Origin of the sequence: Rhodoferax sp. (assembly GCF_028714215.1) — a bacterium.
Classification (GTDB): domain Bacteria; phylum Pseudomonadota; class Gammaproteobacteria; order Burkholderiales; family Burkholderiaceae_C; genus Rhodoferax.
Genome location: NZ_JAQTMS010000010.1, coordinates 1 through 57671, shown reverse-complemented (window position 1 = coordinate 57671; position 57671 = coordinate 1). Strand labels below are relative to the sequence as shown.

The window sequence follows — 57671 nt, the reverse complement described above, 5'->3', positions numbered from 1 at the left end:
AATCTCCCTTTGCTGGAGTAGCACTCGCCCTATTTCGCGGCGCGCGATACTTCCTCCAACGTTCTGGCGATCCGCGATGTGGATCCGTCGCCCCACGCGATCTGCGTTATCCCGTTTGCAATCGAAACAACGCCCTTCTTGCTCTTATAAATGACCGCGGCGCCTATTTGCAGAGGCCGATCCACCTTCAACCATCCATCGAAAGGCGGTACGAATTCGCCAATGCCGGGCGTGTCAATATTCGGTGGTTTGGCACGTGCATCGGCATTGGTTGTTTGGGTGGCCAATGCGGTGATCGAGGCGACTGTTAAGTCGGTTTGCAATGCGGTGATCGAGGCAGTATTAGGAAGCCCGGCTACAGCGGTTTGCAATGCCGTGACCTGTGACTTAACTGCGGTGGATTGGTGAGCCTTGGAATCGTCGACGGCTGTCTTGGTGGCAGTACCGGAGGCGGCAACTGTGTTCAATGTCGTTGTTATCCCGCTCTCGGTACTCCCACCTGCGACCGGGGTGGCCGCACGCGCATCGAGTTTGGTATTCAACTGCGTGAAATCATCGGCGTACTTATTCTTTCCGGCACCTTCGCAGTTTTGTGTTTTCGGGTTGAAGTGGTATGGGTCGTTGCACTTGTAGATCGCCTGAATCGCCCTTGACCCCGCCATGCTGCAGGTGATGCTGGGTGCCATGGGTGAGCTGCAAGAAGTGGAGACAGTCACGCCCAACATGTTCGGAATGTCTTTCCATTGGTGGAAATGCGCATTGGGCAAATTTGCAGAGGCCAGCAATTTGATGTTGGTGTTCGATGGCAGCCCAATTTCGGAACAATCACCGCTTGTCGCTAGCGCTGCGCCGGGCGTCATTGGGCAATTGATGATGGAAGGAGGTGAGGGTGGAGCAGAGACGACGGTGCCAGCGGGAACATTCAGTGGTCCGTACACCATGGGCGTTGTCTCGACAACGATCTGAACCTTCAGGTCGAACTTCTTCGCAGGGGCAACTGGTTGTGCGCGTCCGCTCAGCGCTATCAATGCGATGACTGGGCCGAGCACCAGCGGTGTGACGATGCGTTTCATGGGGGTCTCCTGTGTCGGTTCGGTGAATATCGGCGCCATTCGGCCCCTTCAATCTGAGTCGGGAACTGGCTGGCGCCGGTTCAATCGAGCGTGGATTTGTTTGGCAAACCTTCAGCTGATCTTGTGGGGTACGGGCTGCGCTTGCTTCGACGGCAGGGGCTGTGCGCAGATTCGGTCAGCGCAAGCTGTGGCGACACTGCCGTTGTGCGTCAAAGATCGACCTGCGGGACCCCCGACGCGCGCTCCCCCGGCGTCCGGTAGTAGCTGCCGCCGCGGAAGTACCAGGGCATGCCTGCCAGCACGGCCGCCGCTCGCTCGGGCGTGAGTCCCAGGAGTTGCTCAAGGCTTGCCATGCCTCTGAAATAGCGACCCGATGCCGTGAACGCCTCGTATTCGACGAAGTACTGCAGCCACTTCGATCCACAGGTCTTACAAGTTTCAACCGAGACCTCGCCGAAACGCAGGTTCGTCATGTCGATGCCGATGGCCTGGGAATAAAAGTCATCGCGGTGAAAGGGCGGCGTCATGCACCGACACTCACTCATGACGCATGCTCCGCAGGCCCAATGACTATGACCTTCTTATGCCGAGCCTGGCTTGAAGGACCTAATTTGTTTTAGGCTTGACCGCGGGAGCGATCAGGTTGGCCCGATTGGCCACGCTGGCAAATTCGCAGCCGGTACCCCTGCCGTGGGTGGAGACAGTTGCCGGCACCTTGATGTCGTTCCAATACACCACAGAACCGGGGTGCGCTGGGGCGTTCGGAACACCCGAAACCGAAAACGTGACCGTTAAGTTGTAACGGCCGGCCTGAAGTGGGAAAGTCTGCAAACCATAAAGCAGTCCGTAATAAAACGTGCTGATTTGACCTGTGCCGACGTTTTGAAACGAGTACCGGTAGTCAAAGTCACCGCTGGGGAGGGCCGGGGGGTAAGCCATCACCACCCGGACCGTATGAGGTTGACCACTGACAACTTTGCATTCGACGTTCACGGAGTCAATAGACATTGATGCCGCCGAGACGAACTGGACAAAGGTCAGGCTGCCTACGAGCGCAAACAGGGTCGAGAGGTGGGTCATGCTGAGTCCTTTGTTGTTGGTCGAATTCGGAAGCACTTCGGCTCCACTCAATCTGAGTCGGGCATGGGTTGGCGCCGGTTCAATCAAGCTGCGATTCATTTGCCCAGCCATTGCCGGTGGCGTGTGGCTTGAGCGTGCAAGCTCGCGACCAGACACGCCAGGTATCCTGCATTATTTCTTCGTGCGGTTTGCCGATTCGACGCGAAGCCCGGTCTCTCTGCTCCAACGGTTCAAGACGTCGGGCGTCATTTGCCCCCTAATTGGTGTCTTCTCGGTTCCTTCCACAAACCATGCTTTCGCCGCTGCTTTGTCGTACAGAAGGTAGTTGTTTGGATTGGGCGCAATCACCGCTTCGCGACAGGAGGACGGCTTATGATTTTCCATCATGTCGACATTGTCTTTGTCAGTGCACGTGCCCGCCGTAATTTCGCAGCCCAATCCGCGAAGGCAAATCTTGCATTTCGCAAATGCATTGGATACGGCAGCGAACTGCAGCACGAGGATGAGGACAAATGCGGTCGGTGAAATCAGTCTGCCGGCAGCTTGTGTGTTCTGGGGATGTTTCATTTGACTACTCCTGTCAGCGGGCGCAATCCATGCTCATCGTGGTTGTGCGACTTCAATGCGGCCCTTCATGCAGCGGAACGGCGCTGCCCCGTGATTGTTTCGAGGCCGGCGTCAGGGATCAGGGGAAGGTGACCACGACACTCCTCGGGGTTGCCTGGGTGACGGCAGGCAGCATGCATGTTGCCGAGTTCATGGCGTTGCAATCGCCGGTCCAGTTGGCCAACGGCGGCGATCCCGTGGATGAAGCCGTGCTCAGCGTGATCATGCTGGAACTGGCGCTGTAGTTGAACCAGCAAGTCGTCTGGTTGATCATCGCATTGCCGGCGATGACGCAGGCCGATCCCGTGCTCGGAGGGCTGTTGCTCATCGGGTAGGTTGCTGCCTGCGAGGGGATCACGGAATAGGTAGCCGGCCCCTTGGCTCGCCTGATCGTTACCGTCACACGGCAGCCAATGCTGGTTTGCGTCCGGTCCGGGCAGCCCGCGCTGTCCGGCTTGCGTTCATTCATGACGGTGACGACGCCGCTGGTCCCGGTGACCGGACCGACGGTCGCGACCAGCCCGCCACCGGGGATCACGGTCAAGCCGCCGCTTCCCGTAAACACGGGCGATGGATTCCAGTTGCTGCCGGGCGATTGTTCCGTCACGACGCAGCTGGCTCCGCCGGGAACGCTGATCGTCGTGAACCCGGTACCCGGCAACACGATCTGCACCGGACTGGTGACCGACACCGGTGTGCCCCCCCGCGTGCAGTTGAGGTTGAACAGATACGTTCCGGGGATTACCGTGGCCCCCGTGTTCTTGCGGATCTCGAAGCGAGCCGGCTCCGTCGGCTTGTCGCACGCCAGTGTGTTGGTGGCGGTCAGGGTCGCCCCACCCGCCAGCATCGTCACAGGGCCCGAATAGCTCGATGTCCATGAGGCGGTGGCACCGTTGCATGCTTTCAGGTTGGGAATTTTGGCGAGCAGACCTTCGTGGATGTTGCAGATGCTTCCCACGGCAATCGGCGGCGCTGCCGAGAGGCCACCGTTCGACGGAACAGGCAGCGTCACGTTGAGGGTATTCGCACCCGACAAGGTGCATTGCGCTGCCACGTCGAACGTTGGCGGTATCGGTGCCGGGCCACCGGTGGTGTTGACAATGACCTTGTTGACGGTCAGGTGGCCGCCTCTTGGTGGGTCGCAAGTCAGCGTGTTGGTGATGATGGTGCCGGTCGTCTGCCCGGTATGAACCGTGAGCGGCCCCGGGTTGCTGGGGACCCATGTGGCGGTGCCACTGGGGCAGGCCTTCACGCCGGTCACCTGTGGCGGAATTGTCTCGGCGATGGTGCAGACCGTACCGTCTGGAATCAGTCCGCCGGGCGGTACCGTCACCGTGCCATCAACCGGCACCAGCAACGGGATCGGTGCCATGCCGGTGCAGGTCGCCGTCATGGTGAAGCTCGACGGCGTTGGCACGCCAAGTGTGTTGACGACGGTCTTGTGCGCTTGCAAGGTTCCGCCGGTCGGTTTGTCGCAGTCCAGTGTGTTCGTCTCTGTCAGGACAGCCGTCTGCCCCGCGACAATGGTGACCGGCCCCGAGTGGGTTTCCGTCCACGTCGCGCCGCGTCCCTTACACGCCTCCAGCGCTGCGATGTGCTGTGGCACCACTTCGGTGACGGAGCAAATCGTACCGGCCGGAAGCGTCCCCGGCTGCAGGACCGTCTGGCCACCCGGGACCGCTAGCGGTGTATTGACACTTGATGAACCGGCACTTGCCGAGCAGTGCGTGGTGGTGTCGAAGGTCGGCGGAATCGGCGCCGATGGACCGACATTGTTGACCACAATCTTTTGCACGCTGAGCGAGCCTGAGGGCGACGCGCAGGTCATCGTCACGTTGTCGACCTGTGGGCCAGCGGCGCCTGACATGGCCGATACGAAGGCAATCGTCGTCGAGGGGGCAACCGACGTGAAGCTGAAGCTGTGCTGTTGCCATTTGCCGTCGGTCGGACTGATCCCGGCGGTATTGTGAGTGAACGTCGCGGGTGAGGTCGCCACATTGTTGACGAAAGTCTGTAGGGTAGCCGACGTCCGCTGCAGGTGTCGCGACATCCAGAATGTCACCGTGCACCTCGATCCCGCTTTCGATTCCATCGACTGCTCAATACCACCGCGGGAGGAACCATTCAGGTCAACGCAGTGGCCAACGCCGCCCTGGCATAGTGTTCCGGCCGGCGTGGTTCCGATGTTCACGTCGCCAGCCGTGACTTTCCATCCGGTGGCGCCAGAAAGGTGGCTTCCCGCTGACACGTACGTATACCCATTGATTTGTGGGGCTGCCTCGAAATTTCCGTTCAACAGTGGCGCCACTTGCGCAGCGACCGGGCCAGCGACCAGTATGGCGCAGGCAAATGTGATGCACGAGGCGCGCGTCACCATCGCGCGCACAGTGGCGAGCCGGGCCGACGCTGCGGGCTTGGGTAAACCATTCATACCAATTCTCCTTTAGGGTATCAGTCGATACGCACACCTGTTGTGTCCGCACCTTGTGTAGTCGAGCACCGGCTGGCAGCGGTTCAATGGCTTCTTTTCTTTCTTCGAGCCTGCCGGTACGACTGTCCCGCACACGGGTATTCACCTACAAAAATTGTGACAATTTGTTGCCAAGCACCAATTGAGTCGGAGTAGAGTGAAACAGGTCACGCTGAGGTGCAAACAAATCGGTGATCCGGGACGGTGGCAGGCGATACCCGTTTCAGGAAAACACTAGAAGGAGACATGACCGACGCAAACCATCGAGCCTTGCTGAGCCGGATTGCCAAGCGCAGTCCGGACAGTGAGGTCGCCATGACATTGCTGTACCGTGCATTGGCCGGCAGTGTGTTCGCATTTGTCCGTCGCCGCATGAGTTATGCCGACGATCACGAGGTCCAGGCGGTAGTGGTGGATACCTTGTACGAGGTGTGGCGGGCGGCGCCCGACTTTGCCGGCGACTCGCTGGTCAAGACCTGGGTGCTGGGCATTGCACGGCACAAGGCGCTCGACGCCGTGCGCAAGAACCCGCACGCCACAACGCAAAGCCATGTTGATATCGACGACTTTGCCGATTCGCTGGCAGATCAAAACGCCGATTTGCTGTCTATTCTGGCGAACCGGCAGCGCGCCCAGCAGTTGGACTATTGCATGAGTTTGTTGCCCATGGAGCAGCGCGAATGCCTGCATTTGCTGCTGGTCGAGGGACTGAGTGTGAAGGACATCGCTTTGGTGCAGAATTGCCCCAGTGGCACCGTGAAAACGCGGGTGTTCCATGCCAAGGCCAAGCTCAAGGCGAGCTTGGCGCAATGGCTCAATGAGGATCGTGGCCTGAAACAACCCGGTTACAGTGGTGCACGACAAATGACGGATCGGCGGAATCTACAGTAAAGGAGCCTGGAGAATTGATTCGGAGTGAACCGGCAGCGCTTGCGCTACGACCCACTGTGATGGCGAGCGAACCACGATTTTCCAACGACCCGGAGTTCTGCCGTGAATGAGCTGGAACGCGTGCGCGAGCTTTTGCCCTGGCATGTGCGGGGCGCGTTGGGGGATGAGGAGCGCACCTTCATGGAGTTGTGGCTGGCAGAGAACCTGGCGCAACACCCGGACATCGAGGCGGAAATGGCCTGGTTGAAAAAAACGGCCAACCAGTTGCAACAGCTGGCCCAACCCGAGCCGGCGTTGGCGGAGGCCGGTTTGAAGGCGCTGATGCAGCGCATTGAGCTCGACAAAGGGGAACAGGAAGCGCCAAGCCGCGCTGCCGCCCTGGCTCAGTCGACGCCCCTGGCTGATCGCATCACGGGCTGGCTCACGGCTCTGTTGGGTGTGCGCTTGCCTGCGCTGGCGTTGAGCCTGACGTTGGTGCTTATCGTGCAGATCGGTGTCATAGGCGCCTTGGTCTTCACAACACCGGCCAGCCAGGCTCCGTTGGGCAGCGCGTCGGCGCCGATTTCGGCGCTGCCCGGCCAAGTGCTGCTGACCGTTGCCTTCAAGCCAACGGTGACGGAGTCCGCCATGCGGGGCGTCTTGGCCAATGCCCAACTGCAAATTGTGGCCGGACCCAGCGCACTGGGCCTGTACACGCTGGCGGTGGCCAGGGATCATGTTGACAGCGCCATCCTGCAACTGCGGCAGGCCCCGGCGGTGGTCGAGTCGGTGCAGCGTTGAGACGGCGCCAAGGGCCAGGATGAAGCGCCTCGTCCTGCTCGCGCCCTGTGCTTTGTGGCTGGTCTTGGGCACGGCGGCCGCCCAAACGGTAACGCCCACAGCCGCCGGTCCGGCTTCGGCACGGGCCAGTCAGCCCGCTGCGCCAACCCTTTCATCTACCCGGCCGCCCAGCATGCCAGCGGCCGTGGCGCCAGTGCCACCAGCCAGCGCGGCATCAGCGCCACCAGCCAGTGTGGCGGCAGCGCCGCAGCCAGCGGTGTCGGCCGTGTCGCCGCCATCGCCATCGCCTGTGCCTGTGCCGACAAGGTCGGCCACGGCGCCGCCGGTGCTGCCAGCACCGACCCTGTCGCCTGCGCCGTTGCCATTGGCACCGGCGTCCTCGGTGCCAGCGACAGCTTCGGGTCTGCCGGCCGTCGCCTCGGGTGCCGCGCCGCAGTTCGTGGCACCCGCTTTCAATCCAACACCGGCCGAGAAGGTCAGCCCGCAGGCGGCTTTTGAACCCGGCCAGCTGTTGGTCCTGTGGCTGAGCGATGAGGCTGCCGCCCCGGGCCTGTCAACCCTGCAACAGCGCTACCAGTTGCGGCCACGGCAGCGCTATAGCCTGGGCAATCTTGGGTTTGTGGTGGCCATGTTTGCCCTGCCCGGTGAGTCCGAGGCACAGGCCATGCGCCAGCGATTGCGCGCCGAGCAGCCGCAGTGGATCGTCGACCTGAACGCACGCAGCCTGCCGATGCAGGCACCAGCCGCTGCCGGCAACATCCCGCCCAGGCTTTATGCGCAGCAAATGCTGGGCGGCGCGAACCTGAAAAGACCGCAGGCGCCGACTTTTCGCCTCGGGGTGGTCGACACCGGGGTGGACCCCGCGCTGACGCAGCCCATCGCGCTGAATGGCAGCCTCATCACGCAGCGCAGTGTGCTGGGTCCCGCTGACAAGGCGGCCGATACGGCGCACGGAAATGCCATCCTGCAACTGCTGGCCGGTGTCTCACAGAGCAACGGCTTCGCCGGTTCGGCACCACCGGTGCAGTTGGCCTGGGTCGGCGCCATGCGCGAGCTCAACGGCAAGCCCACCACCAACAGCCTGGCTTTGGCGCTGGCGCTGGACTGGTTGCTGGGACAACAGGTGGCTATGATCAACATGAGTTTGGGCGGCCAGGGGGACGACATCCTGAAGGCTGTGGTGAACCGGGTGCTGGCAAAAAATGTTGCCCTGGTGGCTGCCGCCGGCAACCGCCCCGACGGCGACGCTCCGCCCACTTATCCGGCGGCCTATCCGGGGGTCTGGGCGGTGACCGCCGTTGACGCGGCCGGCCAGCTCTACGCGCAGGCCAGCCGGGCCGGCTACGTTACCCTGGCGGCTCCCGGCGTGGAACTCTGGGTTCCCGCGGCCGGTGGCGAAGGCCGCTATGTCAGCGGCACCTCTTACGCAGCGGCGCTGGCCAGCGCGGCGCTGGCCTGGCAGGCGCCGCGTTTCTGGACTTTGTCGGCGGCCCAGCGGCGCGAGGAAGTCTGCGCACAGGCACGCAAGCCGGAAAAGAGCAGCGTGCCGGGCTGCGGCCTGGTGCAGAAGAATTCCAGCGGGATTGTGAACAGACCCTGATCCTCAACTGGAAACGGGATGCTGGATGTTCTGGTCCGGCTTACGCCGTTGCGCCCGACTCTGCAAATATTTATTCGCCCGCGTTGAACCGCGTCTGCTTTCGCTTCGACTTACCTATGAAGCGATGACCCTAGGGTCGATTTTGCAGATAGAAGCGAGGTATTCATGAGATTCACCATCAGTGTCCTGGCGGTCGGCATGGTTCTGGGTGCGGCAGCCCCTGGCGCCGCGTTGGCGCAGGCAACCGCTGCCGGTTTTGAAGCCAGTTTTGCCGGAAAAACGATAGCCGCCACGGACAATGTCACTCTGGTTTTCGCCAGCGCGGTGAACGCCAGCGACGGCCAATTCGCCGTGATCGTGGGGACCGAGGATGTGACGGCGAATTTTCGATGGGTATCACCCACCAGACTGGAAGGCGTGTTCGCTGCCATGCCTTTGCCGGTGGGCAGCAACCTGTTGCGGGTGTACCGGATCGGCGTAAGCAACCAATGGCTTGAAATTGGCCAGGCTTCAATTTCCGTGGCGCCGCCGCCGGCTGGCAACAGGACGCCTGTTTACCGTCCAAGCCTGATCGTCGGAGCCAAGTCGCAACTGGCCGAGTCCCATTCAGACAGCGCCCAGCCGCCGACCCGAGCCACCTACGCCGACCTGACCGTGCAGGGGGGTCTGCAAACCGAGCATGGGGGTGCCGACTGGTCGGTCAAGTCACAGTTCAATGTCGCCGGCAGCAGCTACCGACCCGAGACCGTCAGCTTTGTCAGCCGCGGCGATGATGCACCCAAACTGGATGTGACCAGCTATTTGATCGACAGTACTTTCAACAGCGGGGTGGGCCAGACCGGGCTGGCCCTAGGCCAGGTGCAGGCCGGCACCAACCCTCTGCTAGCCAACGCCATTGGCAATCGGGGCGTGCTGTTGACGCAGAAATTTGGCAGCCGGGTGGACCTGGTCGCGGCACTGCAAAACGGCACTCAGACGCTGGGCGCCAGCAACTTCCTCGGTGTGAACGATGTCGAGCATCGGCTGGCGACCGCCACCGCCGGCGTGGAACTGCTGGAACGTGCGGGGGGGTTCAGGCTGGAAGCCACTTCGTTTCAGGGCGCCGTCAAGCCCCAATTGGTCGCCGGCATCGCCAGCTTGCAGGACGCGGAAGAGAGCCGTGGCTGGGGGCTGCGGGCGCAGTCCCGCAGCCAGGACGGCCGTTTGCGCGCGGACCTCGCTTTTGCCCACAGCGATTTCACCAGTTTGGGCAATGCGGCGCTCAATGTGGCGCCGCTGCCAACCACTTCGGGCGACTCCTGGTACGCGGACCTGGCTTACGACCTGGTGAGAGGTGCGCAGGTCAGCAAAGACTACGCATTCTCGACGACGCTGCAGGCGCGCCACGAGTATTCGGCGGCGACCTACAAGTCGCTCGGTTCGCCGCAAGCGGCCAACTACATCAGCGACACGGTGGCGCTGAATGCCAGCCTGGGTGTGCTGGCCGGCCAACTGCAGTTGGGCAACCGATCCGACAACGTCGATAACGCCGCGGCCTTTCTGATCAACCGCGCCCAAACCCTCAACTTCATGCTGAGCGCACCGTTGGGCCAGATGCTGGACAGCGCGCAGCCGCCGCCGTGGGCGCCCACGCTCAGCTACACCCACGGCCGCAACCACAACCTGGCAGACACAAACCACATTCCGCTGGGGCAAACGATTGCCAATCTGCCCGATGTCATGGTGACGACCGACGGTCTGGGATTGAACTGGACGGTGAGCCGCTTCAACTTCGGTTACCAATACAGCCGCAACCTGCAGGACAACAGCCAGTCGGGCCTGGAGTTGCAGGACCTGCTGGACGTCGGACACATGGTGACGGCGTCCTACCAGGCAACAGAATTCCTGAGCCTCAATGGCGGCGCCGGCAAGCGCCGCTCGGAGCAGCGCGACAGCGGGATCGAGCGCTATAACAACACCGCCCAGGCCGGCTTGAATTGGCGCTTTGGCGACCGCTACAACTTCATCGCGAACGTCAGTGCCAGTCACGACCATGACTCCATCTTCAGCAACGACAACGAAACCCTGCTGGCCCAGTTGCAGCTGACCAAGCAATTCAATCTGACCTCGTTCGGTGCCAAGTTGCCTGGCCAGTGGACCTTGAGCTACAGCGACAGCAACGTCAATTCACTGGGCATTGGCATTCGCTACAAAACCCTTAACGCGGCCCTGAGCCTGTCGTTTTTTTAACTGAAAGCGCTGCATGAAACACTCCTGCATTCCAGAAGAACTGTTGCCGGCACAGGGCGTCCTGGCCCGATGCCGCCGCTGGTGTTTGCTGCTTGCCATGGTGGCCGTGGTGCTGCCGGTGCAGGCCCAGGTCTTCGCCGTCGCGCCCAGCACTTTCAATTTGAACGTCATGGCGGGGGGCTCTGTCATGGTGACGGTAACGCCGCTGGCACGCAGCGGCACGGGTGCCCGCTTGCCCGATGCCACCGTCTGCGCCGCGCTCGCCGGGGGAGCGCCAGGGGTCGGCCTGGTCAACCCGTGCCAGCCGGCCAGCGTATTGGGCAGCGTCAACGTGGGCGCCGCGGCCAGTAGCACCACGCCGCAAACCTATGGTGCCAGCTACACCCCGGCGCAGCTCAGTGCCATGGTTGCCACACTGGCGGCTTATGGCCAGCGTTACGGTGGCCGGCAATTTTTTGTGGTTACCCAATTTCAGAGCCAGAGTTCTCCGGCGGCGCCGCCCATTGCCGCGCGTTTTGTGACCTTCCAGGTGAACCTGATCGAGCCGGCGCCGGGCGGCATCATCAGCGCCACATCTTCGTTACAGGATGTCGCCCAGGCCGCGGCGTCCACTGTGCTGGTGCGCTATGCCCTGGCGAGTGCCGACACGCCCCTGGGTGGGCAGTTTTGCGCTGCGCTGAATGGGGCCTACCCGGTCAGCGGCGTCAGCAGCAGCAACCCCTGCCAGCCCGGCAGCAGCCTGGGCTTTGCGAATGCAGCCATGGGCTTTGGCGCTGGCCTGCTAACCGGCGAAACGCTTGCGGTGCCGGAAACCATGGCGCGCCAGGCGACCCAGCGAGCCCTGGCCAGCGGCAGCGGCAGCGGCATTTTCTACTTCGTGCGCCAGTTCAGTTCTGGCAAGTACGCCGTGGTTCAACTGCGGCTGGGCGGCAACGCAGCCAATGCGCCGTTGGCGCTGACCGAGATACGCCTCGGTTTCAGGGAAGGCGGGAGCCTGCAAAACATCGGCTTCTTCAAGCGTGGCCAGGTCTTGCCGGCGGTCGGCGCGATGCTGCGCTATCAGGGGGCCGGTGTGCTGCGTGCCCGCTGGGAACTGGTGGGGCCCAACGACATTCAGCCGACCACGCTGGACCTGACGGCGGAATCCAGTTTGAGTCCGCTGGAGCGGGCGCAGCAACACCGGTATCAGGTGCTGGAACGCGTCAACGTCTATTTGCCGGCGATCGGTCAGGCCGTGCTGGCCGGTCCGAATCCGAAATTGCTGGCCAACGAAAACTACGGCCAGTACCAGTTGCTGCTGCGCATTGAGGCCAGCGATAGTCTGGCCGGCGTGCCGGCCGGTGCGGCGCCTTTTGTGTTGCCGGTGCTGCGTTACTACATTGGCGAAGGTGGTGGCCCGGTGGCCGGTGCCAAAGCGGCGCCGGAACCCATTACCTTGCTGGCACCGCCAGCCGGTGCGGTCCTGGAAAAAGACGCCGCGGCAAGCTTCCAGTGGTTGGAAAACAAGGGCGTCAGCCAGTACCGGCTGGAGATCGAGGCCAACGGCAAGCGGATCTACTCGGCCCGTGTCGCTCCGCGCGCGCAGGAGGGGATGAACCGCTATACCGCACCGCCCTTCATCGCCGCATCACTGGTCAACAAGGCCGGGCGCTGGCGCGTCGTTGCGCTGGCCGGCGACGGCCAGTTTGTGGGTGAGAGCGAATGGCGCGAGTTTGCCAACGCGCCTTGAATGCCACACGGTTGGGCGACGCGGCAATGCCCTTTCTTGCCGCACTCTAAACAGGGAATTGTGATGAATACCTTCTGCAAGAATATGTCGACGGTGGTACTGGCAACGGTCTTCGCTGCTGCACCGGCTGCTGTATATGCCGCACGAATCTGTGATGCGAATGGGGCGAATTGTTTCACCTTCACCTGCCTGCCGTACGACAAGACCACGCTCTCGACAGTAGACGTGCAGGATACAAGCTTAAGTAAAAATTTGTGTCTGAAAATAATGAATGTGAAGCCAAGAACTGAAGGAACATCAAGTAGGCAAGGGGTTCTGGCCAAGGTAGGCGCTGATTGCAAGGGTGTTGGCGGTGTCTTGCAGGACAAGGGCTCAGAGGTGGCATGCATCCTTGGCAATGGGAAACAGCCTGCCGCCGCTTTCAAACCACCCGTCCCCAGCCCGACCAATCCCAAGGAACCGGGACTCCTCAAGACTGTGAAACCCTGTCCAAATGGGGAGCAGCCGCCGTGTGGCGACAGGACGTCGCCAATTCCTGCGCAACTCAAGTAGTCATCCTGCGTTGGTTTGAATGCTGGCAAGCGGGCCGATCTGCAAAGCCGGAAAAGGCGGCAAGGCCTCGCGACCCGGCAACATTCTTTCCGCACTATGGAGAAGGAGAAAATGATGGGTGCTTTTTACCAAAAGACGTTGACGATTGCGTTGGCAACAGCCTTCGCCGCTTCCCCAGTTGCTGTCCATGCCAAACTGATGTGCGATGCGAAGGGGGAGAACTGCTTCGATTTCGTATGCCTGAAACCGGACGTAAATAACTTCCCCAAAGTGGAAGAGGTCGACACTGAATTGTGTGTCTTGGTGAAAACGCCGGCGAAGCAAAGATACCAGGGAACATCAAGCCGGCCAGGGGTCCTGGCCAAGGTGACGGATGCCTGCAAGACTGCAGGAGGCGTCCTGGAGGACAAAGGCGCAAAGGTTGCGTGTACCTTGGGTCATAAGGCGCCCAATGCGCCAGCAAGGAAGTAAAGAAATGAAATCCAAACTGAAATCTTGCCTGGTCAGGTGGCTGCTGCCGCTGCTCGGCGCGGCTATCTTCCAGATCCCGGTAGGGGCCCAGACTGTTGGACCTCTGGGCCGACCTGCAGGGCCTCTGGTTGCCACGCAATTTTCGGGCCCCGACCTGAAGGTCGATAACGTGTGCGCGATCAATGGATCGCAATCGGTGCTCTGCACCGTCACCGTCAAGAATATTGGCGGCATGGCATCGTTCGCCCCGATGACGATTGTGGACACGTCGACGGTGGTCGCGCCAAACTCCCTGATGGCCGGTCATGGTGGTAGCCTGATGCCCACCTGCTCGCCCGAGCCCGGGGGCTCCATCCAGCCCAAGACCTGTACCGCCAATGTGTCCCTGGCACCCGGGGAGTCGAAGTTTGCCTTCTTCGGGTTTGGCTTTGGTCAGGGCGGCTCGCTGACGAATTGCGCCACGGTGACCCAGGCCACCCCGCCCAGCCCCAAACTGGCCGACCACGATCCGAGCAACAACAGCAATATTTGCGCCTCGGTGGTGGTGCCAGCGCCGCCACCGCCCACTGGGGCAGACCTGGGCATGACGAATACCTGCGCGCTCGACCCGGCCCATGGGCCGCAGGCGGTGCTGTGTACCGTCGGGGTGCATAACGGCAGTAGCAACACCTATTCCGGCAGCCCGGTCACATTGACGAGCAATCCGGTGGCGCCACCTCCGGGTACGCTGTACACCAGTTCCAGTGGCAGCTTTACTTGCACGGCGGCAGCCGGACCGGTCGCGGCTTCCATGCCCTGCGTCTACAACAACACGATACCTTTCGGGCAGAGCGTCAGTGCCTCCCTGCATTTCAACGTGGCGCAGGGCGGCACATTCCAGAACTGTGCCAGCGTGACGCAGGGCAACTGGGTCGATCCCAGCTCTGCCAACAACACCCATATTTGCGCCTCGATTGTGGTGCCGCCGCCGGCTCCCGTTCCCGGAATCTATATGACCCTGTCTCCCATGTCATACCAGGATTTTGGCAGCGTCAAACTTGGAACGTCGCCCGCCTGGCGCACCATCACACTGGGAAATGCGGCCAACTCAAACGCCCCATTGACTATCACGGTAGGCAATTTGAATCCGCCGTTTTCAGTCAGTCCTTCCGGGACATTCACGATAAATCCGGGACAGAGCAAATCCTTCAGCCTGTATTTCGGGCCAGCCCAGACCGGGGCTTTCAATCAGATATGGTGGATCAATCACAATGCAATCAATCAGCAGAATCCTTACCAGCTCACCCTGCATGGCAGCGGCTGCAGCTTCTGTTGACAGGGAGAGGGGAATCGAAATGAATCTGCTACATCGCCGTGGATTGGCGGAAATCTTGTGCTCGCCGGCAGGTATCGCGCTGGCCTTGGCAATCGGTTTGACGCTGGCGACGCAAGCTGCCGCGGCGGGCAACCCGGCCACCCCCCTGTCCACCGGCACGCTGAAAGTGGCCGGCGAAATGTTCGACACCAACGGGGCGTTGTTTCTGCTGCCTCATGGGATGGCGTCATTCAGTCTGTCTTGCACTCCGGCCGGGCCAAGCTATCAGAACCTGGCTTTGCAGAATCGTGGCCGGCCCAGCTATGTGGTCGCGGGCGGAAGTACTTGTTCGGTGGCTCTGCAAAATGAGAACCCGATGACACCCGTGGCGCACTACGTGGGTTGCGCTGGCGCGAGTGCCTCGTGGACCAAGCATTACTCGCCACAGCAGGTGGTTATCCCGACCGGCGGTACCGTAACCATGACATTTACACAGAGACTCACATGCGACCCCATTGCGCGTCAGCGCGCGGAGAAGCCAACCCCGCCGCAGCAATGATCATCGGCGGTGGCGGGCGGGCTATGCCACGCCATTGAACGATCCCTTGCCAAAACCGTCTTGAAGCTTGGTGCACCGGTCATGCTGATGTCCGGGCACGCACCGGGGTCATTTGTTGATCCCGCCGTGGGTGTTGGTCCGGGAAAAGCGAGTAGCATCCGAGCCTGTATTCCCTATTGGCCGAAGTGATGCATGGTCCTGAAGCGTTTTGCCTGTTTTTGATGGCGGGCCTTGTCAGATGAATCCTGGCTACTTCTCCGAGCACCCGGGCGTCGGGTTGGGCCTCGCCGCGGCGTGCCTGGTTCTGGCGGTCTGCGTGCTGTGGCTTTACTGGCGTGAACGCCGGCGCAACTTGCGCCTTTCGCTGGAACTGAAGCGGGTCTCGCACCAGATGTCGACCCAGTCGGAGCGCGACGAGTTGACCGGCTTGCTGACCCGTTCCGGTTTCGATGCCGTGCTGGACACGCAGGTTCAGAAGGTTGACAGCGCTGGCGGGGCCTTCTGCGTCCTGTACGTCGCGCTGGACAATTTCGGCTTGCTCAACGATGCCTTTGGTCAAGGCGTTGGCGACCGCCTGCTGAAGGACGTGGCGCAGCGACTGGTGCAGTGCACTGGCCCCAAGGCCGAGGCCTGCCGGATCGCGGCGGGTGAGTTCGCACTCATCGTCAATGGCGCCCTGGCCGTCGGCCGCACGGCCGCCAGCCGGGTGATCAACACTTTCGCCGAGTCCTTCAAATTTGATCTGATTCAGACCCAACTGAGTTGTTCGATCGGGATTGCTTCCTACCCGGAGCATGGATCGCGCGCCAAGCTGATGGGCCATGCCGCCACGGCGATGCGAAGCGTCAAGCTCAACGGTGGCAGTGCGTTCTGCCAATACGACGTCAAAATGGGCGTTGAAGTGCGTGAGCAGGCGATCCTGGTCAACGAGTTGCGCAATGCACTGGAACTGGGCCAGTTCGAACTCTATTTTCAGCCGAAGATTGACGCCGTCAGCCTGCAAGTCACGGCGGCGGAGGTGTTGCTGCGCTGGCATCACCCGGAGCGCGGATTGGTCAGTCCGGTCCTTTTCATCCCGCTGGCCGAGCGCTACGGATTGATCGGTGCCATCGGCAACTGGGTCATTGAAGAGGCCTGCCGCAAGGCCGCCGGCTGGCGTGAACGCGGCCTGCGCATGCGGGTGGCCGTCAATATTTCAGGCTACCAGATGCGCGAGGACGACCTGGTCGAGCGCATCGAGGCGGCCTTGCATCGCAACGGCCTGCAGCCGGGGCGATTTACCTGCGAGATCACCGAATCGGTGGCGATGGAAGACACCAAGGTGACCCAGCTCACCTTCGACAAGATGCGCAAGGCCGGCTTCCATGTTTCGATCGACGATTTCGGCACCGGCTATTCGAGCCTGGCGGCCTTGCGCCGGCTGCCCGCCGCCGAGTTGAAAATCGACCGTGCCTTTGTCTGCGACCTGGAAGAAAGTGAAGAGGCCAGATCGATCGTCAAGTCCATCGTCAGCGTGGCCGCGGCACTCCATTTGCGGGTCGTCGCCGAGGGCGTGGAGACGGTCGGTCAATGCGATCTGCTGGTCAGCCTGGGCTGCGACGAACTCCAGGGTTATCTTTTTTCGATGCCGGTGCCGGCCGAAGAACTGGAACGGCTGGCGCTGGACGAGCATCGCCTGAAAAATGTCGAATTCCGGCCGTCCCTGTTTTCATCCACCCTGGCTGCGGAATTGAATCCCGGTTTGCGGCCAGACCCCTTGCCCTAGCCGTTGCTGAGTTCACGCAGCAGCCAGGCGCGCGCCAGATTCCATTCGCGTTTCACGGTGGCGACGGAAATGTCGAGCGCCTCGGCGATCTCGCTGTTTTCCATGCCACCGAAGAATTTGAGTTCGACGACGCGGGCGGCGCGGGCATCGACCGCCTCGAAGGCCAGCAAGGCTTCGTGAACCGCCACCACATCCTGCTCCTGCGATGCCAGCGGCAGGTTCTCCGCGAGTGTCAAGGGCGCCAGGATCACGTCGCGCTTGTCGGCCCGTTTGGCCGCCGCATGGTGCACCAGGATGCGCCGCATGATGGTCGAGGCGACCGCCAGAAAGTGCGAGCGGCTGGCCCACTGGGTTCGTGTCTGCTCGTTCATCCGGAACCAGGACTCGTGCGTCAGCGCGGTGGTGCTCAGGGTGTGCCCCGGATGCTCCTTGCGCATGTGGTTGCGCGCCACCCGGTACAGGTCGTCATACAGCCAGGCGAACAAGGCATTGCCGATCTCGGGAGGATGCGGCCCGTCGCCCGACGCCAGCGCGTTGAGCCAATGGGTGATGTCTTGGGGTCGGTCCTGCATCCGGTAACGATACCACGGTCGCGCGCTGGTTGTGGTGGTCTCCGACCCCCTTGACGGGCGGCTGACGGGCCGCTGCCGCAAGGCTGGTCTGGTCGGTTTGTCATCAAAAAAATTGGGATGAGTGAGCCTTTGGGCAAGAAAAGAGGCCGTAAGCTTGAGACACCCTGTCCCTTCGATAAATTCCAGCATGCCTATTTCAAAGCCCGATTTGCACCCGGCAGACGCATCCCCTGCTGCGTCGTCCCCAGCTTGGCCCACCGTCAAGCGCTTGTTCCAGCAGGCGCTGGAGTTGCCCGGTTCGGCGCGGGAAGCCTTGCTTGCCGCCGCCGAGGTCGACGACGCGGTCCGTGCCGAGGTCAGGTCTTTGCTGGCTCACAGCCCGGACCCAACCGGCCAGGGCAATGCCGGCTTTCTGGCTGCGCCGGCGGCCATCGACGTGCTGGGCCAGACCGATCGCAGCGGCGAGCAACTGGGGCCCTGGCAGATTGTGCGTGCGCTCGGTGCCGGCGGCATGGGCGACGTCTTCGAGGCGCGCCGCGCGGACGGTAGCTTTGAGGGTCGCGCCGCCGTCAAGCTGCTCAAGCGCGGCATGGACAGCGTGGCGGTGTTGCAGCGTTTCGCGCACGAGCGTCAGGCCTTGGCGCGCCTGAATCACCCCCACATCGCAACCCTGCTGGACGCCGGACTGAGCAACGACGGTCTGCCTTACTTTGTGATGGAGTTCGTTGACGGTACGCCGATCGATCAGGCGGTGCGCGGCTTGAGCCTGCCGCAGCGACTCGGGCTGTTCCTGCAACTGACGGACGCCGTGGCCTACGCGCACCGCAACCTGCTGGTGCACGGCGATCTCAAACCCGGCAATGTGCTGGTAACGACCCAGGGCCAGGTCAAATTGCTCGATTTCGGCATTGCCAGGGCGCTCGACCCGCTCGATGGCGGGACCGCGGCAGCCGGCAACAGCTCGATCGGCATGACCCGTCCGTTCACACCCAACTACGCCAGCCCCGAGCAGGTGCGCGGCGAGCCGGTGGGCACCGCGACCGACATTTACAGCCTGGGTGTGTTGCTGTATCAACTGCTGACCGGCGTGCGGCCGACCGGGCGCGACGCCACGACACCGGCGCAGGCGGCGCGCAGCGTGCTGGACGAAACCCCTACCTGCCCGAGCACCCTGCCCGCCGATCTCACCAATGACCCGGACTGGCTCGCCACGCGCAAGCACCTCGCGGGGGACCTGGACAACATCCTGCTCAAGGCCCTGGAAAAGCCGGTGGAACGTCGCTACGCCAGTGTGGACGCACTGGCGGCCGATGTGCAAGCCTTCCTGGACGGTCGACCGGTGACGGCGCGCACCGCCAACTGGCACTATGTCGCAGGCCGCTTCGTGCGGCGCCATACGGTGCCGGTGGCCCTGGCTGCGCTGCTGTTTGTCTCGCTGGTGGCTGGAGTGGGTGTGTCGGCGTGGCAGGCGCGCGAGGCCCGGCTGGCGCGAGACGCGTCGCAGCGTCATCTGGCCGACGTGCGCCGCTTGGCCAACGTGATGATCTTTGAGGTCAACGATGGCTTGCGCAACGGTGCCACGCAAGCCCGCAAGGTATTGGTCAAGACGGCAGCCGACTACCTTGGGCGGCAAGCGGCATACACGGATCAGACCGACGCCGAGCGCATTGATCTGGCGCAAGCGTTGAACGGGCTGGCCAAACTCGAAGGTCACGCCTACACCGACAATGTGGGCGAACTTGACGTCGGGCGTGATCACTATCGCCAGGCGCTGGCACTCCTGGAGCCGTTGTCGCCCAGCCAGGAGGGCAACGCCGACTGGCAGTCGGCCATGGTGTCTGCGCTGGAAGGCTTGTCGTCGATTGAACGCGAGCGTCACCACCTCGAAGACGCCATGGCGCTGATGCGGCGTGTGGCCCACCATGCACGCCGTGTCGCTGCCCTGCGGCCCACCGACATCAAGTCCAGGGCCTTCGAATGTGCCGCACAGATCGAACTGTCGTCGCACCACTACATGGTTGAACGTGACCATGGGTTGAATCAACTTGATCAGGCCATGACCGAAGCAGAGCGGGCACTGGATTGCACCGCGCGCCTGGTTGGATTCGCTCCTGGCCATTTTCGGGCCTGGAAGCTGCGCTCATACGCGCTGCATACGCATGCCGGGTTGCAAGGCATCCTGGGGCGGTTGGAGGCCTCGGCTGAAGAGGAGCGACTGGCGTGGGAAGCCGCCGAAAAAGTGTTTGCCTTGCCGGGCGGGGCCGTGCAGCGGACCATGATGGTGACCAGCGCGCAGGTTCACCTGCAACTGATCTACACGCGCTCGGGTGCTGAGGAGGATGCCGAGCGCCATGGATGGACCGCCATGGAGCGTGCCGAGGCCGATCTGCGTGACGATCCGACGAACCAGCGCTTCCGAGCCGAGTATCTGGTGGCGGCGCGCAACCTGCTCTATCAGTTGCTGCGCGTCGGCGCTCAGGCCCGCATGCCAGCACTGTACGAGCGCATCGACCGCGTGTTGGCCACCACGGCGCGAGACCGGCCTGTAGAAGATGTGCAGGTTGAGCGCGCGGGACTGGATGCCGTTCAGGTGATGGGTTGGGCCCAGCTAGGACGCCGCGACCGTGCGGATGCCGGCATGGCTCGGTTGCTGGCATTGCTGGAGGCGGGGAGACTGGTGTCGGAGCTTGAGCACACACCAGGGGATTCGGAGTTGCTGGCTGCAGTGCGCACGGCACAGGCGGCAGTGGCTGTGCTAGATGGTCACCCGGACCTGGCGCGCAGCGCCGCTCGCCAGGCGATGGCCGCGCTGGACGCGATGCGCTCCAGTCGGGATCCGCGCGACGTCGTTGAGCAGTTGATCGCCAGTGAGTATCTGGTGCTGTTGGCGAAGTTGAACTACGGTGCCGACGGCCCTGCTCGCTCTATGCACGCGGAGCTGGTGTCTCGCGCACGCTCGCTGCTGGTGCCCCTGGCTGAGCGCCGCGTGCTGCCAGAGCGTGCCCGTCCGGAAGGGCGTTGGCTGGCAGCTCAGCCGCCAGCTTGAACGGCCAGGCACGCTTTCCCTTCCAAGACACTGAATTTTCCCTGTCTGCCAGGGGCATGAGCCTTTTGGTCTGAAAAAACGCCGTAAGCCATGGAGCGGTCTGATTTCGTCGCAGGCCGAGCTCAGTCCGAGGCCACTGGCCGGTCGGGCGCATCGGCGGCGAATTACCTTTGCCAACAGAAGTTTCATCATGCTTTTTTCAAAATTCAATATTTTCAGACTCATAACAACGTCTGCCTTGCTGGCCCTGACAGCTTGCGGTGGCGGCAGCAGCGTGGTCGACCCGGTGAACGGAACTTTGGCTGGCACGGCGGCGGTCGGCAACCCGATTGCCGGCGGCACGGTCAAGGTGGTTTGCGCTGGGGGCAGCGCACTACCCGGTACCACCACCAGCGGTGTGGGTGCCTGGCAGGTGACGCTGGCCGGACAGGGCCTGCCTTGCGCGGTGCAGGTCAGCGGTGGTAGCGTCAATGGCGTTGCCAACACCACCGCTTATCACTCCATCGCGCTGGCACTGGGTACCGTCAATGTCACGTCGCTGACAGACCTCCTGCTGGCCAACCTGGTGGGCAGCGCGACACCGGCTACCTGGTTCAGTGGCCTGACGACAAACCCGACGGCGCTGACAAGCATTGGCCAAGCCCAGGTCGATAGCGCGCTGGCCAAGCTGCGCGGCGCCATGACCGGACTGCCGCCGCTGGCCAGCGTCAACCCGATCACGACCCGTTTCACGCCGGCACCGGGCAACGTCAGCGACGACATGCTGGCCGCCTTGCAAGCGGCGATGAAAGCCACTGGCATCCCCTATTCGACGCTATTGAACAGCGCCGCCGCCGCGGCCTTCACAGCGCCCGGTTCCGCCTTGACTACTGCCCTGACGAAGGCCTACACGGAGACCGCGAGCGGCACACCGGCCATGACCATTCCGGCGGCGCCGGCCGGCCTGATAGTGGCCGCCAGCGGTACCACGCAGCTCAACCTGAATTGGGTCAATGTAAGCGGCGCGATCAGCTACAACATCTACCGATCGACCTCACCCTCGGTGCAAATCGTCGCCGCCAACAAGATCAGTTCCGGCAGCGCGCTCACCACGTCCGGACCATTTTCGGATTCAGGCCTGATGCCGGCGACGGCTTATTACTACCGGGTCACGGCCGTCAACACGGCCGGCGAGAGCCTCGGCTCGGCCGAGGTCAGCGCCAGCACCAATGCCGTGGCGCCGACGCCCACCGTCATCGGCTTCCTGCCCGTCAGCGGAGCGCCCGGCACCAGTGTGACCATCAGCGGCATCAACCTGGGCAGCTTCACGCCGGCGCCCCTGGTGAAGTTCGGCAGCAGCACCGCGACCTCGACGCTCAGCAACGGTCAGACGATTCTGGCCGTGGTGCCGGCAGGACTCGCCGCAGGCAACTCCGCGATCACGGTGGCCAATGGCGATGGCTCTGGTTCGATCAGCGTTGGCACGTTTGCGGTGACCGCCGCGCCCGGCGCTCCGCTGGGTGTCGCAGCCGTGGCCAGCAGCGGCAGCCAGATCAGCCTGAGTTGGACGGCGGTGACGGGAGCCACCGGCTACAACGTCTATCGCTCCACATCGGCCGGCGTGCAGGCGCTTGTGGGCAATAAGCTGACCGCCACACCGCTCAGTGCCAGCCCTTTCAGCGATACCGGTTTGACCGCCGCAACACATTACTACTACAAAGTGACGGCCCTGAACGCCAGCGGCGAGAGCGCTGCCTCGGCTGAAGTGACGGCCAGCACCAATGCAGCTTCCGGCAGTGCCGGCTCGGCCATCGGCAGCGGGCTCTACAGCGCCGTGCTGCCCGCTGACAACGCCGCTTTTCTGGCCTTGCTGAACACCGCCTGCGCCAACAAGACTGTGACAACCGATGTAGGGATGTATACCCACTGCACCCAACAAGCCATGGCCAGTTTTGCCAGCAACCTGACTGCCAACATGTATGTGGGTGGCCTGCCGCATCAAACGGGTGGCAGTGTGGTCTCCGGGCCTAGCAGCTATGCCCCTGGAACGGCCAAGGTCAACAGCAATCAAGGTATGTCCGGAGTTGCCGTCAACGACAGTTGTGTGGTCGGCATCCCCGAGCCCTACATTCCGATCGTGTCGGTTCAAATCAAGGGCGCCAACTACTACCCTGCCGGGGTCAGCTTCAACTTCCGCGGCACCTCCGACGACACCATCACCCTCACCGGTACGGGCGTGGTCGTTGAATACACCATGACCAACGGGCAGGGCGGCAAGATTGAAGTCCATCCCAATCTTGCCTTGTTCGATGCAACCCAGTTCGGTGCCGAGGCCGTGGTGGGAAGCGTTGCCAATGGGATGTGGAGCAACTTTTTCCTGTGCAAGTAGCCAAGCCCCCGCCCCGGCGGGGCTAACTCCGGCGGCAGGTCGTCTTTTTGTGCCCCGTGCCGTCCGGCGCGTTAAAAAAAGAGATCGGCCGGATGAGCCTTCTGGCGACCGAATTGGGCGTAACCCAAAGAGAGCAGCACTCATCGAGTGCCCCCTGCGATCCGGATTTTCTCATCACGCTGTCACACCCATATCCATTCACTTCATATTTCCTGGAGAACAAAGTCATGAAACACAACAGTAAACGTCTCTTTCGGATCGTCGGCGTCGGCGCCGCCGTTTCGACCCTGGTCGCCTGCTTTGGCGGTGGCCCCGAGCCCTTGAACCTGAACGGTGTCGCCGCCACCGGTGCCGGACTGGGCAATGCCAGCGTGACCGCCAAGTGCGTCAGTGGCGCGCCCATTACCGGCACCACCGCGGCCGATGGCTCGTTCTCACTCAGCCTGTCGGGTGGCCAGGTGGCACCCTGCATGCTGGAGGTGGTCGGCGGCTCCCCCGTGGTCACCCTGCATGGCTATGCCACAGACGCCGGGCGCGTCAACTTGACACCGCTGTCCGAACTGGTGCTCGCCAAAGTCCTGGGTAAAGACCCCGCCAAGACCTATGCCAGCTTTGGCAGCGCTAGCGCGAGTCTGATTACACCGGCCCTGGAAAGTGCCAAGACCGCCATTAAAAACCAGGTCAGTACGTTGACCGGCAGCACCCTTGCCGTCGACATCATGACGGGTACGTTTGCGGTGGGAGGTGCCGATGACAAGGTGCTGGACCAACTGATGGCCATGGCCAAAACCGCCGGCAAGGCACTGCCTGATTTGCGTGCTGCCGCGATCAGCGGCACGGCACTGCAATCGGCACTGGCGCCCTCTCCAACGCCCACACCCACACCCACACCCACACCCACACCCACGCCAACGCCAACGCCAACGCCAACGCCAACGCCAACACCGACACCGACACCGACACCGACACCGACACCGACACCGACACCGACACCAACGCCAACGCCAACGCCAACGCCAACGCCGGCACCCAGTGGTTTTGAGTGCACGCCCATGGTCCCCAAAGCGGGGGATTCGCTGACCTACAAGGGCAATATGCTGCCCGCCGTGAGCGACTACACCATGCGTTATGACTATGGAAGTGGTACCTACCAAGGGCAGTCGGCTGTGGCCTCCACGGTGACAACGACGATGCCCGGCGGCGCCAGTTCAACCGGAGGGGTCATCTATTTGAATCCGACCACCGGAACCTATCTGGGCTCGGTCGATGGGAGCAGCACCGACAACATCGTGACAACTTACGATCCGCCGGATTACGAGTACCGGCTGGCCCAAACCGTGCTCAATGTCGGTCAGGTGACCAGCATCGCCGTCAAGGCGCGGCTGAGCGGCCCAGGCATCAGCAACGCCTTTGCCACCATCGGCGGCGGCACCGCATTGACCATGGACTACACCTATTCGCTGGAGCGCAAACCCAACGAGTCGTTGACGATTGCGGCGGGTACGTTTGCCAATGTCTGCAAGTTGCAGGTGAGCGTGACGGTGAAAAATGTCAAACTTGAAGGCAATAATGGCAGCAACCCCTTGTTCGCCAGCATGTTTGATTTGCTTTCAAGCAGCATGGCCTATCCCTTCAACCTCACGCTCTGGTTGACCAACCAGTTGCCCAACGCACCGAAGTCTTACATGACCACGGCCGTGGCAGGTGGCGGTAGTGCGGCCACCGAGCTGACAAGCTATACCCTGACTGCGCGTTGAGATAGCTTGTGGGATGCCCGCCCTTCGGGTGCCGGCGCCGAATCGGACGGCCTGACTGATTGCAGCAGGCCGTCACTCTTTGCGTTGCATCAAGAAGCTGCGTCAATTCGCTTAGCCGCCGGCGCCAGGCGTGGTGGGATTGAAGGCGCCGTCTGTCAAAATCGTCCGGCAGCAACTTGACGGCCAGTCATGAATCCAGGGAGACCCCACCGTGCACCCATCAGACATTGAAATTGCCCAGGCGGCAACGCTCAAACCCGTCATGCAAATGGCGCATGAGCGTTTGGGCATTCCGGCGCAGGCGCTGGAGCCTTATGGCCACTACAAGGCCAAGATCGACCTCGCCTGGCTGAACCAGCAGACCGGCCCCAATGGCAAGCTGGTGCTGGTGACGGCGATCAGCCCGACACCGGCGGGCGAGGGCAAGACCACCACCGTGGTGGGCCTGGGCGATGCCTTGAACCGGATCGGCAAACGCACCGTCATTGCGCTGCGCGAACCTTCGCTGGGACCGGTGTTCGGCATGAAAGGCGGCGCCGCCGGCGGCGGTTATGCCCAGGTGGTGCCGATGGAAGACATCAACCTGCATTTCACCGGCGACTTCAACGCCATTGCGCTGGCCCACAATCTGCTGGCCGCGCTGATCGACAACCACATTCACCACGGCAATGCACTGCGCTTCGATTTGCGCCGCATCGTCTGGCGCCGGGTCATGGACATGAATGACCGGGCCTTGCGCTCCACCGTGATTTCGCTGGGCGGCGCCAGCAACGGCTTTCCGCGCGAAGACGGCTTCGACATCGTGGTGGCGTCCGAGGTGATGGCTATTTTTTGCCTCGCCACCTCGCGCCGGGACCTGAAGGAACGCCTGGGCAAGATCATCGTCGGCTACACCCGCGACCTGACCCCGATCCGGGCCAGCGACCTGCAGGCGCAAGGCGCCATGGCCGCCTTGCTGAAGGATGCGATCAAGCCGAACCTGGTGCAAACCCTGGAGAACAATCCGGCCATCATCCACGGCGGACCGTTCGCCAATATTGCCCATGGCTGCAACACCGTCACCGCCACCCAGGCGGCGCTCAAGCTGGGTGACTATGTGGTGACCGAGGCCGGTTTTGGCGCCGATCTGGGGGCCGAGAAATTCATCGACATCAAATGCCGCAAGTCGGGCCTGCGACCCGACGTGGCGGTCATCGTCGCCACCTTGCGTGCGCTCAAATACCATGGCGGCGTGGATGTGAAAGACCTCGGCATGGCGAACCTGGTGGCGCTGGAAAAAGGGTTGCCGAATCTGGAGCGGCACGTGGAAAACATACGCCACCGCTATGGACTGCCGTGTGTCGTGGCGCTGAATCACTTCACCGCCGATACCGAGCCGGAGTTGGCTTTGCTGCGCCGGCATATGGACCGCCAGGGGGTGCCGGTGGTGGTGGCCCGGCACTGGGCCGAGGGTTCCGCCGGCACTGTGGAACTGGCGCACGCGGTGGTCAAGCTGGCCGAGTCCGGCACCGCCAATATGCGTTACGTCTATCAGGACGAAGACAGCTTGTGGGACAAGATGAAAAGCATCGCCACCCGGATTTACGGCGCGGCCGATATTTCGGCGGACACCGCGGTGCGGGCCAAGATTGCCAAACTCCAGCAAGACGGATTTGGTCACTACCCGGTGTGCGTGGCAAAAACGCAGTACTCGTTCTCGACCGATGCCAAACTGCGCGGCGCACCTGTCGGTCACATGGTCAACATCCGCGAAGTCCGGCTGGCCGCCGGGGCCGAATTTGTGGTGATGATTTGCGGCGACATCATGACCATGCCAGGTCTGCCCAAGGAGCCAGCCTCGGCGCGCATCGACATCGACGACGATGGGAAAATTTCAGGCTTGTTCTAGGCTATGCCCGATAGCCCAGCAGTCTGGCCGGCAGGAACAGCAGGGCCTTGACTAATGCCAGCACGGCGTCAACACTGATCCCAAGCAGTTTCAGCGGAATTGAGAGCAGCCAGACGAAAGGCCATAGCAGCAAGGCCAACAAGGCCAGGGGCCAGCACAAGGCCAACAGGATCAGCCAGCCCAGCAGCGGCAGAAGTGTTTTCACGGTGCTTTAGCAAAAATCAGGAACGGGGTGCAACGATGTCAACCCGTTCCAGCGTTACCAGGGTTGGGCCCTGACTGCCCTGCGCCAACGTTCCCTTCTGAGCCACGCTGTCGAACTGCCAGAGCAAGCCGGCATTGATGGCCAGCGTCATCAACACGGCGAACATGAGTCCAGCCAGGCGGGTCGTGCGGTTGGTCGTGAAATTCATAATCCCTCCAAATTCAGGCCACGGTGGCCGGTTGAAGAGAATGTAGGGGTTCCGTTTTCGGATTGCACGCGCCATGCGACAGAATGCGCCACGCCGCGAGGAAGCGGCAGGCTGGCGTGACAGACGGTTGTCGCCAAAGGCGGCTGGCGGTTCCCCGGAGTGACCTTGGAGGGACTGGAACAGCGGCTTTGAATGAGGTTGACGAGCCTTGACCCCGGCACTGGCTCCACAGTTAGGGCTGCTTGGTTCCCCACCTGACCCGGTTGGCCGCTTCACCATGCGGGAAGGCCCGTCAGCCTCCATTGTAGGCGAGAGTTGACCTGCCTTGTCTCCCGCCGCAGGCTGTGCGGATCAGCTTGGCAGGGCGCTCTGCTCCGTGTCCTCCGCCCTGCGGGCTCCTCCTTTACCTGCGCAGAACACCCAGCCAAGCTGATCTGGGAGTGGCATGTGCGCGCAAGCGACGAAACACAAGCCCGTCCAGCGACGGGGCTGGGGTGTATTGCAAAGCGAGGTAAAGGGGGAGCCCGCAGGGCGGAGGACACGAGCGGCGCAATGCACCCCAGTCCCGCCGCAGGCTATGCGGATCAGTTTGGCAGGGCGCTCTGCTCCGTGTCCCCCGCCCTGTGGGCTCCTCCTTTACCTGCGCAGATCACCCAGCCAAGCTGATCTGGGAGTGGTGTGTGCGCGCAAGTGGCGAAACACCAGTCCCGCCGCAGGCTGTGCGGATCAGCTTGGCAGGGCGCTCTGCTCCGTGTCCCCCGCCCTGCGGGCTCCTCCTTTACCTGCGCAGAACACCCAGCCAAGCTGATCTGGGAGTGGCGTGTGCGCGCAAGTGGCGAAACACAAGCCCGTCCAGCGACGGGGCTGGGGTGTATTGCAAAGCGAGGTAAAGGGGGAGCCCGCAGGGCGGAGGACACGAGCGGCGCAATGCACTCCAGTCCCGTCGCTGGCGCGAGTGCTGCACCCCGTAGAATCGCAGCCATGTCCTATCTCGTGCTCGCCCGCAAGTACCGCCCCCGCAATTTCACCGAAATGGTGGGGCAGGAGCATGTGGTGCGGGCGCTCTCCAACGCACTGGGCACACAGCGGCTGCACCACGCCTATCTGTTCACCGGCACCCGTGGCGTCGGCAAGACCACGGTGTCGCGCATTCTGGCCAAGTCGCTCAATTGCCAGGGGCCGGACGGGCAGGGTTCCATCACGGCCACGCCGTGCGGCGTCTGCCAGGCTTGTAGCGACATCGATGCCGGTCGCTTTGTCGACTACACGGAGCTCGATGCCGCCTCCAATCGGGGTGTCGACGAGGTGCAGGCGCTGCTGGAGCAGGCGGTCTACAAGCCGGTGCAGGGACGCTTCAAGGTCTTCATGATCGACGAGGTGCACATGCTCACCGGCCACGCCTTCAACGCCATGCTGAAGACGCTGGAGGAACCGCCCGCGTATTTGAAATTTGTGCTGGCCACCACCGATCCGCAAAAAGTGCCGGTCACGGTGCTGTCGCGCTGTCTGCAGTTCAATCTGCGGCCGATGGCGCCCGAGACCATTCGCGAGCATCTGCAAAAGGTCTTGCAGCAGGAGAACGTGTCGGCCGATGTGGCGTCGTTGCGACTGCTGGCCCGCGCCGCGCGCGGCTCCATGCGCGATGCCTTGAGCTTGACCGATCAGGCGATCGCTTTCGGCGCCGGAGAGTTGAGCGAGGCCACGGTGCGCCAGATGCTGGGCAGTGTGGACCGCTCGTATGTGCTGCGCTTGCTCGAAGCCCTGGCCCGGGGTGACGGAAAAACGGTGGTCGAGACCTCCGAGGCGCTGCGCCTGAACGGCCTGAGTGCTGCCTCCACTTTGGAGGAAATGGGCGCCCAGTTGCAGCGCATGGCGGTGCTGCAGGCGGTTCCTGGCATGGCCGCGCAGGCCGATGAAAGCGACCCGGAAGAGGCCGACCTGCTGCGCCTGGCGGCGCTGATGCCGGCCGATGAGACGCAGTTGCTCTACAGCATCTGCCTGCACGGGCGCGCCGAGCTGGGTCTGGCGCCGGACGAGTATGCGGCGCTGACCATGGTATTGCTGCGTTTGCTGGCCTTCAAGCCAGGCGCCGGCGAGCCGCCCGGGGCTGAAAAAAAAACTCTGAAAAATCCATTGCCCGAGGCGCCACGGGTAGCTGAGACGAGGACAGCGCGGCCCGCGCCCGTTCCGGCTCCGACGCCGGCTCCCGTTCGACCAACACCAACGCCAACACCCTTGCCAGCGGCGCCGACACCGCTGGGCCAGCAGTTGCACGTGGTCAGCCCGTTGGTCGCCGCCGGCCAGCCTTTGGTGAGCGAACAAAACAAGCCGTTGGCGATCAACGACCGGGCGCAGGAAGCGGTGCTGGCCATTCCGCTGCGGGTGCAGGCCGATTCGCGTACCGAGACGGTGGCCAGCCAGTCCGGCACGGCCCAACTGCAACCGACCGAGGAGGGCGATTTCTGGCACGCCACGGTGCAGCAATTGATCGCCAGCGAAGCCATTACCGCCCTGGTGCGCGAGCTGGCACTGCAATCGCAGTTGGTGGCACGCGATACCGATCAGTGGCTGCTCCGGGTGGAGCGCGAGTCGCTCAACCAGCCCGGCAGCCGCGACCGCCTGGTGAGCGCCTTGCAGGCGGAAGGTCACGCCGTGCGTCTGGTGGTGGAAGTGGGGCGTGTCACCGACAGTCCGGCGCGGCGCAACATGGCGTTGGCCGCAGAGCGCCAACTGGCGGCTGAGAAAATCGTTTTTGACAATTCGTTTGTGCAGGGGATGATGCGCGATTTTGGGGCGAAAATCGTGCCCGGCAGCATCAAGCCCGGCTGATTTTTCACCTTGACATGGCCAACTAGCCTGAATTGCCGCGCCACGCTTGCAATGACGAATTCAGCCATGACAAGAATTTCTTTCCAACCTAAACCAAGGAATATCGATGTTCAATAAAGGACAACTTGCGGGTCTCATGAAGCAGGCCCAGGCCATGCAGGACAACATGAAAAAAGCGCAGGATGAGCTGGGTCAGGTCGAAGTCAGCGGCGAGTCCGGCGCCGGCCTGGTCAAGGTCACCATGACCTGCAAACATGACGTGAAACGCGTCAGCATAGACCCCAGCTTGCTGGCCGAGGACAAAGACATGCTGGAAGACCTGGTGGCCGCCGCTTTCAACGCCGCCGTGCGCAAGGCGGAGGAGACTTCGGCCGAGAAAATGGGCAAGATCACGGCTGGCATGCCGGGTTTGCCGGGTGGAATGAAATTTCCCTTCTGATGATGGGCTACTGCGCGCCTGTGAAGCGTCGTTGGGCGGTGCTCGCAATCCTCACGTACAGGGAGTACGTTCCGGTTGCTGTGCTCCGTCCGCCTAGCTTGACAGCCGCTCGCGACGCCCTGTAGTACGGTTGGTAAACATGTCCAATGCCAACTCACTTGACGTCTTGATCCAGGCGCTGCGCCGCTTGCCGGGGGTGGGCGTGAAGTCGGCTTCGCGGATGGCGTTTCACTTGCTGCAACATGACCGGGCCGGCGCGCAGGCGCTGGCGCAGGCGCTGCAAGTTGCGGCCGACAGCGTGCGCCACTGCCAGCGTTGCCATACCTTCACGCAGGCCGACATTTGCGGCACCTGCCTGGACCCGCAGCGCGACGCCAGCAAGCTGTGCGTGGTGGAGACGCCGGCCGATCAGTCCGCCGTGGAGCGCACCGGGGCGTACCGCGGCCTGTACTTCGTGTTGATGGGTAAACTCAGTCCGCTCGACGGTATCGGCCCCAAGGAGATCGGTCTGCGAGGGCTGTTCGAGCGGGCCAGCGACGGCCTGGTGCAGGAAGTGATTCTGGCCACCAACTTCACGGCCGAAGGCGAGGCCACGGCCCATGTGATCAGTGAAGGCCTGAAGACGCGCGGGCTGCGCCTGACCCGTCTGGCGCGTGGCGTGCCGGTTGGCAGCGAGCTGGAGTACGTTGATTTGGGCACTATCGCGCATGCCCTGGTGGATCGGCGCTAGCGTCGATCCCGGCTAGGTAGAAACACTCACGGGATGTTCCCGATGCGGGATCGGGCGTAGCTGGCTATGCTCCATGCCGATTCAATGAAATTTTCGACAAGGGATGTAAATGGCCAATAGAGGGCTGAAGCGGCGTACGTTTTCGTCTGCGCTGGCATTGCTGGCTGGCGCCGCGGCGGTGCCGGCGCTGCGGGCGCAACCGCGCCTGGAGAAAACCAGAATTGCCATCAGCGTCGGGGCGAAAGGGGACTTTTGCAATTTGCCGCTGACCATTGCCGAGCAGCTGGGCTATTTCAAGACGGAAGGTCTGGAGGTCGAAATCGCTGAGTTTCCGATCGCTTCGCGCATGGCGCCAGCGGCGGCCGGTGCTGCGGCGGATTTGTTTTCCGGCAGCTATGAGCACACCATCCGGCTGCAGTCCAAGGGGCAGAAATTCCAGTCCATCGTGCTGCAGGGGCGGGCGCCAGCGATCGCCCTGGGGATTGCTGTCAAGGCGCTACCCCGTTACCGCTCGACCGCTGATCTGAGGGGCAAGAAGATCGGCATTTCGGCCACCGGCTCGGTTGGCCATATGGTGGCCAATTTGATCCTGTCGCGTGCCGGCCTGAAGGCGGACGATGTGAGCTTCATAGGCTTTGGCACGGTTGCCGGGACCTTGACGGCCCTGCGTTCTGGTCAGATTGACGCCGTCTGCAATGCCGATCCGGTGATGACCATGCTGGAGCAAAGAGGCGAGCTGCGCATCGTTGCCGATACCCGCACGCTGAAAGGGACGCTGGAGGTGTTTGGTGGCGCGATGCCGGGCGCCTGCCTGTACGGCGCGGTCGACTTTGTAAAGAAAAATCCCAACACCGTGCAAGCCTTGACCAACGCCATGGTGCACAGCCTGAAGTGGCTGCAGACCGCCGGCCCCGGCGACATCATCAGAACCGTTCCGGAAACCTATCTGATGGGCGACCGGGCGCTGTACCTGGCGGCGTTCAACAAGGTGCGCGAGTCCATCTCTCCGGACGGCATGATCCCCGATGATGGTCCGCGCACTGCCTTGAAGGCGCTTGCCGGCTTCGATCCAAGTATCCGGGCCGATAAGATCGAACTCTCCAGAACCTACAGCAACGAGTTTGCGAAGAAGGCAAAAATACGTTTCCTGGCCTGACGCCCGGCCCATTGGGGCGCGCTAGCGTTTGGCAATATGGGTCGCTTTGGCCGGCTTGTTTCGCGCCAGCTGGGTGCCCGGTTTGCCCTGGCTCTTCGCCTTGCCATGCAGCACCGGCTTGCCGGCCTTGCGGCTTGCCCGCTTGACCGGCGCCAGCGCCGCCAGTGACAGTTGGCCGTTGTCGGCCAGGTGCACGGCGACATCGGTTTCAAGATGGGTGGAACGCGGCACCAGCAGGCTGGAGCCGGCCTTGATGACAACCCGGGGCGGGATGTTGTTGACGCTGCGCAGCGCCTGCTCGGTCATGCCTACCCGTTTGGCGGCGTCGGCCGGTTTCATGGTGCTGGGCGCCAGCCAGACCGTCCAACTGGCCAGGCGACCGCCGCCGTAGGCCTCCAGGTTGCTTTGAAAAATGACCGCGTTGTCCCATGGCAGCAGGATTTGCGGCGTGCCCGCGGCCAGGATGACCGGACGGCTGGCGGAGGGGTTCAAGGCCTTGAAGTCTTCCAGTGAAACCTCGGCCAGTTTGGCGGCCAGGGCGACGTCGATATCGCGCTTGATGTCGACGGTCTGGAAGAACGGGTGGTTCTCAATATGCGGCAGGCTTGAATTGAAGGCTTGCGGGTGGCTCACAATGTTTTTCATGGCCTGCAGCTTGGGCACGTAAAAACGGGTTTCCATCGGCATGTTGAGGTCGGTGTAGGCGGTGCCGAGGCCGGCGCGCTGGTTTTTGGCGATGGCGCGGCTGACGCTGCCTTCACCCCAGTTGTAGGCGGCCAGCGCCAACTGCCAGTCGCCAAACATGGTGTAGAGTTTTTGCAGGTAGTCGAGTGCCGCGCGGGTCGAGGCCAGCACGTCACGTCGGTCATCGCGAAAAGCGTTTTGTTTCAGTTCAAAGGTTTTGCCGGTGGCTGGCATGAATTGCCACATGCCGGCTGCCTTGGCGCTGGAGACCGCTTGCGGATTGAAGGCGCTCTCGATAAAAGGCAGCAAGGCCAGTTCGCTGGGCATGTTGCGCCGCTCCAGTTCCTCGACAATGTGGAACAGGTATTTGCGCGAACGCTCGGTCATGCGCAGGATGTAGTCGGGTCGGCTGCTGTACCACAACTCGCGGTCATGCACCAGGTTGTTTTCCAGATCCGGCATGCCGTAGCCGCGCCGGATGCGCTCCCACAAATCGGCCGGTGGCAACAGCTGTGCCACCACCTGCGAGGTGGCCGGCGTTGCCGTGATCGGCAGCAGTTCGCCGCCGGGATGGAGCGATGGGCGAGCCGCGGCCAGCGGGTCGCTGCCGGCACTGCTGACGGTTGGTGCAGCGCTGCCTGCGTTCGGGTCCGACGCATTGTTCAGGCCGGTGCTGGCACAGCCGGTCAGCCAGATCAGGCTGCCGAGGCAGACAAGGGTGAAAATTTTCATTGGAATTGGTTTTTCCATTGACGAAGCGCGGCAAAGATGCCGACCTCATCGTTGGCTGTTGCGTCAAAACCCTGCGCTGCCTGGATCACGGCAGCTTGGCGGGTACGCAAAAAAGGGTTGATCTGGCGTTCCAGCAAAAGGGTGGAGGGCAGGGTGGGCTGCTGCTCTGAACGCAACTGCCGGGCGCTGGCGGTATAGCGGGCCAGCAACAAATTGTCGGGTTCGATCGCGGCGGCAAATTTCAGGTTGCTCATGGTGTATTCATGGGCGCAGCATACACGGGTGCTGTCGGGCAGGGCGGACAGCCGGTCTAGCGATGCCAGCATCTGGGCCGGGCTGCCCTCGAACAGGCGGCCGCAGCCGCCGCTGAAGAGCGTGTCGCCACAAAAAAGCAGTGGTGCGCCGTCCATCTCCGCGCAGTAATAGGCGATATGGCCGGCGGTGTGGCCCGGAACCTCCATGACCTTGAAGTCCAGGCCGAGAAACCGCAGGCGATCAGCCTCGCCAACCCGGGTCAGCGGCTCCGGCATGACTTCGCGCGCCGGGCCAAAGACCTGGGCTCCGGTGGCTTGGCGCAGGGCAGCGACGCCGCCGGTGTGGTCCGGGTGATGGTGCGTGACTAGAATGGTCCCGAGTTGCACCTTGCAACGCTGTAGCGCGGCAAGCACGGTTTGCGCATCACCGGGATCGACCACCAAGGCTTGCTGGCCGTCGTGCAACAGCCAGATGTAGTTGTCGGTGAAGGCGGGTAGTGGAATTAACTTCATGAACGATCAAATTATAGGTTTGCATGACTGGTTTGCGACGCCGCCCGGACGCTATCTGCTGGCCTGGGAGCGTGCCCAACTGGACCTGGCGGTGGCCAATATTTTTGGTTTTCATGCCTTGCAACTGGGTTTGCCGGAGCTTGACGGGTTGGCGGCCAACCGCATGCCGCACCGCTGGCTGGCGACTCCGCTGCCGGCGCCGGGGGCCCATATCGTGACCGATTTTTCGGCACTGCCGTTTCCGGCCGGCAGTCTGGATCTGGTGCTGTTACCTCATTCGCTGGAACTGTCCAGCGACCCGCATACCACGCTGCGCGAGGTGGAGCGCGTTCTGGTGCCCGAAGGACGGGTCGTGATCTGTGGTTTGAACCCGGTTTCGTTGTGGGCTTTCCGGCAGCGGCGCGCTCACCTGTACCGGCGGCTGGGTTTCGGCAAATCATTTTTGCCGCAAGAGGAGTTCATCGGCTACTGGCGCTTGCGCGACTGGCTTCGTCTGCTGGGTTTTGAGGTCGAACAGGGGCGTTTTGGCTGTTATAAACCAGCCTTGTCGAACGAAAAATGGCTGCACCATTTTGACTGGATGGACTGGGCCGGGGATCGCTGGTGGCCGATATTGGGGGCCGTGTATTTCCTGGTGGCGGTCAAGCGCGTGCGCGGCATGACGCTGCTAGGCCCGGCCTGGAAAGCGTCCAGAACGCTGGCTTCGGCGCCGGTTTCGGTCGCCAACAGCAGCAGCTTGAAAGAGGCCTCGGGCCGCAATGAATTGATAAAGAGGATTTCCGATTGAACGCGATAGAAATTTACACCGATGGTGCCTGCAAGGGCAACCCGGGGCCCGGTGGCTGGGGTGTGCTGCTGAAGTCCAGGGAGGCACAAAAAGAGTTGTTTGGCGGGGAGTTGGGCACCACCAACAACCGGATGGAGATGATGGCCGTGATCGAAGCCTTGTCGGCCCTGAAACGGCCCTGCCACGTGACCTTGCATGTGGACAGCCAGTATGTGCTCAAGGGCATGACCGAGTGGCTGGCCGGCTGGAAGGCCAGGGGCTGGAAGACCGCCGCCAAGCAACCGGTGAAAAATGTCGATCTGTGGCAGCGCCTGGACGCCTTGGTCAACACGGCGGGGCACAAGATCGACTGGCGCTGGGTCCGCGGTCACGACGGCGATCCCGGCAACGAGCGTGCCGATGTGCTGGCGAACCGGGGTGTTGAGCAGGCTTTGCGAAAAAAATAGCGCCAGGCGGGGCGCTGTCCGTCGCTGACCTCAGACCAGGTCGCAGGCCACCTCGGTGTCGGCGTTCAGAGCCCGCAGCACCGGTATTTGCACGGCGCAATTGGCGATCGCCTTGGGACAGCGGGTGCGGAAGATGCAGCCCGACGGCGGGTTGATGGGTGACGGCAGGTCGCCTTGCAGCAATTGCAGCGTCTTGTGCCGTTCCAGTTTCGGGTCCGGCAGCGGAATGGCGCTGAGCAAGGCCTGGGTGTAGGGGTGACTGGGGCGCTGGTAAATGGCCTGCTTGCCGGCGAGTTCCATGGTGTGGCCCAGGTACATCACCATGACGCGCTGGCTGATGTGGCGCACCACCGCCAGATCGTGCGCAATGAAGACCAGCGCCAGACCCATCTGCGCTTGCAGTTCCATCAGCAGGTTGATGATCTGGGCCTGGATCGAGACATCCAGTGCCGACACCGGTTCATCGCAAATCACCAGCTTGGGCTCCAGCACCAAAGCCCTGGCAATGCCGATGCGCTGGCATTGACCACCGGAAAATTCGTGCGGGTAGCGGTTGATCTGCTGCTCGGTCAAGCCTACTTTGGCCATCATGGCGCGCACTTTTTGCATGACCTCCTCGTTGGCCATGCGGGGGAAATGGGTACGCAAGGGTTCGGCAATGATTTGGCCCACCGTCATGCGCGGGTTCAGCGATGCCAGCGGGTCCTGAAAAATCATTTGCACGCTTTTTCGCAGCGTGTGCCAGACCTCCGTGCTGGCGCCGCGCATCTCCTGCCCCTGCCAGACAATGGAGCCGGCGGTGGCCGGAATCAAGTTCAGCATGGCGCGCGCCAGGGTCGATTTGCCGCAACCCGACTCGCCGACGATGCCCAGGGTTTGGCCCGGAAAAATATCGAACGACACGCCGTCCACCGCTTTCAGCAGGCGCGGCGCGGCCCAGGGCCAGGGTGAATCGGCCGCCAATTCGAAATGCACTTGCAGAGCACGCACCGACAACAGGGCAGCTGACGTGTTCACAGGCTCAACTCCCTGGCGTGCTGCGTGACTTCGGCCACACTTTTGTGGCAGGCTCGCAGAACATCCGGTCGGTCGCTGACGGGCGACAAAGCCGGCCGGGTGTTCAGGCAACGCGCCTCCGACAGCGTGCAACGCTCACAGAACGGGCAGCCGCTGGGCAGGCGCGCCATGTTGGGCGGCGCACCGGGTATTGCCACCAGAGCGCCGCCGCCCTGTTCCAAGCGCGGTATCGCACCCAGCAGGCCCACCGTGTAAGGATGGGTCGGCTGGTAAAAAATGGACTCGGCACTGCCTTGCTCCATGACCCGCCCGCCGTAAAGCACCATCACCTGGTCACACAGACCGGCGACGACGCCCAGGTCGTGCGTGATCATGACGATGGCGGTGCCATGGTCGCGTTGCAGATCGCGCAGCAAGGCGATGATCTGCGCTTGCACCGTGACATCCAGCGCGGTGGTCGGCTCATCGGCAATCAGCACGTCCGGCTCGCACAGCAAGGCCATGGCGATCATCACGCGCTGGCGCATGCCGCCGGAGAACTCATGCGGGTACATGCCGATGCGCCGCGCCGCCTCGGGTATCTTGACCGCGTCCAGCGCCTGCACCGAGCGCGCTCGCGCCTGGCTGCGCGTCATGCCCTTGTGGAACTCCAGCACCTCGGTCATCTGGCGCTCCACCGTCAGGTAGGGGTTGAGCGATGTCATCGGGTCCTGAAAAATCATCGCCACCCGGTTGCCCCGGATTTTGTTCAAGGCGTTGGCCGGCAGGCTCAGCAAGTCCTGCCCGTCGAACAAGGCCTGGCCGCTGGCGCGACCGTTGATCGCCAGCAAGCCCATCATGGCCAGCACGGCCTGGCTTTTGCCGGAACCGCTTTCGCCGACGATGCCCAGGGTTTGCCCCTTGTCCAGTGCAAAGCTGATGCCGTTGACAGCGGTCACCTGGCCATCGGGTGTTTCAAATTGGACGTTCAGGTTGTTGACTTCTATCAGAGGCATGTCGGTTACCGTTCTTTCGGATCGAGCGCATCACGCATGCCGTCGCCAATGAAGTTGAAACAGTACAAGGTGGTCGACAGCAGGCCGGCCGGGAACAGCAAAATCCAGGGCGAGACTTCCATCACCTTGGCTCCGTCCTCGATCAATACGCCCCAACTGGTCATGGGCTCCTGGATGCCAAGCCCCAGGAACGACAGCACCGATTCGGTCAGGATGACGCCGGGCACCGTCACCGTGGTGTAGATGACGACGACGCCCAGCAGGTTGGGCACGATGTGGGCAAAGATGATGCGCCGGGTCGAGACCCCCATGGCGCGCGCCGCTTCCACGTATTCCATGGAGCGCAGCGACAGCGTCTGGCCGCGCACCACGCGCGCCATGTCCATCCAGGAAAACACCGTGATGGTCAGCACCACCAGATAGAACTCGCGCCCCAGGATGGTCACCAGCAGGATGGCGATCAGCAGATAGGGGATGGCGTACATCATGTCGACGATGCGCATCATCAAGGCGTCGACCTTGCCACCCAGAAAGCCGGCCGTGGCGCCCCACACAATGCCCAGCGACACCGACGCCAGTGTGGCCAGCAGTCCGACCGTGAGCGAGATGCGCCCGCCAATCAGGCAACGCACCAGCAGGTCGCGCCCGGCTTCATCGGTGCCCCAGAAATGGGAGTTTTTCAGCGTCGGCCCCAGGCTCATGGCGTCCCAATCGGCGCTGTCGAAGGCGTGCGGCAAGAGCCAGGGACCGACCACGCAGGCCAGCGCAATCAGCGTCAGCAGGCACAGGCTGACGACGGCGGCCCGGTTGCGCAGAAAGCGTCGGCGCGCATCGCTCCACAGGCTGCGGCCGGCCACCAATTGTTCGATTTCTTCGGGCTTGAGCATCGGCGGCGTTCAATAGCGAATCTTCGGGTCCAGCCAGGCGTAGGCCAGATCGACCAGCAGATTCAGGGCGACGGTCAGCACCGTGATCAGCACCACCAGGCCCAGCACCAGGGTGTAGTCCCGGTTGCCGGCGCCATTGACGATCAGCTTGCCCAGGCCGGGCAGGGAGAATACGGTTTCTGTGACCAGGGCGGAGGTAATGGAAGAGATGGCCAGTGGCCCCAGCAAGGACACCACCGGCAGCAGCGCCGGTTTGAGGGCGTGGCGCAGCACCACGACCCGCGTCGGCAAGCCCTTGGCGCGCGCGGTGCGGATGAAGTTGCTGTGCATCACCTCGATCAGGCTGCCGCGCATGACACGCCCGATGGTCGAGACATTGATGAAGGTCAGCAGCGCCATCGGCAGCACCATGTAGCGCGGCTCGAAATCATTCCAGCCGCCGGCCGGCAACCATTTGAACAAAATTGCAAACACGATGATCAGCACCGGCCCCAGCACAAAGCTGGGCACCGCGCTGCCGACGTTGCCGATCAGCATCACCAGATGGTCCGCCACGCTGTTCTGCCGCAAGGCCGCGACAATGCCCAGGGCCACGCCGATGAACACCGACAGCAGCAGGGAGCCGCCGCCGATGGTCGCCGACACCGGCAGCGCGCTGGCCACCAGATCGTTGACGGACCAGTCGGCGTAGCGAAACGAGGCGCCCAGATCGCCATGCAGCAAGCTCTTCAGGTACAGCAGGTATTGCTGCCACATGGGCAGGTCCAGGTGGTATTTGGCCTGCAGGTTGGCCAGCACGGCGGCCGATACCTTGCGTTCGCTGTCAAACGGTCCACCCGGTGTGGCATGCAGCAGAAGATAGCAAACGGTAATGACCACCAACATGGTCGGAATCGCCGCCAGAACCCGGCGCAGGGTGTAAGACCACATCGCTCAGGACTCAGTGCTTGATGATGTACAGGTCTTTGGAGCGGAAGCGGTCTTGCGCGTTTTCGAGAGAATAGCCGCCGACATAGGCTTTGACCAGGCGCGGTAGCGAGTATTGCAGCAGCGGAATGATGGGGTAGTCTTCCATGATCATTTTGGAGGCCTGCGTCAGCAGTGCCTGGCGCTTGGCCGGGTCCGTGCTTTGCGAGCCCTGGCTGATCAACTGCTGCGCCTGGCGGTTGCAGTTGAAGTTGTTGTTCTGGTCCGAATCGCATTCGATCAGGGCCAGGAAGGTACTGGCATCGTTGTAGTCGGCCAGCCAGCCGTTGCGCGCCATCTGGAAGGTGCCGTCATGGCGCTTTTTCAGCAGCACCTTGAACTCCATGCTTTCGGTCTCGATATCCAGACCCAGCTTGGATTTCCATTCCGAGGCCGCAAAGACCGCCATTTTCTTGTGGTATTCGCTGGTGTTGTAGGAGAACACAAACTTCGATCCCGGCTTGACGCCGGCTTGCTGCAGCAGGCTCTTGGCCTCCGCGACACGTTTGGCCATCGGCCAGCTGGCCCATTCATAAGGCGTCACGTCGGCGCCGCGGGTGCCCTTGACCATCACGCTGTAGGCCGGGGCTTGACCATCGGCCGTCACGCGCTGCGACAGGATGTCGCGGTCAATCACCATCGACAAGGCCTTGCGCACGCGCACATCCTTGAACGCCGGATCCTGGGTCTGGTAGGAGTAATAACGCAAACCAATCATGGGTGCATTGCGAATTTCCTTGGGGTACTGGACCTTGTACTTCTCATAGGTGCCAGGGGGCAATTGGTAGACCCACTCGTTCTCACCCGACTCGTACAGCTTGACGTCGGCATTGCCATCCTCGATCGGGAGGTAGGTGACCCGGGTCAGTTGCACGTTGGTGGCATCCCAGTACTGCGGGTTTTTCTCGATCACCACACGGTTGTTGACCTGCCAATCCTTGAGCACGTAGGCGCCGTTGCTCACCAGCTTGCCGGGCTTGGTCCAGTCCTTGCCATATTTTTCGATCGAGGCTTTGTGCACCGGACCCAGGTTGTTGTTGCTCATCAACTCTGGCAGAAAGGTGACCGGGAAGGCGGTCTTGACTTCCAGCGTATTCTTGTCGATGGCTTTCACGCCGATGTCGGTCGGCGGCTTGCTGCCCTTGACAATCTCGGCACCGTTGAGCAGGAAATGACCGAAGGTGGCGGCGTAGGTGGACGCCGTCTTGGGGTCGACAAAGCGACGGATGCCGAACACGAAATCGTCTGCCGTGACCGGGTCGCCATTGGACCATTTGGCGTTCTTGCGTAGCTTGAAGACCCAGGTGGTGTTGTCGGTCTGCTTCCAGCTCTCGGCCACGCCGGGCACGGTTTTGCCGGCTTCGTCATTGGCCGTCAGGCCTTCGAACAGATCGCGCGTCAGGTTGTTGGCACCGACCGACTCGGCGATCGCCGGGTCCAGCGATTCGGGCTCGGAGCCGTTGTTGCGGATCAAAGTCTGGGTGGCGTGCAATGGCACACCCTTGGGGATGGTCGCCGCCTGGCTGGTGACGATCAAGGCGGTGGCAAGCGTCAGCGCAACGACGGATTGCTGCAAAACTGGGTTCATGGTTGGGTTCCTGTTTTTCCTGATTATCGCGTGCCGGCCTGGCCGCATCACTTGGGCAGCTTGCTGGTGTCAATGTCCACGTAGCGCCAAAATGCCCGCGATGTCGGATGACGCCGGTAACCCAGCAGCCAAGGCTGGATCATGTCGGTGCGGATGCGGTGGGTGTTGAACTTGTAGGGCATATAGGCCACCAGAATCTTGACCATCTGCCGCATGAGGGCCAGACGCTCCGGGCCATCGGGCATGACCACCTGCTGGCGGTAGAGTTTGTCGTATTCGTCGTTCTGGAAAGCCGCCAGATTGCCTTCGAACTTTTGCGGGCTGTACCCAAAGTCCAAAAAGCTGCCGCCATCAGGCGATGAGGCCGAGTTGCCCAATCCCCACATCATCAACTTGCCGGCGCGCGCGGCCTTCAGGTTCTCGGGCCACTTGGCGGTTTTGAACACGATTTGGATGCCCACCGCCGTCATGCTCTTCTTCCACACTTCGTTGAGTTCGCGATCTGCTGCAGAGGGTGAGGTTGCATATTCCAGTATCAGCGGTTTGCCGTCGGGCATGTCGCGCCAGCCGTCGCCGTCCTTGTCCACATAACCGAACATGTCCAACAGTGCTTTGGCGCGGGCCGGGTTGTAGTCGCTCATCTCGGATTTGAACTTGGGATCGTAGCCCCAGGTGTTGGGCGGAATGACGCCTTGGGCCGGTATGGCCTGGTTGCGCCGGGGCAGGCGAATTTCCTCTTCCGTGTTGTAGGCCAGCGCAATGGCACGGCGCAGTGCCACCTTGTCGACTGCGTTGCCCCCTACCGTGGGGTTTTCCATGTTGAAGTAGGAGAAGGTCAATTCGGGTGCCGCATAGCGTTCGATGCGTATACCTTTCTTGACCAGATTGGGGGCCAGCTTGTTGTTGGGGATCGCCTGGTTGGCAAATTGGGCGGGCAGGTACATCAGAAAGTCATGCTCATTGCCCAGGAACGAGAGCCAGCGCGGCTGTACTTCATCGATGATCGAAATCTCCACCTTGTCCACAATCGGGATGCGCTTGCCCTTCATCTGGCGGTAGATTTCCTGCGACAACGGGTCGTCGGCGGGAGGGTCGGCCTCGTAGAACTCCTCGCGGAAGTTGGGGTTTCGCACGAACGTGATTTTGGAGGAACGCGTCCACTGGTCCAGCTTGAAGGGTCCGGTGCCCACCGGGTGCTCCATGATCTTGTCGCCGTACTTTTCCGCCACCTCGCGCGCCACGGCACCCAGGATGCTGGACTCCGACAGCAGATAAACGAAGCGCGGTTGCGGCTCCTTCATCCTGAACTGGATGGTGTAGCGGTCCAGCGCGCGCAGGCCTTCCACTTCGCTGTCGTAGTTGAAGGCAGCACCGGGTTTCTCAGCGGCGCGGCGCAAGTCATCCATGCCCAGCAAATTGATTTGCTCCAGATCGGAATAGCTCTGGCTCTTGGTCTTGGGGTCAAAGATCCGTTTGAAGCTGTAAACAAAATCCAGCGCCGTCAGCTCGCGCTTCTTGCCGCCAAAGGCCGGGTCGTCGGCAAAATAGATGCCAGGCTTGACCTTGACCGTGAAGGTCTTGAAATCGTCGCTGATGACCGGCATGCCGTCTGCCACGTTGGGCACCACCTTGGCGGGCCGCGCCAAGTAGTCATAACGGTACAGCGCGTCAAACATGTTCTCGGTGGCGGTGCGCGAGTAGTAGTCGGAAATCTGCGCCGGATCGAATCCCGTTTCGGCAATTTCAAACGCATAACGCAGTACTTTTTCAGGCGGCTTGTTCTGCGCCAGGACGCTGTCTACGCCGGTCAGAAGTACGCAGGCACAGCAAAGAAAGCGTAATAAATCAATTTTCATAGTAGGAAACACCAATACCGATCCGAACGGGTGCAAGCATAATCGCCCCGGATAGTAAATCCATGGGCGTTTCCCCCAAGCGGACAAAAATATGTTTTCCTACATCCTGCGACGCATCTGGCAAATGATCCCCACACTGTTGGGGGTGATTCTGCTGATCTTCTTCCTTTTCAAGCTGTTTGGCGGCGATCCGGTCGAGATCATGGCCGGTTTGAAGGCTTCGCCCGAACGCATAGCGTCCTTGCGAGCGCAATTGGGGCTGGACAAGTCGGTGTGGGAACAACTCTGGGTTTTTGTGCAACAGGTCTTTACCTTCAACTGGGGTAAGAGCTGGACCACCAACGAGGCCATCTCCGACATTTTCGCCACGCGCCTGCCGGCCACGCTGACCATCATGATCCCGATCCTGCTGTTTGGAGTGGTGCTGGCCATAGGCGCCGGTCTGGCAGTGGCTTATGTGCGCGGCAGTCTGACGGACCGGGTCATCATGATCGTCACCACCGTCGCGCTATCGGTGAGTTTTCTGGTTTACATCATCGTCGGCCAGTATTTGTTTGGGTTTGTTCTCGGCTGGTTCCCGGTACAAGGCTGGAGCAACAGCGTTTGGACAAACCTCACCACCTATGCGCCGCTGCCGGTGTTTCTGGCAGTGCTGGTCAGTCTGGCGCCAGAAACACGCCTGTACCGCAGCTTTTTTCTGGACGAAATCGGCCAGGACTATGTTCGCACCGCCCGTGCCAAAGGCGTCACGGAAAACACCATCCTCCTCAAACACGTGTTGCGCAACGCCATGATCCCCATCCTGACCAATGTGGCCACTGGTTTGCCGGGTGTTTTCATCGGCTCATTCTTGATTGAAGTATTTTTCTCGATTCCCGGTTTGGGCCGGGAGATTCTGGTTGCCGTCAACCGCAGTGACTACCCCGTGATTCAGGCTGCCACGGTTTACCTGTCGGCGCTGACGATGTTGATCAACCTGATTACCGATGTCTTGTACAAGTTTGTTGATCCAAGGGTGACGCTGAAATGAGTACCGAAATGAGCACCCCACTGCTGCAAACTCTGCCCCGTTCACCAGGCGTTTGGAAACAGGCCTGGCTGCGCCTGAAGAACGACCGTGTCGGCATGGTGAGCCTGTACATCACCCTGTGCTTCATTGTGCTGGTGCTGCTGGCGCAACTGGGCCTGGTGGCCAGGGACTGGCAGAAGGAGGTGGGCATCCCGTTTGCCGCGCCGCACTTCGTGGGCAAGATTGCCGACGGTACGCAAAATGCGATTGTGGAGACCGTTGTCGGTCCGAATGTGGACATCAGCGACGTGGACCCGCTTGCCACCCGCTACAAGGAATGGGACGAGCGCGCCGCCCAGTTCAAGACCACGGTGACGGTGAAGGCCGACACGCTGCTCTTTGGCGCTGACCAACAGGGCCGCGACGTGTTCAGCAAGGTGATCAAAGGCGCGCAGGTGTCCATCACGGTGGGGTTGACGGCAGCCTTGTTCGCTACGCTGATCGGCACCGTTCTGGGCGCTATTGGCGGCTATTTCGGAGGGCGCGCGGGTGATTTTCTGGAGTGGGTTTACAACGTGTTCACCGCCATTCCCTACATCCTGCTGGTGTTCGCGCTCGCGGCGGTGCTCAAATCCGGTCCGCTGGCGAGCACGCTGGGCAGTGGCGTCTGGACCGTGGTCATCATCCTGAGTCTGGTCGGGTGGACCGGCATTTACCGACTGGTACGCGCCGAGTACATGAAGCATCGTGCGCGCGAGTATGTGCGGGCGGCCGAGGCAATTGGTGCTTCGCACGCCTCGCGCATGTTCACCCACATCCTGCCCAACATCAGCCACGTGATATTGGTGCAACTGAGCCTGCACGTGGTGGGTTTTATCAAGGCCGAGGTCATCCTGTCTTACCTGGGGCTGGGCGTGCCGCTGGACATGGTGAGCTGGGGCACCATGCTGTCGGAAGCACAGACCGAGCTGGTGCAGGGCAAGTGGTGGCAATTGGCGGCGGCCACCGCCTTCATGGCCACTTTTGTCACCGCTTTCGCCCTGCTGACCGATGCCTTGCGCGATGCGCTGGACCCGAAGCTCCGTTGATCAAGGAAACCTAGATATGAACCCATTGATTAGCGTGCAAGACCTGCGGGTTTCCTTCCGCCTGAGCAAGACCGAGATCACCGAGGCGGTGCGCGGCGTCAGTTTTGACGTTCCGGCCAACAGCACGGTAGCGCTGGTTGGCGAATCTGGCAGCGGCAAGAGCGTCAGCGCCATGAGCATCGTGCGCCTGCTGCCGGAGAATGCCATGCTGTCGCCGCAAAGCAAGATTCTTTACAACGGACGTGACTTGTTGGGTGCCCCGATCGAAGACATGCGGCGCCTGCGTGGCAAGGATATTTCGGTGGTGTTCCAGGAGCCCATGAGCTCGCTCAACCCGGTTTTCACCGTCGGTGAGCAGATTGCCGAAGTGCTGCGCATTCACCTCGGGCTGAGTGCCCGTCAGGCGCTGGACCGGGCCCTGGAGTTGATGACCGAGGTGGGTATTCCCAACCCCAGGGAACGCCTCAAGTCGTATCCGTTCGAACTCTCTGGCGGGCAGCAGCAGCGCGTCATGATTGCCATGGCCATTGCCTGCGAGCCGAAACTGCTGATTGCGGACGAGCCGACCACGGCGCTGGACGTGACGGTGCAGCGCCAGATCATGGATCTGCTGGCCAAGCTGCAACAGCGCCAGAAGATGAGCATTCTGTTCATCAGCCATGACCTTGGCCTGGTGGGTGAAATTTCGAGCCAGGTGGTGGTGATGCGCAACGGCGAGGTACGCGAGGCCGGTGATGTGGCACGCATCTTCAATGCACCGCAGGACAGCTACACCCAGGCCTTGCTGGCCTGCCGGCCACGGCTCGATACGCGCCCGCGCCGGCTGCCGGTGATTGATGACATCATGAACCACAACCCCATCATCACCGAGCAGCGCCATTGCGCACCGATCAGTGACGCACCCCTGGTGGAAGTCAAAGGCCTGGGCAAGGACTACGCGCTCAAGACCGGACTCTTCAAGCGCAGTGTGTTCAGTGCCGTCAAGCAGGCTGATTTCTCCCTGTACAAGGGCCGCACCCTGGGCGTGGTGGGAGAGTCGGGCTCCGGCAAGACCACCATCGGCATGATGCTGACAAGGCTGACCGACGCCACGGCCGGCAGCATCATGTTCGAGGGGGTGGATCTGGCGCAGCTCAGCGCCGCCCAGATGCGGGTTTACCGCAGCCGCATCCAGATCATTTTCCAGAACCCCTACGCCAGTCTGAACCCGCGCTTTACGGTGGGGCAGATCCTGATCGAGCCGATGCGCATTCATGGCATTGGCCAGAACGACGACGAGCGGGCGCGGCTGGCACTGGCCTTGATTGAAAAAGTCGGTTTGGGCCGGGACGATTTCGGCAAGTACCCACACGAATTTTCGGGTGGCCAGCGCCAGCGCATCGCGATCGCGCGCTGCCTGACCATGAAGCCAGAGATCATTGTCTGCGACGAAAGCGTCAGCGCCCTCGATGTCAGCGTGCAGGCGACGGTGCTCAATCTGCTGCTGGACTTGCAGGAGGAGTTCGGTCTGACCTATATGTTCATCAGCCACGATCTGGCGGTGGTGAAATACATGGCCGACGAGATTCTGGTGATGAACGAGGGCCGGATTGTCGAGCGCGGCAGTTCCGAGGAAATCTATGCCCGACCGCAGCACCCTTACACCCAGCATTTGCTGGGCGCCATTCCGCGTGGCCTGGTGGCGGCCGCTTAAGGACTTCAGCATGAACCGATTGTTTGTTGTGACTGCTATCTTGACCTTGCTCCTGGCGGCCTGCTCCAAAGCGCCGGAGCCGGTTGCATCCACTGCGCTAGCGGTGCCGGCCACGGTGGCCTGGGTCAAGCCTGAAGGCGCCAATATCGATGCCATCTTTGCCCAGGCCAAGGCCGCCAACAAGCCGGTGTTCTTGTACTGGGGGGCGGTCTGGTGTCCGCCCTGCAACCAGATCAAGGCCACCGTCTTCAAGCGCCAGGATTTCATTGAACGCAGCAAGTTGTTCGTGCCGGTTTATCTGGACGGCGACACGCAGGGGGCACAGAAACTGGGTGCCCGATTCAAGGTGCGCGGCTACCCGACCATGATTCTGTTCAAGCCCGATGGCAGCGAGTTGACGCGTCTACCGGGCGAGGTGGAGGCCAGCCAGTACATGGAGGTGCTGGGCCTGGGTTTGGCGGGCAGCAGTTCGGCCAAGGAGTCTGTGACGGCGGCGCTGGCGGGCTCGGCGGCCACGCTGTCGCCCGAAGCCTGGCGCCTGCTGGCTTTCTATTCATGGGATCAGGATGAAGCGCAGTTGGTGGCGCAAAAGGAACGCGCGGCGACCTTGCACAAGCTCGCACAGTTATGTCCGCCAGCGCAGCGCGAGACTGCCTCGCGCCTGGCCCTGAAAGCGATTGTGGCTGCCGCGCAGGACAAGGCGACGCTGCCGGACAAGCCCGCTGCGCTGGAGCGCGTGCAGCAGATTCTGGCCGACGCGGCCTTGTTGCGCAGCAATTTCGATGTGCTGGTGAATTACGGCTCCGAGATCGTGCCCGCTTTGAGTCAGCCGGGCAGCAGTGAGCGCAGCAGCCTGCTGGCGAGCTTCAACACGATGCTGGACAAGTTCGCTCAAGATGCCAGTTTGTCCACCTCGGATCGCCTGTCCGCTGTGTCGACCAAGGTGGCGCTGGCCAAACTGAGCCGGTCAAAAACGGATAAGACCGCGCTGGAGGCCGGCTTGCTGACCCAGGTGCGCGCCGCGGTGGTGGCTGCCGACAAGGCGGCCACCAGCACTTATGAACGGCAGGCGGTCATTCCCAATGCCGCTGATTTGTTGAGCGAAGCGGGCCTGCTTGACGAGTCCGATGCCCTGCTGAAAGCCGAGTTGCCGAAGGCGTTGTCGCCCTACTATCACATGCTGGTGCTGGCCGCCAATGCCAGGGAGCGCGGCGACAAGCTGGGGTCACTCGACTGGACCGAGCAGGCCTGGAATGGGGCCAAGGGATCGGCCACACGTTTGCAGTGGGGTGTAGGTTACGTGAATCGTCTGATTGAACTGGCGCCGCAGGATGCCCAGCGCATCGAAAAAGCGGCGTCTGGCGTACTGGCCGAACTCGATGCCGTACCGGAAACCTTTTACGAGCGCAACCGGCGCGGCCTGGAAAAAATGGGAAACAGCCTGCGCGCCTGGAACAGCAAGGGTCAGCACGCTCCGGTGTTGCGCAAGTTGACGGCACAGCTCAATGCCGTGTGCGCCAAGTTGCCACCCCAGGATGAAACGCGGGTCGCCTGCACTGGCTTGTTCCAGGCCCGCCCGGTGGCGAAGGCGTAACTTTGGCGCCTTGCGGAATCGTGGCGTGCCTACCTGCCTCGTAGGCCTGATATTGATTGAAGCAGACATTGCCGGTTTGCCGCGCCAGCTCAGGCCCTGAAATCAGCCTGTCGTCGCGTGAGGCTGCGGTTGGTCGCAATAGGGGTGCGCCGCCGGCCGGGCTTGGGTACATTGCATCCGATCAGAAATCGGATGCCCACCATGTCTACACGCCACTCTCCCAGACCGCCTTGGAGCTGACGCCATAATCGGACCCTTTGCGCATGAATCGAAGAATATCAAGTCATGCCGAACCTCAAGCCACTGGTATTTGCCTCGGAGATTTCTCTATGCCTCGCCTACTGTTGATTGCTGTCACGTTGCTTGCCTGCCTTTCCGCTTGCGACAAGTTGCCGGGAAAAGGTGACAAGAAAGACGCCACTGCGGCGCCCGTCAAACTGGTCGTGGCGCCAGAAGACCTCCTGGCCGTCCAGGCCAATGCCCTGCTGTCGGGTCCGGTCGTGACCGGCTCGATCCAACCCGAACGCAAGGCTGACCTGCGGGCCGAGGTATCTGCCGTGGTACTGCAAGTGCTCAAGGAGAATGGCGACAATGTGCGCCGGGGTGACGTACTGGTGCGACTGGACCAAACCTCGATCCGCGACAACCTGCAATCGGCCGAGGCCAATGCCCGCAACGCCACCCAGGCACTGGACCAGGCGGAACGCAATCTGGAGCGTCTCAAAACGCTGCGCGCCTCCGGCATGACCTCCCTGCAGGCGCTGGACGATGCCGAAGTGCGGCGCAACGCTGCCCAAAGCGAGTTATCGGCGTCCAATGCGCGCGCCGTGCTGGCTCGTCAGCAACTCGAACGCACCGTTGTCCGCGCTCCGTTTGATGGCGTGGTGAGCGACCGCAAAGCGTCGGCCGGCGACACGGCGTCCATCGGCAAGGAACTGCTCAAGGTCATTGACCCCACCAGCATGCGCTTTGCCGGACGCGTGTCGGCCGACAAAATCAGTGTGGTCAGCGTCGGCCAGGCCGTCAGCTTTCGCGTCAACGGCTACGCCGGCCAGGAATTTCGCGGCAAGGTGACGCGTGTCGATCCGAGTGCCAATGACGTGACGCGCCAGGTGGAAGTGCTGGTCAGCATTGACGATGCGAAGCGACCTCGGGTGTCGGGCCTGTATGCGGAAGGAACGATAGAGGCCAGCAACGTGAAGGCCCTGACACTGCCGGAATCGGTGGTGCTGCGCGCCGGCGACAAGGCCTCGGTATGGCGCGTCAAGGCCAACAAGTTGAACCAGATCGAACTGGCACTCGGCGCGCGCGACCCCCGCACCGGCTACTTCGAGGTGCGCAGCGGGCTGGCCGATGGTGACCTGATCCTGCGCAGCCCGGGTTCGAGCTTGAAGGAAGGCCAGAGCGTTGAACTGGTCGGCGCCAAACCGCCCGCCGCCGCCGCATCCGCTGCTTCTGCCGCCAAAGGGACATAGCCATGTTCTTGTCTGACTTCAGTATCAAGCGGCCCATCCCGACCATCGTATTGATCATTGCCCTGATGGCGATGGGCTTGCTGGCGCTCAACAAGCTGCGCGTGAACCAGAGCCCGGACGTGGAAATTCCGGGCATCCAGGTCTTCATTGCCTACCCGGGGGCTTCGCCGGATTCGGTGGAACGCGAGATCGTCAATCGGCTGGAAAAATCGCTGCAAAGTGTCTCGGGTGCCACTGATGTCTACTCGACCAGCAGCGAAGGCAATGCCAGTTTCTGGATCCAGTTTTCCTTCAAGAAGAACATGATCGAGGCGGCTGATGACGTTCGCACCGTCATCTCCACTGCGCGCTACAAGCTGCCGACCGAGATGCGCGAACCGATCGTGCGGCGCTTCGACCCGGCGGCACAGCCCATCATGAACCTGGCCTTGTCGTCCAGCAAGCAGAGCCACGCCGAGATTTCGCGTCTGGCCGAGGACGTGCTGGCCGACAAACTGCGCGGCATCGCCGGCGTGGCCACGGTCAACATCAATGGCTCCCTGAAGCGCGAGTTGTCGGTGCTGTTGCGGGCGGAGAAGCTGCGTGAATACAACGTGTCGGTGGGCGAAGTGGTGGCCGCGCTGCGGGCACAGAACAGCAACGCCCCGGTCGGCAAGGTGCGTGGCACGCTGGACGAGGAAAGCATCCGTCTGGTCGGCCGCATCGAGTCGCCGGAAGAATTTCAGAACATTGTGGTCAAGCGCTTCGATGGCCAGATTGTTCGCCTGGCACAGGTTGCCAGCATTGCCGACAACTTTGCCGACATCGACTCCTTCAGCATCCGCAGCGGTAAGCCCAACGTGGGTATTTTTGTCACGCGCTCGCGCGACGCCAGCACCGTCAGCATCGCCAGTGCCATACGTGACCTGGTGAAAGACATCAATGCCGAGCTGGCCAAGGAGCACCCTGGCACCCAGCTCGAAATCACCCGCGATGGCGGTGTGGAAGCGCAAAACAGCCTGAACAACGTGATCGACTCCCTGATGCTGGGCGCAGTACTGACCATCTTTGTGGTCTATGCCTTTCTGAACTCCTGGCGCTCCACGCTGATCACGGCGCTGAGCTTGCCGACCTCCGTTATTGCGGCGTTCATTGCGGTGTGGCTGTGCGGCTTCACGCTCAACTTCATGACCTTGCTGGGACTCTCGCTGGCCATTGGGGTGCTGATTGACGATGCCATCGTGGTGCGGGAAAACATCGTGCGCCACATGCAGCGCGGCTCGGACCGGCGCACCGCCTCGCTGGAGGGCACGGCCGAAATCGGGCTGGCGGTAGCGGCCACCACTTTTTCCATCATCGCGGTGTTTGTTCCGGTGGCCTTCATGCCCGGCGTCTCGGGCGAGTGGTTTCGCCCCTTTGCCCTGACGGTGACCTGCTCGGTACTGGTGAGCCTGGGCATCTCGTTCACACTGGACCCCCTGTTGTCGGCTTACTGGGGCGATCCGGTGGGCCACCACAGCGCGCCCAAGACCGGCATCAGCGCGTTGCTGGCACGCTTTAATCGCTGGTTTGACCATCAGGCCAACCGCTACGGCTATGTGATCTCATGGGCCTTGCAGCACCGCCGCTGGATGACCGCCATTGCAGTGCTCAGTCTTTTTGCGGCCATCGGGATGCAGGTCAAGTGGGGTGGTACCGCCTTTCTACCCGCCACCGATTCCGGCAACTTGATGATTGATGTGCGCACGCCACCCTCATCGTCGGTCGAGTATGCCCGTCTGAAGATGGAACGCGCCGCTGCGCTGGCCCGCACCATTGCCGAGACCAAGGAGACCAACAGCAACATCACGGCCGGTGGTGGACGCATTTACATTGACATCGGCAAGCGCCATACCCGCAGCCGCACGGCCAAGGAAATCGCCACCGACTTGCGCGAAAAAATACGCACCCTGGTGGGGGCCGAGTACACCGTGATAGACGATCTGAACAATGGTGCGCGCAAGCCCGTCCAGATCGACTTTACCGGCCCCGATTCGCGCAAGCTGCTGGAGATCACCAGCGCCTACATGGACAAGCTGCGCCTGGTTCCCGGCGCGGTCGATGTCGGCCTGTCCCAGCAAGACCCCAAAAAAGAGCTGAAGATTGAACTCAACCGCGGTCTGGCCAATTCCATGGGTATTTCGGCGAATGACGCGGCGCAAGCCCTGCGTGTGGCCTTTGCGGGTATTGAGGTGGGGGATTGGGTGGACCCCACCGGTGAGACCCGCGATGTGGCGGTGCGCCTGCACCCGCTTGATCGCGTCAGCAAGGAAAACATAGAGCGCTTGCCGATTGCCGTCTCCGGCACCAACCTGATGGTGCCACTGGACCAGATCGCCACCATCAGCATGGGCAAAGGACCGTCGGGCATTGAGCACGCCAACGGCAAGCGCAATATCACCGTGTCCGCCAACGCGCAGGGCCGCTCCAACGGCGAAGTCACCGATGACGCGATGAAACTGGCCAAGTCCTTCGACTATCCCCCAGGCTACGGGCTTTCGCTCGGTGGTGCCGGACAGGACCAGAAAGAACTGTTTACCGAGATGCTGATCGCGCTGCTGTCGGGCATTGGGCTGATGTACCTGATCCTGGTCATGCAGTTCGGCTCCTTTACCGCGCCGCTGGCGGTGATGCTGTCGCTGCCGCTGAGCCTGATTGGTGTCGTCCTCAGCTTGCTGCTGACGCACGACACCCTTAACCTGATGAGTTTCATCGGCATCATCATGCTGATGGGGCTGGTGGCCAAGAACGCCATCCTGCTGCTCGATTGCGCGCGCAAGGAGGAAGCGCAAGGAACCGACCGCGAGGCTGCGCTGATGCACGCCGGGCGGCTGCGTTTGCGCCCGATCCTGATGACCACTTTTGCCCTGATCGCTGGCATGCTGCCGGTGGCCATCGGCCTGGGCGAGGGGGGCGAGTTCTACCGTCCACTGGCCGTTGCCATCATCGGTGGCACCATCACCTCCACCTTGTTGACACTGCTGGTGGTGCCGACCTTCTACGACAGCATCGAAATCGCCCGGGATCGGGCGATTGCCAAGTTTCGCAGACGTTCGGAGCGTCGCAATCCGTTTCTGGCCTTTGTGCTGACCCTGCTGGAGGGATTGCTGACCTTGCTACTGTTGCGTTGGCTGTACCGGGCACTGAAGATTGCGGTGCTGTGGGGCAAGTCGCATTGAGCCTTGTCACTCTCCGTTGAAACCCGGTTACTGAAAAATCGCGGGTCAGATAACCTTGTATATCCTAGGTTTATGTCCGCCATACTTCAGTTATGTAAATAATGTTGTGTCAGTGCAACGAGGGTGGACCGCGTTTGACTAGAGAAAACCCTTGGTTGCTTGCTGTTTGTTCGCTATCAGCATTCGCTATGGCTGTCTTGTAGTCTTATTTTTTAATACAAATCAACTACTTAGATAAACCGTACGGCAAAAGTCGGGTATTTTGCTGCGGGTTTCGATCCGGCATTCGAGTAAAAACCGTTATGTAACAAAGCGTTAGTCACAGGACAATGGCATGTCAAAATAAACGTCACAAGTTGCCAAGTTATGTCGTGTTGCCCGGGTTACTTAAATAATCAGGAAGGCGTGACTGCTTTGGGTCTTGTTTTTTAATTTTCTTTGAATAGAGGACTTCCAATGCATAGCAAACAGCTTGTATTTAAGAGAACCTTGGTTGCTCGCGCACTATTTGTTGCGTTCGGCGCTGCGGCTTTAGCGGTTGGCATCAACACCACCGCAGTTGCGCAAACCAACGCCACCGGCACTATTTATGGGCACGTGGACGTTGCGGCGGGCACGACGATCTCGATCATCAACAAAGAAACAGGTTCTCGTCGCACCATAACGCCCGACAGTGGCGGACGTTTTACCGCAGCCTCTCTGTCGACCGGAACTTACAAAGTAGAGCAACTGGTCAATGGCAAGGTCGCCAACAGCACCGACAACGTTGAAGTCCGTATCGGTCAAGGCAGCGAGGTGACCTTTGGTGCCCAGTTGCAAGCGGTGCAAGTGATTGGTTTGCGGCAAAAAATCGACGTCTCGTCGATGGGCTCGACGACCGTGTTTACGGCTAATGATCTGGCCAAGGTGCCGGTTGCCAGCAACGTCGGCGCCGTCATTCAACTGGCCCCCAACACGACGCGCGGCGACGCACGTTTTGGTGGTGGCAATGCCCCCAGTTTCGGTGGCTCCAGCGCCTCTGAAAACGCTTATTACATCAACGGTTTTCCAGTCACGACATTGTTGACGCAAGTCGGTTTCTCGCAGCTGCCGTTCAACTCTATCGCACAAGCCCAGGTGCTGACTGGCGGCTATGGCGCTGAGTTTGGTCGTTCTACCGGCGGTGTGGTCAACATTGTGACCAAAAGCGGCACCAACGAGTGGGTTGGCGGTGTGTCGATGTCCACGCAACCCAACAGCCTGCGGGCCACGGCAAGAGACCAGTATTATGAAGTGAACGGCACCGCCCTGGACGGCAAGCTCCGTTGGTACAACGGACTGAACACAGACACCACCAACAGCGCTTCTTTCTATCTTGGTGGCCCCATCATCAAGGACAAATTGTTCATGTTTGTGGCCGGTGAAGACACGAAACGCTACCGCGACTCAATTCGAACGGCCAATACCAGTGCCTCTTATACAGCGTCTGCCGCTGCCCAATCGACCCAGTTTCAAGAGATTACTACGGATACGCCGCGCTATCTGTTAAAGCTGGACTGGAACCTTACCGATGCCAATCGTGTTGAGTACACCAGAATATCGGACAAAGTCACAGATGATCGCAAATATTTTGGGTTCAACTACGCGACCTTGCAGCGTACCAATGTGCAAAATGGGGGCCAGACCTACGTGAACTGGGGGCCTACGCCAGTGGCTGCGCAGCAGGGTGCGGTGGTTGATATTCTGAAGTACACCGGGTACCTGACGGATGATTTGACCGCCACGGTGGTACTGGGTCGGACCCGTACACCACACGAGCAGACTCCATCCGGCTACAACCCGGCCATCGGCCAAGTGATCTCTACCTCTGCGGATCAGATTCCGGCCTTTGCTCCCTATGGCAATGCGCAGGGTATCTCCGGCAACCTGCTGGTGCCGGGTGCCTTTGATGAAAACAAGGGTGCACGGGTCGACGCGGAATACAAATTGACCAGCAAGCATACGCTGCGGGTCGGGCTTGACAAGAATACGATCACCTCCAAGGCTGGATCGGCAACCGCCGGTGGCATCATTTGGCGCTATGGTAAAACCGACCCTGCAGTGCCCTTGAACAAGGACACGGCGGCGACCAATACGGTGACTGGTAACCCCTATGCACAGCAGGGCTACTACGTGGAGGGAATTGTCAGCGCGACGGCTTCAACCCCCACCGTTGATCAGTCGGCCTGGTATATCGAAGACCGCTTCCAGGTCACCGACCGGGTGTTGCTGTCATTGGGGCTGCGCAACGAAGGCTTCAATAACAAGAATGGTGATGGCAAGTCGTACATTGACCTCCCAACCCAGTTGGCGCCACGTTTTGGCGCAACCTGGGATGTAATGGGTGATTCTTCCCTGAAGGTCTTTGGTAATTTGGGTCGCTACCACGTGCCACTGCCAACCAATGTGGCTGTGCGCGGCGCCGGTTCGTCCTTGAATGCACAGACCAACTATGTATATACCGGCGTCGATGCCAATGGCACACCAACCGGTTTGACACCCATCAGCAAGCTCTATTCCAACAACAATGAATTGGGTCAAGCCAAAGATCCAGCGCAGGTTGCGGCCGAAGGCATGACCGGTAACTTCCAGGACGAACTGGCGTTCGGCTTTGAAAAAGCTGTTTCGAAGAGCCTTAATGTCGGTGGCAAGTTCACTTACCGCACCTTGAGGACAGCGATTGACGACCATTGCGATGACCGCCCATTTCAAGCTTGGGCAGCGCGCAACGGTGTCGATGCGAGCAATTTCGGCTACAACTGCGCCCTGTTCAATCCGGGTTTGGGTAACACCTTCAACCTGGACCTGAATGGTGATGGCAAGCTTGAGCATATTGTTCTGTCCGCTGCCGACTTGGGCTTCCCGCAGGTGAACCGTACCTACACTGCCATTGACCTGTTCGCCGAGCATCCGTTTGACGGCAAGTGGTGGGGCAAGGCGACCTATACCTGGTCGCGCAATGCCGGTAACTTTGAAGGTCAATTGTTGTCAGACATCGGACAGGCTGACGTATCGACTTCGCAGGCCTTTGACTTCCCGGAGTTTTCCATCAATTCCCAAGGTCTCCTGCCCAATGACCGGACCCATCAATTGAAGGTATTTGGTTACTACCAGACTACGCCGGAGTGGGGTATTGGCGGCAACTTCCTGTGGGCGTCGGGGCGTCCGAAAAACTGTATCGGCAATGCGCCTACAGCGGCCATGGCTTATTCCGGTTACGGCTCAGCCTATTTCTTCTGCAACGGTGTTGATTCGCCGCGTGGAAGTTTGGGCAAACTCCCGCCGGATATGCGGTTGGATTTGAATGTGTCTTACAAACCAGCAGCACTCAAGGGCTTTGGCTTGAAGTTGGACATTTTCAATCTGTTTAACCGCCAGTCGATCGAGGTTATCGAAGAGCGCTATAACACCCCCGGCGGAGCGGCTTCCGTTTGGACGCGCTACGGTACTGTTGAGTCTTATACAGCGCCGCGTAGTATGAAGATCACGGCCAGTTACGACTACAAGTTCTGATAGTCCAAGGCATCTAAGCAAAAAACCCCGTCAAGCGGGGTTTTTTGTTTTCGGGCGCCCATGCTGGGCGCACTCTTCGAGGTGCAAGTCCTTTCGGAAACTGATCACAGCGAGTGAAGCGCAACTGCACGAGGGCGACCGAGTTTGGGAAGGAAGCCCGGATCGTAAATTCCGAGCCGATGAACAAGAACCGGATAGAGGAAACTGCCAAGTGGGCTGTAACCGCAAATCCCTTGTGATCAAGGCGTCAGATGCCCCCAGCAGAGAGGAAACTGCGGCTGCGGCTTTGTCGCACAGAGTATGGAGAATCCTCAACTTCTCGAACCGCCCGGTGCGGACCTGCATACCGGATGGTGTGGGAGGGGCACAGCCGATAATAACTCGTTATGCTGATTACTCCATGTGAGAGCACAAGACTCGATCTTGCTTAAATTGGAGTACACAGGGCTCTGTCCAGCATCAAATGCGGGCACAGAGGGGTTGCTTCTGGCCTATGATCTGTAGCACAGGCTGTAAGCGATTCCTATCGAGCGGGTTGTCAAGTCAATGCGAGTCATCAGCGTAGGAGGTTGTCTGCAAATAGACTGATGACTTGGTCCGCAATGTTGGAGTGGGTGCGGCGACTATTGCCGTCTTTCGGCCCAGGGTCATTGCCAGAAGAGAGGTGCTCGGGCCGCCCTCCGTGCTAACCCGACTACCTGACTCACTCCAGCTTGAAATTAAATTCCTGAGTAGCGACGACCTCGGCGCCATCGGAGATGCACTTGTACTGAAGCATAGCGGCCTTGACCGCAGCATGAAAAACCCTTGGCCCGGACAGGATGGTGACCTCCTGGATGACCCCGCCCTTGATCCTTATCTGCGCCTTGACGACGCCCTCGGTGCCCTCCTGCATCGCCTTGCGCGGCATCTCCGGCTGCACCTGGGTCGGACAAGCGACCCCGATGTCGTTGCGGTTGGGCGCGGGCTTGGCTGGCGGCGCGGGCGGCGGTGGCGGTGCAATCACCGCCGGCGCCTTGGGCACCACCGCGGTCGACATGATGGACGGCGCGGTGGATGAGA

General features: G+C 61.5%; 44 protein-coding genes, 1 other RNA gene and 1 pseudogene. 27 read left to right on the top strand and 19 right to left on the bottom strand.

Annotation, left to right across the window (positions count from 1 at the left end):
• Positions 1–29: 29 nt before the first annotated feature.
• From PHS32_RS06920 to PHS32_RS06900, 5 genes are all read right to left on the bottom strand, one after another.
• A complete protein-coding gene (locus PHS32_RS06920) occupies positions 30–1073 on the bottom strand; it encodes a hypothetical protein (RefSeq protein ID WP_301078193.1) in 1044 nt (347 codons plus the stop codon).
• Positions 1074–1282: 209 nt separating this feature from the next.
• Complete coding sequence (locus PHS32_RS06915) at positions 1283–1618, bottom strand: hypothetical protein (protein ID WP_301078191.1); 336 nt, start codon at positions 1616–1618, stop codon at positions 1283–1285.
• A gap of 61 nt (positions 1619–1679) precedes the next feature.
• Positions 1680–2252 (bottom strand): hypothetical protein, encoded by a 573-nt coding sequence (locus tag PHS32_RS06910; protein WP_301078189.1) that lies wholly within the window; start codon positions 2250–2252, stop codon positions 1680–1682.
• 72 nt (positions 2253–2324) lie between these two features.
• Positions 2325–2720: a hypothetical protein gene (locus tag PHS32_RS06905; protein WP_301078188.1), complete on the bottom strand. Its 396-nt coding sequence runs from the start codon at positions 2718–2720 to the stop codon at positions 2325–2327.
• 118 nt (positions 2721–2838) lie between these two features.
• Positions 2839–5190, bottom strand: a complete 2352-nt coding sequence (locus PHS32_RS06900; protein ID WP_301078187.1) for a DUF5979 domain-containing protein — start codon at positions 5188–5190, stop codon at positions 2839–2841.
• A 285-nt stretch (positions 5191–5475) separates the two neighbouring features.
• Between PHS32_RS06900 and PHS32_RS06895 the strand changes: the two genes are divergently transcribed.
• Both PHS32_RS06895 and PHS32_RS06890 read left to right on the top strand, forming a co-directional pair.
• Positions 5476–6120, top strand: a complete 645-nt coding sequence (locus PHS32_RS06895) for a sigma-70 family RNA polymerase sigma factor (RefSeq protein WP_301078186.1) — start codon at positions 5476–5478, stop codon at positions 6118–6120.
• Positions 6121–6222: 102 nt separating this feature from the next.
• A complete protein-coding gene (locus tag PHS32_RS06890) occupies positions 6223–6900 on the top strand; it encodes a hypothetical protein (RefSeq protein WP_301078185.1) in 678 nt (225 codons plus the stop codon).
• Positions 6901–7055: 155 nt separating this feature from the next.
• On the opposite strand, the gene PHS32_RS06885 is transcribed toward PHS32_RS06890, so the two are convergent.
• Positions 7056–7265 carry a hypothetical protein gene (locus PHS32_RS06885; RefSeq protein ID WP_301078184.1) on the bottom strand — a complete coding sequence of 70 codons (210 nt, stop codon included), beginning with the start codon at positions 7263–7265 and terminating at the stop codon, positions 7056–7058.
• A 17-nt stretch (positions 7266–7282) separates the two neighbouring features.
• Between PHS32_RS06885 and PHS32_RS06880 the strand changes: the two genes are divergently transcribed.
• The 8 genes from PHS32_RS06880 to PHS32_RS06845 all read left to right on the top strand — a co-directional run bounded on the left by PHS32_RS06880 (position 7283) and on the right by PHS32_RS06845 (position 17099).
• Positions 7283–8500 carry a S8 family serine peptidase gene (locus tag PHS32_RS06880; protein WP_301078183.1) on the top strand — a complete coding sequence of 406 codons (1218 nt, stop codon included), beginning with the start codon at positions 7283–7285 and terminating at the stop codon, positions 8498–8500.
• Positions 8501–8665: 165 nt separating this feature from the next.
• Positions 8666–10729 carry a hypothetical protein gene (locus PHS32_RS06875; RefSeq protein ID WP_301078182.1) on the top strand — a complete coding sequence of 688 codons (2064 nt, stop codon included), beginning with the start codon at positions 8666–8668 and terminating at the stop codon, positions 10727–10729.
• A gap of 13 nt (positions 10730–10742) precedes the next feature.
• On the top strand, positions 10743–12458 hold the full coding sequence (locus PHS32_RS06870) for a hypothetical protein (RefSeq protein ID WP_301078180.1): 1716 nt from the start codon (positions 10743–10745) through the stop codon (positions 12456–12458).
• Between the two features lie 63 nt (positions 12459–12521).
• Positions 12522–13010 carry a hypothetical protein gene (locus PHS32_RS06865; protein ID WP_301078179.1) on the top strand — a complete coding sequence of 163 codons (489 nt, stop codon included), beginning with the start codon at positions 12522–12524 and terminating at the stop codon, positions 13008–13010.
• A 111-nt stretch (positions 13011–13121) separates the two neighbouring features.
• Positions 13122–13481 carry a hypothetical protein gene (locus PHS32_RS06860; RefSeq protein WP_301078178.1) on the top strand — a complete coding sequence of 120 codons (360 nt, stop codon included), beginning with the start codon at positions 13122–13124 and terminating at the stop codon, positions 13479–13481.
• Between the two features lie 4 nt (positions 13482–13485).
• Entirely contained in the window at positions 13486–14796 is a 1311-nt protein-coding gene (locus PHS32_RS06855) for a hypothetical protein (protein ID WP_301078177.1), read from the top strand.
• Positions 14797–14815: 19 nt separating this feature from the next.
• Positions 14816–15334: a hypothetical protein gene (locus tag PHS32_RS06850; protein ID WP_301078176.1), complete on the top strand. Its 519-nt coding sequence runs from the start codon at positions 14816–14818 to the stop codon at positions 15332–15334.
• Between the two features lie 238 nt (positions 15335–15572).
• Positions 15573–17099: a bifunctional diguanylate cyclase/phosphodiesterase gene (locus tag PHS32_RS06845; RefSeq protein ID WP_301078175.1), complete on the top strand. Its 1527-nt coding sequence runs from the start codon at positions 15573–15575 to the stop codon at positions 17097–17099.
• Here PHS32_RS06845 and PHS32_RS06840 read toward each other — a convergent pair.
• Positions 17096–17671 (bottom strand): ECF-type sigma factor, encoded by a 576-nt coding sequence (locus tag PHS32_RS06840; protein WP_301078174.1) that lies wholly within the window; start codon positions 17669–17671, stop codon positions 17096–17098. The two genes, PHS32_RS06845 and PHS32_RS06840, sit on opposite strands and share 4 nt — an antisense overlap.
• A gap of 187 nt (positions 17672–17858) precedes the next feature.
• On the opposite strand from PHS32_RS06840, the gene PHS32_RS06835 reads away from it, so the two are divergent.
• From PHS32_RS06835 to PHS32_RS06820, 4 genes are all read left to right on the top strand, one after another.
• Complete coding sequence (locus PHS32_RS06835; RefSeq protein WP_301078172.1) at positions 17859–20717, top strand: serine/threonine-protein kinase; 2859 nt, start codon at positions 17859–17861, stop codon at positions 20715–20717.
• Between the two features lie 190 nt (positions 20718–20907).
• The gene (locus PHS32_RS06830; protein ID WP_301078171.1) at positions 20908–23085 is read left to right on the top strand and encodes an IPT/TIG domain-containing protein; all 2178 of its coding nucleotides are present in this window, start codon (positions 20908–20910) and stop codon (positions 23083–23085) included.
• A gap of 227 nt (positions 23086–23312) precedes the next feature.
• Entirely contained in the window at positions 23313–24842 is a 1530-nt protein-coding gene (locus PHS32_RS06825) for a hypothetical protein (RefSeq protein WP_301078170.1), read from the top strand.
• A 211-nt stretch (positions 24843–25053) separates the two neighbouring features.
• Positions 25054–26730, top strand: a complete 1677-nt coding sequence (locus PHS32_RS06820; protein ID WP_301078169.1) for a formate--tetrahydrofolate ligase — start codon at positions 25054–25056, stop codon at positions 26728–26730.
• Between the two features lies 1 nt (position 26731).
• Here the strand turns inward: PHS32_RS06820 and PHS32_RS06815 are convergent, their stop codons facing one another.
• The 3 genes from PHS32_RS06815 to ffs all read right to left on the bottom strand — a co-directional run bounded on the left by PHS32_RS06815 (position 26732) and on the right by ffs (position 27437).
• Entirely contained in the window at positions 26732–26935 is a 204-nt protein-coding gene (locus tag PHS32_RS06815; protein ID WP_301078168.1) for a hypothetical protein, read from the bottom strand.
• 16 nt (positions 26936–26951) lie between these two features.
• The gene (locus PHS32_RS06810) at positions 26952–27143 is read right to left on the bottom strand and encodes a hypothetical protein (RefSeq protein WP_301078167.1); all 192 of its coding nucleotides are present in this window, start codon (positions 27141–27143) and stop codon (positions 26952–26954) included.
• Between the two features lie 197 nt (positions 27144–27340).
• Positions 27341–27437, bottom strand: an RNA gene (gene ffs / locus PHS32_RS06805) — signal recognition particle sRNA small type.
• A gap of 687 nt (positions 27438–28124) precedes the next feature.
• Between ffs and dnaX the strand changes: the two genes are divergently transcribed.
• From dnaX to PHS32_RS06785, 4 genes are all read left to right on the top strand, one after another.
• The gene (gene dnaX, locus PHS32_RS06800; protein WP_301078166.1) at positions 28125–29972 is read left to right on the top strand and encodes a DNA polymerase III subunit gamma/tau; all 1848 of its coding nucleotides are present in this window, start codon (positions 28125–28127) and stop codon (positions 29970–29972) included.
• A gap of 106 nt (positions 29973–30078) precedes the next feature.
• The gene (locus tag PHS32_RS06795) at positions 30079–30411 is read left to right on the top strand and encodes a YbaB/EbfC family nucleoid-associated protein (protein ID WP_301078165.1); all 333 of its coding nucleotides are present in this window, start codon (positions 30079–30081) and stop codon (positions 30409–30411) included.
• 139 nt (positions 30412–30550) lie between these two features.
• Positions 30551–31141, top strand: coding sequence for a recombination mediator RecR (gene recR, locus PHS32_RS06790; protein WP_301078164.1), 591 nt, complete (start codon positions 30551–30553; stop codon positions 31139–31141).
• 109 nt (positions 31142–31250) lie between these two features.
• Positions 31251–32297: an ABC transporter substrate-binding protein gene (locus PHS32_RS06785; RefSeq protein WP_301078163.1), complete on the top strand. Its 1047-nt coding sequence runs from the start codon at positions 31251–31253 to the stop codon at positions 32295–32297.
• 21 nt (positions 32298–32318) lie between these two features.
• Here the strand turns inward: PHS32_RS06785 and PHS32_RS06780 are convergent, their stop codons facing one another.
• Positions 32319–33713, bottom strand: coding sequence for a transglycosylase SLT domain-containing protein (locus PHS32_RS06780; protein ID WP_301078162.1), 1395 nt, complete (start codon positions 33711–33713; stop codon positions 32319–32321).
• Positions 33710–34480 (bottom strand): hydroxyacylglutathione hydrolase, encoded by a 771-nt coding sequence (gene gloB, locus PHS32_RS06775; RefSeq protein WP_301078160.1) that lies wholly within the window; start codon positions 34478–34480, stop codon positions 33710–33712. The genes PHS32_RS06780 and gloB overlap by 4 nt, the downstream gene beginning before the upstream one ends.
• Here gloB and PHS32_RS06770 point away from each other — a divergent pair.
• Positions 34479–35267: a methyltransferase domain-containing protein gene (locus tag PHS32_RS06770; protein ID WP_301078159.1), complete on the top strand. Its 789-nt coding sequence runs from the start codon at positions 34479–34481 to the stop codon at positions 35265–35267. The genes gloB and PHS32_RS06770 overlap by 2 nt on opposite strands.
• Complete coding sequence (gene rnhA / locus PHS32_RS06765; protein WP_301078158.1) at positions 35264–35713, top strand: ribonuclease HI; 450 nt, start codon at positions 35264–35266, stop codon at positions 35711–35713. The genes PHS32_RS06770 and rnhA overlap by 4 nt, the downstream gene beginning before the upstream one ends.
• A gap of 30 nt (positions 35714–35743) precedes the next feature.
• Here the strand turns inward: rnhA and oppF are convergent, their stop codons facing one another.
• From oppF to PHS32_RS06735, 6 genes are read right to left on the bottom strand one after another with little or no spacing between them, the layout of a single operon-like run.
• Positions 35744–36730 carry a murein tripeptide/oligopeptide ABC transporter ATP binding protein OppF gene (gene oppF / locus PHS32_RS06760; RefSeq protein ID WP_301078157.1) on the bottom strand — a complete coding sequence of 329 codons (987 nt, stop codon included), beginning with the start codon at positions 36728–36730 and terminating at the stop codon, positions 35744–35746.
• Positions 36727–37725: an oligopeptide/dipeptide ABC transporter ATP-binding protein gene (locus tag PHS32_RS06755; protein WP_301078156.1), complete on the bottom strand. Its 999-nt coding sequence runs from the start codon at positions 37723–37725 to the stop codon at positions 36727–36729. The genes oppF and PHS32_RS06755 overlap by 4 nt, the downstream gene beginning before the upstream one ends.
• Positions 37726–37730: 5 nt before the next feature.
• Positions 37731–38612 carry an ABC transporter permease subunit gene (locus PHS32_RS06750; RefSeq protein ID WP_301078155.1) on the bottom strand — a complete coding sequence of 294 codons (882 nt, stop codon included), beginning with the start codon at positions 38610–38612 and terminating at the stop codon, positions 37731–37733.
• A gap of 9 nt (positions 38613–38621) precedes the next feature.
• Positions 38622–39542, bottom strand: a complete 921-nt coding sequence (gene oppB, locus PHS32_RS06745) for an oligopeptide ABC transporter permease OppB (protein ID WP_301078153.1) — start codon at positions 39540–39542, stop codon at positions 38622–38624.
• Between the two features lie 10 nt (positions 39543–39552).
• The gene (locus tag PHS32_RS06740; RefSeq protein WP_301078151.1) at positions 39553–41166 is read right to left on the bottom strand and encodes a peptide ABC transporter substrate-binding protein; all 1614 of its coding nucleotides are present in this window, start codon (positions 41164–41166) and stop codon (positions 39553–39555) included.
• A 47-nt stretch (positions 41167–41213) separates the two neighbouring features.
• On the bottom strand, positions 41214–43022 hold the full coding sequence (locus tag PHS32_RS06735) for an ABC transporter substrate-binding protein (RefSeq protein WP_301078150.1): 1809 nt from the start codon (positions 43020–43022) through the stop codon (positions 41214–41216).
• Between the two features lie 91 nt (positions 43023–43113).
• Between PHS32_RS06735 and PHS32_RS06730 the strand changes: the two genes are divergently transcribed.
• The 7 genes from PHS32_RS06730 (at position 43114) to PHS32_RS06700 (ending at position 56609) form a co-directional block, all read left to right on the top strand.
• Positions 43114–44052 carry an ABC transporter permease gene (locus PHS32_RS06730; protein WP_301078149.1) on the top strand — a complete coding sequence of 313 codons (939 nt, stop codon included), beginning with the start codon at positions 43114–43116 and terminating at the stop codon, positions 44050–44052.
• 8 nt (positions 44053–44060) lie between these two features.
• Positions 44061–45119 (top strand): ABC transporter permease, encoded by a 1059-nt coding sequence (locus PHS32_RS06725; protein ID WP_301078148.1) that lies wholly within the window; start codon positions 44061–44063, stop codon positions 45117–45119.
• Positions 45120–45135: 16 nt separating this feature from the next.
• Entirely contained in the window at positions 45136–46812 is a 1677-nt protein-coding gene (locus tag PHS32_RS06720; RefSeq protein ID WP_301078147.1) for an ABC transporter ATP-binding protein, read from the top strand.
• 10 nt (positions 46813–46822) lie between these two features.
• A complete protein-coding gene (locus PHS32_RS06715) occupies positions 46823–48406 on the top strand; it encodes a thioredoxin fold domain-containing protein (RefSeq protein ID WP_301078146.1) in 1584 nt (527 codons plus the stop codon).
• A 329-nt stretch (positions 48407–48735) separates the two neighbouring features.
• Positions 48736–49881 (top strand): efflux RND transporter periplasmic adaptor subunit, encoded by a 1146-nt coding sequence (locus tag PHS32_RS06710; protein ID WP_301078145.1) that lies wholly within the window; start codon positions 48736–48738, stop codon positions 49879–49881.
• Between the two features lie 2 nt (positions 49882–49883).
• Positions 49884–53078, top strand: coding sequence for an efflux RND transporter permease subunit (locus tag PHS32_RS06705; protein WP_301078144.1), 3195 nt, complete (start codon positions 49884–49886; stop codon positions 53076–53078).
• A 456-nt stretch (positions 53079–53534) separates the two neighbouring features.
• Positions 53535–56609, top strand: coding sequence for a TonB-dependent receptor (locus tag PHS32_RS06700; RefSeq protein WP_301078143.1), 3075 nt, complete (start codon positions 53535–53537; stop codon positions 56607–56609).
• 703 nt (positions 56610–57312) lie between these two features.
• On the opposite strand, the pseudogene PHS32_RS06695 reads toward PHS32_RS06700, so the two are convergent.
• Positions 57313–57671 (bottom strand): annotated as a pseudogene (locus PHS32_RS06695) (energy transducer TonB); the annotation flags it as partial.

What these genes read in the sequence shown, in the direction of transcription:
- PHS32_RS06920 (WP_301078193.1), bottom strand. Translation starts at nt 1,073, where the DNA reads ATGAAACGCATCGTCACACCGCTGGTGCTCGGCCCAGTCATCGCATTG.
- PHS32_RS06915 (WP_301078191.1), bottom strand. Translation starts at nt 1,618, where the DNA reads ATGAGTGAGTGTCGGTGCATGACGCCGCCCTTTCACCGCGATGACTTT.
- PHS32_RS06910 (WP_301078189.1), bottom strand. Translation starts at nt 2,252, where the DNA reads ATGAATCGCAGCTTGATTGAACCGGCGCCAACCCATGCCCGACTCAGA.
- PHS32_RS06905 (WP_301078188.1), bottom strand. Translation starts at nt 2,720, where the DNA reads ATGAAACATCCCCAGAACACACAAGCTGCCGGCAGACTGATTTCACCG.
- PHS32_RS06900 (WP_301078187.1), bottom strand. Translation starts at nt 5,190, where the DNA reads ATGAATGGTTTACCCAAGCCCGCAGCGTCGGCCCGGCTCGCCACTGTG.
- PHS32_RS06895 (WP_301078186.1), top strand. Translation starts at nt 5,476, where the DNA reads ATGACCGACGCAAACCATCGAGCCTTGCTGAGCCGGATTGCCAAGCGC.
- PHS32_RS06885 (WP_301078184.1), bottom strand. Translation starts at nt 7,265, where the DNA reads ATGGCAACGGCGCAGGCGACAGGGTCGGTGCTGGCAGCACCGGCGGCG.
- PHS32_RS06875 (WP_301078182.1), top strand. Translation starts at nt 8,666, where the DNA reads ATGAGATTCACCATCAGTGTCCTGGCGGTCGGCATGGTTCTGGGTGCG.
- PHS32_RS06870 (WP_301078180.1), top strand. Translation starts at nt 10,743, where the DNA reads ATGAAACACTCCTGCATTCCAGAAGAACTGTTGCCGGCACAGGGCGTC.
- PHS32_RS06865 (WP_301078179.1), top strand. Translation starts at nt 12,522, where the DNA reads ATGAATACCTTCTGCAAGAATATGTCGACGGTGGTACTGGCAACGGTC.
- PHS32_RS06860 (WP_301078178.1), top strand. Translation starts at nt 13,122, where the DNA reads ATGATGGGTGCTTTTTACCAAAAGACGTTGACGATTGCGTTGGCAACA.
- PHS32_RS06855 (WP_301078177.1), top strand. Translation starts at nt 13,486, where the DNA reads ATGAAATCCAAACTGAAATCTTGCCTGGTCAGGTGGCTGCTGCCGCTG.
- PHS32_RS06850 (WP_301078176.1), top strand. Translation starts at nt 14,816, where the DNA reads ATGAATCTGCTACATCGCCGTGGATTGGCGGAAATCTTGTGCTCGCCG.
- PHS32_RS06845 (WP_301078175.1), top strand. Translation starts at nt 15,573, where the DNA reads ATGAATCCTGGCTACTTCTCCGAGCACCCGGGCGTCGGGTTGGGCCTC.
- PHS32_RS06840 (WP_301078174.1), bottom strand. Translation starts at nt 17,671, where the DNA reads ATGCAGGACCGACCCCAAGACATCACCCATTGGCTCAACGCGCTGGCG.
- PHS32_RS06835 (WP_301078172.1), top strand. Translation starts at nt 17,859, where the DNA reads ATGCCTATTTCAAAGCCCGATTTGCACCCGGCAGACGCATCCCCTGCT.
- PHS32_RS06830 (WP_301078171.1), top strand. Translation starts at nt 20,908, where the DNA reads ATGCTTTTTTCAAAATTCAATATTTTCAGACTCATAACAACGTCTGCC.
- PHS32_RS06825 (WP_301078170.1), top strand. Translation starts at nt 23,313, where the DNA reads ATGAAACACAACAGTAAACGTCTCTTTCGGATCGTCGGCGTCGGCGCC.
- PHS32_RS06810 (WP_301078167.1), bottom strand. Translation starts at nt 27,143, where the DNA reads ATGAATTTCACGACCAACCGCACGACCCGCCTGGCTGGACTCATGTTC.
- dnaX (WP_301078166.1), top strand. Translation starts at nt 28,125, where the DNA reads ATGTCCTATCTCGTGCTCGCCCGCAAGTACCGCCCCCGCAATTTCACC.
- PHS32_RS06795 (WP_301078165.1), top strand. Translation starts at nt 30,079, where the DNA reads ATGTTCAATAAAGGACAACTTGCGGGTCTCATGAAGCAGGCCCAGGCC.
- recR (WP_301078164.1), top strand. Translation starts at nt 30,551, where the DNA reads ATGTCCAATGCCAACTCACTTGACGTCTTGATCCAGGCGCTGCGCCGC.
- PHS32_RS06785 (WP_301078163.1), top strand. Translation starts at nt 31,251, where the DNA reads ATGGCCAATAGAGGGCTGAAGCGGCGTACGTTTTCGTCTGCGCTGGCA.
- PHS32_RS06780 (WP_301078162.1), bottom strand. Translation starts at nt 33,713, where the DNA reads ATGAAAATTTTCACCCTTGTCTGCCTCGGCAGCCTGATCTGGCTGACC.
- PHS32_RS06770 (WP_301078159.1), top strand. Translation starts at nt 34,479, where the DNA reads ATGAACGATCAAATTATAGGTTTGCATGACTGGTTTGCGACGCCGCCC.
- gloB (WP_301078160.1), bottom strand. Translation starts at nt 34,480, where the DNA reads ATGAAGTTAATTCCACTACCCGCCTTCACCGACAACTACATCTGGCTG.
- PHS32_RS06755 (WP_301078156.1), bottom strand. Translation starts at nt 37,725, where the DNA reads ATGCCTCTGATAGAAGTCAACAACCTGAACGTCCAATTTGAAACACCC.
- PHS32_RS06750 (WP_301078155.1), bottom strand. Translation starts at nt 38,612, where the DNA reads ATGCTCAAGCCCGAAGAAATCGAACAATTGGTGGCCGGCCGCAGCCTG.
- oppB (WP_301078153.1), bottom strand. Translation starts at nt 39,542, where the DNA reads ATGTGGTCTTACACCCTGCGCCGGGTTCTGGCGGCGATTCCGACCATG.
- PHS32_RS06740 (WP_301078151.1), bottom strand. Translation starts at nt 41,166, where the DNA reads ATGAACCCAGTTTTGCAGCAATCCGTCGTTGCGCTGACGCTTGCCACC.
- PHS32_RS06735 (WP_301078150.1), bottom strand. Translation starts at nt 43,022, where the DNA reads ATGAAAATTGATTTATTACGCTTTCTTTGCTGTGCCTGCGTACTTCTG.
- PHS32_RS06730 (WP_301078149.1), top strand. Translation starts at nt 43,114, where the DNA reads ATGTTTTCCTACATCCTGCGACGCATCTGGCAAATGATCCCCACACTG.
- PHS32_RS06725 (WP_301078148.1), top strand. Translation starts at nt 44,061, where the DNA reads ATGAGCACCCCACTGCTGCAAACTCTGCCCCGTTCACCAGGCGTTTGG.
- PHS32_RS06720 (WP_301078147.1), top strand. Translation starts at nt 45,136, where the DNA reads ATGAACCCATTGATTAGCGTGCAAGACCTGCGGGTTTCCTTCCGCCTG.
- PHS32_RS06715 (WP_301078146.1), top strand. Translation starts at nt 46,823, where the DNA reads ATGAACCGATTGTTTGTTGTGACTGCTATCTTGACCTTGCTCCTGGCG.
- PHS32_RS06710 (WP_301078145.1), top strand. Translation starts at nt 48,736, where the DNA reads ATGCCTCGCCTACTGTTGATTGCTGTCACGTTGCTTGCCTGCCTTTCC.
- PHS32_RS06705 (WP_301078144.1), top strand. Translation starts at nt 49,884, where the DNA reads ATGTTCTTGTCTGACTTCAGTATCAAGCGGCCCATCCCGACCATCGTA.
- PHS32_RS06700 (WP_301078143.1), top strand. Translation starts at nt 53,535, where the DNA reads ATGCATAGCAAACAGCTTGTATTTAAGAGAACCTTGGTTGCTCGCGCA.